The following is a 43,196-nucleotide window of genomic DNA, read 5'->3' on the forward strand; positions in this document are numbered from 1 at the left end:
TTTTTGGTTTATTCAGCAAACCCTAATTATTGTGTTCATTTTGCTGGGGAGGCAACACTGATAACTAACAATCAAAATAAAAATTATTGGTTTGTCTCCTAAAAACTCCTGATTACAATTAACCCAAAAAAATACAGCAGATTTACTCCTGTTTTGCATTCACCCATTTTTTAAGATTAAAACAAATGTCTAACGCTAATCTTTCAGAAAAATTAACAAACTTTACGGCTTACCCACAGACAGAACAAGTTTGCCGAGATGAACTTAGTCAAGGTAGTCTTGACATTGATTCATTCAAGCAGAATCGTCAGCGTTGCTCTTTATCTAGCTGTCACGGTATGTGCTGTCATCATGGAACTCACGTCAATCAAGAAACTGCTGAAGTTATTCAAAGAGTCGTTGAAGAAGAAGCAGCGTTTTTTAAGTCTCTTGGTCTTGACTTACCCAATGAAGTAATTATCGATGATGAAGATTATGAAGACTTTCCGGTTGAAAAGTTGGAATGGAAAGGTCTTTGTTCGATTAAAAAAACAGCAGTAAAGGAGAAACATATTTCCAGTATTGTGAACGACTATCCAAGCCATTTCAAAAACACATCCTGTGTTTTTTTACTAGATGATTCTCGCTGCGGATTACAGGAGCTTTCCAAAGCAAAAGGATTACATCCCTGGCACTATAAACCATTCACCTGTTGGCTTTTCCCAATTCTGATTGCTCCAGGGGAGAATCAACCAGAAATAGTTTTACCCAGTCCCGAAACTGAACCTTGGTATTTTCCAGAGTATGGCTATGATGGTTTCTTCACAAAAGTGCTTTGTGGCAAACCTTCTGATTGTGGGCAACTAGGTTATATTTTGTTGCAGGAAGAACTGAAGTTTTTGTCAGAAATTGTGGGTCGAAACTTTGGGCAAGAAATTCAAGATGCGATCGCTGATTCTGCTAAGAGCGACTAAGAACCTGATTTTAATACAGGAGTTTGATCGTGAGTTAGAATTTTACTCCTGTCTGCCCCTTCTTCACCCCCGCTAGGTTGGATAATCTCAGAAGTTAAAAGGTAAAAACGATAGATTAAAAACAGTGTGGCTAGTGTGGTTCCTATGGTTAACCCTGACCACAAGCCTATAGAACCCCAATTGAAATGGAAGCAAAGCAGGTAGCCGCAAGTCATACCAACACACCACTGAAACAGGATGTTAATCAATAAAGGTAAGCGGGTGTCTTGGATGCCCAGCAGCGTCCCTAAAACAATTAGGTTAAGTCCCAAAGCTATGAGAAAAAGTGAGGCAATTCTCAACAAGGGGATTGCAGACCTGATTGCTAGGACATTATCTGAATTACTGGCATCTAAATAGATGGTGGCAATCTGCTCTGGAAATAGACATATAGCAACGGCAATCAGGCTCATTGCTGCTACACTAATGGCAATTGCTGCAAATCCTGCCCTCTTTGCACTCCTGGGGTCATTCTGACCGATCATTTGTCCGACTCTCGTCATGGCAGCGTAAGAGATCGCTGTCGGCACGATCAAAGATACTTCTAGAGTTTGCACGACAATTTCATTGGCTGCTAGCAAGGTTGTTCCCATGTAGCCACTCAGCAAGGCAATCAGGGTAAACAAGATCAATGAGGAGGCGTATTCCAATCCAAGGGGCCAGCCATTTTGCCAAAGTTCGGCAAATACATCTTTATTGAAATGTAGAGAAGCAAATAGTTTGTATTCTTTAAACCAAGGATGGAAACCAATTACGGCGGCAGCAGCTAGGAAATTCACCCAGTAGACAAAGGTTCCAGCCCAACCAATCCCCGCTAATCCTAGAGGTGGCAAGCCTAGATGACCAAAGATTAAAAGGTAGTTAACGAGAATATTCAGGGGAATACTAGTCAGAGCGATCGCACTAATAAGTTGGGGACGATTGACGGCAGTGGCAACCTCCTTAAGGATGAAGAACCCCACTGCCGCCGGGAAACTCCAAACAATGGCTTTTAAATAAGTATTAGCTAGGGCTACCGTGTTTTCCTCTTGACCCGATAGCATCAAAATCGAGTCCAGATGCCAAGTGAGCAACATCATTGGTAAAGACAGCGCAACCATCAGCCAGAGTCCTTGCGCGAAGATTTGGCGAATGCGCTCCGTGTTGCCGGCACCAAAGGCTTCAGCTGCTAGGGGACTGGCTCCTTCTAAAACCCCCATACAAATAAGAAGTAGGGTATAGAAGGTGATGACACCCAAAGCGCCGGCAGCGAGGGATTGAATGCCCAAAAATCCCATCATGACGGTATTTACAAAACCAACAGCCGCCTCTGCAAGCTGAATGCCCCCCAAAGGAACCGCTAAATTTAGGGTGGCAAAAACTTCTGATAGGAATTTTGATGGCGATCGCATTAAATCAACTACTCTAGGATTTATTGATAGAACTAAAATTATTTTACTGTAAGCATCAAGGCTATTTCATTGTAATTGAAGACAATACAGCAGGAGTCAGGAGAAAAACTGGCTTTGTGTATAGGGTTCAATTTAAATTCTGTACCTCATTGATCTGCAATCTGCTATAATGATTTAATACCTCAGTGCTAAAATCAAGACTTCTTGTTGGGGAGAAACTAAAGTTGTACCTACGGGTAATATGGCTAAGGCATTGGTTTGAGTTAAATTAATTAAGTTACCTGAACTGTGATTACCACCAGCTTGATGAAATTCGTAAACGCCATCAATTAAATGTAATTTGCCGCAGATATAGGTTTCCAGCTTACCATTAGATTTTAATTCGGAGCGCGATCGCACCTTCATCCACATCGGTTTATATCCCTCAGTAATTCCCGATAATCTTTTAATCGTCGGTTGCACAAATCGCCAAAAACTTACCAAAGCCGAAACCGGATTTCCTGGTAAACCAAAATAGAGTACATTGGGAAAAGTAGCAAAAGTTAGGGGTTTTCCTGGACGCATCTGCACAGCCCGAAAATGGATTTCTGCCCCCAAAGATGCCAAAATTCCATCAATATAGTCATAATCACCCACCGAAACCCCACCGGAAGATAGAACTAGATCAGCATGAGCGATCGCATACTGTATAATCTCTCCTAAGGCTTTAGGATCATCCTTGACAATTCCCAACATTAAAGGTTCTCCACCCAATTCTCGCACCAAAGCAGCCAAAGCCAACTGATTAGAATCAACAATTTGTCCCGGTTGTAAAGATTGTTCCGGCGTTACCAACTCATCACCAGTCGAAAAAATCGCCACCCGCAGACGACGGAAAACACTTAACTTATTACATTGGACTGCCCCTAAAACCGCAATTTCCGTTGCAGTTAAACGAGTACCCGACGGTAAAAGTTCATTTCCCCCTTGATAAAAATCACCTTGATGTCTAACAAACTCTTGGAATTGGGGTGCAGCCAGAATAAAAACCCGATTTTCTTCCCAGCGAGTTCTTTCCTGCATAACTACAGTATCCGCCCCTGCTGGCATTACCGCACCCGTAAAAATACGTGCTGCTTGTCCTGGTTGAATCGTAATCTTTGGTTGATATCCCGCAGGAATTTCTTCTACAACTTCTAAAATAATTGGATTTTCAGCCCTAGCTTCCTTCACATCACCATAACGCACCGCAAAACCATCCATAGCCGAATTATCCCAATGGGGAAAATCTAGCCTACTAATTACAGGATTTGCCAAAATGCGATTATGTCCATTCAATAAATCGACAACTTCAATATCCTGTTTTTGATCTAACGGTTGCAGTAAATTAAAAATTATAGCTTCCGCATCTTTTACTAGCAGCATAGTGATAATATAACAGCAAACAGTGAACTTTTATATAACTATTGTTAAATCACCCAAAAAACAATGCCCCAGAGCAGAAATTTCTCATCGAATTGGAACATCTAAAGAAACCAATTAGCACTCATATCTGAATCAGGATGGACAGGATGAGTAGAGAAATTTATATTTACATTTATATTTAAAATCAAATTTATGTATTTATGAGTTACGCATTGACAGAATCTATTAAATAAGCATTATCAATTCTATCTCTTGTAGGGTGTGGTTCGGCAAGCTCACCAACCACGTCAGACCCGATAATTGAGCATCTAACAGACTTCCTCTATCTGACGCACCGCACTAATATGGGATGACAAAAGCGTGAAACTAGGCAATTTCCTCCATACATATCATCTGCATTTTATACAGTATTGTAGGGTGGGCAATGCCCACCAAAACCCGCAGATTGTGGACAATGCCTACCCTACGTGTATGTTCAAAACTCAAATAGGAGTCCTATATCATCTGTATTTTGTACAGTGCGTAAGTCCTATATTCTTCTGCAATCTCCCTTTTAGCATTACCTAGCTTATCATCGAGGACATACTGTGGCAATTGATCAAACTAATAGTACAGATGGTGTATAATATCTAACTCATGAAAAAAATGATCTTGTAAATCCTGATGGTGACAAATTTCCTATTTAAAACAGATAGCATAATTGGTCAAATTCAGCTAATTAGCGGGCGGTTTACCTGCCAGATGCAAAATAAAAAGTGGTCTACTGGTACATCTGGGAAGGTGGGGTATTGCCAATTTAATTAAATCAACCTAACAATGAAGGGAAAATTGCTAAAAAGCTGTTAATTAATAACTAGCGACTTTTTCCCAAACATGATTTTAATTGTAAACTGATTGTGATGAATATAGCTAATTTTCCGTGGCTGACAACGATTATTCTGTTCCCAATAGCCGCGTCACTACTGCTTCCCTTCATCCCAGATAAAGACGGTAAAACAGTGCGCTGGTATTCCCTCGTCGTCGGGCTGATAGACTTTGCACTGATTGTTTATGTCTTTTACAATGGGTATGATTTCTCCAATCCCGATTTGCAGCTAGTAGAATCTTATCCCTGGGTTCCCCAACTGGGTTTGAACTGGTCAGTAGGGGCAGATGGCTTGTCCATGCCTCTGATTCTCTTAACTGGATTCATTACTACCTTAGCGATTTTAGCAGCTTGGCCTGTCACTCTCAAGCCGAAATTATTTTTCTTCTTAATTTTGGCCATGTATGGCGGTCAAATTGCCGTGTTCGCTGTCCAGGATATGCTGTTATTTTTTCTGGTGTGGGAACTGGAACTCGTACCGATATACTTCCTGCTGTCGATTTGGGGCGGTAAAAAACGGCAATATGCAGCTACCAAGTTTATTTTGTACACTGCAGGTGGGTCATTATTTATTTTATTGTCTGCCCTGACAATGGGATTTTATGGTGATACAGTTACCTTCGACATGACTGCATTGGGAGCAAAAGACTTTGCCCTCAATTTACAACTTTTACTCTATGCTGGCTTCCTGATAGCCTACGCTGTCAAGTTGCCCATCATTCCCCTTCATACCTGGCTTCCAGATGCCCACGGTGAAGCTACAGCGCCGGTGCATATGTTACTAGCTGGGATTCTCCTAAAAATGGGTGGCTACGCCTTAATTCGCATGAATGCCCAAATGCTACCAGATGCCCATGCCTATGTTGCCCCGGCATTAGTGGTTTTAGGAGTAGTAAATATTATCTACGCTGCCTTAACATCCTTTGCCCAGCGTAACTTGAAGCGAAAAATTGCCTACTCTTCTATTTCCCACATGGGATTTGTCCTTATTGGTATTGCCTCCTTCACCGATTTGGGATTAAGTGGGGCAATGTTACAAATGGTATCTCACGGGTTAATTGGGGCGAGTTTATTCTTCCTTGTCGGTGCAACCTATGACCGAACACACACCTTGATGTTAGATGAAATGGGTGGCGTTGGTAAAAGGATGCGGAAGATTTTCGCGATGTTCACTACCTGTTCAATGGCTTCTTTAGCATTACCAGGAATGAGTGGATTTGTAGCAGAATTAATGGTGTTTGTCGGTTTTGCCACTAGCGATGCTTACAACCCGACATTTAAAGTTATCGTAGTATTTTTGATGGCGGTTGGTGTAATTTTAACGCCAATTTATTTGCTGTCAATGTTGCGAGAAATTTTCTACGGACAAGAAAACGAAGAATTAGTTTCTCACCAAGCTTTGATAGATGCTGAACCCCGCGAAGTCTTTATTATTGCTTGTTTGTTAGTGCCAATTATTGGTATTGGTTTCTATCCTAAGTTACTAACTCAAATGTACGACGCTACAACTGTACAACTTACAGCCAGATTGCGTGATTCTGTGCCTACTTTAACAGCACAAAAAGAAGCACCAATAGTTTCTTTAAATGCACCAACAATTGGTAATTAGATAATTCTGGCGAGTTAGAGGGTGGGGTTTGTCCCTGCCCTTTTTTTGTATTAAACCACTCCAGTTAGTAGTTAGATTAAAGATCGATCATGGTACGTCTGTTCAAAGGGTTTTGTTTACAAATTTAGTTAACTAAATTACAAATTCTATATATAGTAGTAGGGGCAATTCATGAATTGCCTCTACTTGGTATTAGATGCTAACTCAATTCATCAATTAAGATTCAGTTTTGATGTTGCTGCTGCTTTGTAATTCAATATTCTTTTCAGCAAAGTATTTACTGAGAAAAGTATTACCTAACGATAGAACTACTGGACCCAAAAGAAAAGCGATAATTCCTTGAACTCTGAACCCAGGAACTAAAACTGAGGCTAACCAAAAGCAGATACCATTAACGATTAAGGAAAAACCACCTAATGTTAAAAATGTCAATGGTAAAGAAAGAGTTGAAATAATTGGTTTAACTGAACTATTAATTAAACCAATAACTACAGCCGCAATTAAAGCTGACGGAAAGTTGGCAATATTCACACCTGGAACTACTAAATCAACAATTAGCAAACTTAAAGCTGTAGCTAGTGCAATTAAAAAAGTTCCCCACATTGATGTTCCTGACATTTTTTTCACCTAAATAGCAATAATAGATATTTTGCAATCTCTCTTACTATCTTTATATTTAATGTTAGGCTTTCACATCTGTGAGAAGATAGAACTTATTTTCTACCGAAAGGATGATTTTAAAAAAGCTAATATATCTCAGGTTGGTTCGGGTTGCGGCTAATTATATTTTTACCGATAAACTAACCGTGGGGTAAGGGTTTAGCAGTGCTAAACCCCTACGATAAATGTAGCTTTACCGCCACACATATTTGGTATTTTCTGTCAATGGGTAACTCCTAATTACAATATTTTTACTCAGGTTTATAGTACAGTGAAGACTTATACAAAACTTGTTCTTGATGGGTTTCTAATACACAATCAGACAACGGATAACTAACGCAGGTAACAACATAACCCTCCTGTATTTCATGGGGACGCAGAAATTTTTGCTCACTTTGATCAACTTCTCCACTAATAAGTTTAGCAACACAAGCGGAACATTCCCCCTGTTTACACCCAGATGGTAGACGCATTTTCTTTTCTTCTGCTATGTCTAGAATATATTGATCATCTGGTATTTGAATGCTGGAATCTAATCCAAGTTTATCGTTAATAAATCGAACTTGATAAATAGCCATACCAATTTGTGATTTTGAATTATTTCTATTGAGACTTTTTCTCTTCTTCTAATTTTTCATCCTGACTCCTAGCCCTAATGAAAAGACTTTCTCATCAAACCTATGTAAAAAGTCTATTGCTTAACAGCTTTCATTGATAAAGCAATCCGCTTTAACTTCTCATTAATTTCCAATACCTGCACTTTCACAACCTGTCCTACTTTAACAATTTTATTAGCATCATCCACAAATCTATCAGCAAGTTGAGAAATATGCACTAACCCATCTTGATGTACACCAATATCTACAAATGCGCCAAAATTAGCGACATTGGTGACTATTCCTTCTAATTCCATACCTACTTGCAAATCTCTAATTTCTTTAATTCCTGCTTGAAAAGTTGCATACTTAAATTCAGCACGGGGATCTCTTCCTGGTTTTTCTAATTCGCTGAGTATATCCCGTAGAGTGGGTTCACCAATGGTATCAGTAACGTATTTTTTCAGATTGGTCTTTTTGAGTTTTTCGGCAATTTCTGTAACTTGATTTAATGGTACACCTAAATCGGCAGCGATCGCTCTCACCAAAGCATAACTTTCTGGATGGACTGCGGTATTATCTAAGGGGTTTTCACCATCACGAATCCTCAAAAAACCCGCCGCTTGTTCAAAGGCTTTCGGACCCAGTTTCGCTACTTTCAACAGTTGACGACGATTTTTAAACGCGCCATTTTCGTTGCGATAAGCAATAATATTATTAGCAATTGTTGGTGTAATTCCTGAAACGAAAGTCAGCAGTTCTTTAGAAGCCGTATTTAAATCCACACCTACATAGTTAACACAACTTTCGACGGTTTCATCTAATTTCTTTTTCAGCAACTTTTGATCAACATCATGTTGATATTGTCCCACTCCAATGGATTTAGGATCAATTTTCACCAATTCCGCCAAAGGATCTTGTAATCTGCGGCCAATACTAATTGCACCACGGACAGTAATATCTAAATCAGGAAACTCTTCTAATGCAACTTTACTCGCAGAATAGATAGACGCACCGGATTCATTTACCATCACTTTAATAGGTTGACGTTCCATTTTTTGCAACACTTCCACCACAAATTCATCTGTCTCACGGGAAGCTGTACCGTTACCAATGGCGATTAATTCAACCTGATATTTTTCAATTAAATTCTTGATAGTTTGTGCTGCTTTTTGGCGTTGTTCAACTGCTTGGTGAGGAAACACCGCTTGATATTCTAAAAATTGACCTGTTTGGTCGAGTACGGCTACCTTACAGCCTGTTCTAAAACCGGGATCTAATGCTAAAGTCGGTTTCATTCCTGCTGGTGCAGATAGCAATAATTCCCGTAAATTTGTTTCAAAGGTTTTGATAGATTCAATATCGGCAAAATTTTTAATTTCCGTAATTACTTCGCCTAGCAAAGAATTTTTCATTAACCGATTAAAGGCATCTTTCAACATCACTTGATAAAAATTTCGCAGATTAGCAACTTTGGTTTTAATTTCTTGAGATGCTAAATAAGAAAGTACAAAATCTTCATCAAAACTAATTTCAAAATTTAATATTTTTTCTGCTTCTCCTCGACACAAAGCCAGCATATTATGAGGGGCGATATTTGTTACTTTATTTTCATATTTACGGTACATTTCAAATTTAGTTGTACCTTCGGGATATTCATCTTTAATTCGAGAAACAAACACGCCTGTTTCTAAAAAATAATCCCGTAAATAGGCGCGTAAATCAGCTTTTTCAGCTACTTCTTCCGCCAAAATATCCGCAGCACCTTTGAGTGCTTCCTCTGGTGTTTTTACCCCTTGGGTCTCCGATACATATTTTGCGGCTTCCTCTTCTAGCACAACAGAAACAGCATTACTAATATTCAGAGATTTAATTAAAGCTGCTAGGGGTTCTAAACCTTTCTCTCTAGCGAGAGTGGCGCGGGTGCGACGCTTTTGTTTATATGGTAAGTATAAATCCTCAAGTTCTGTTTTTTGTAAACAGGAGGTGATTTTTGCTTGTAGTTCTTCAGTTAGTTTACCTTGTTGAGCGATCGCACTCACAATTACTGTCTTTCTTTCTTCTAATTCTGTTAAATAAGTATATCTATCAGCTAAATCACGCAATTGTACTTCATTCATTTCCTCAGTACGTTCTTTGCGGTAACGCGCAATAAAGGGAATTGTCGCACCTTCCCCTAACAGTTCTAGCGCATTTTCTACTTGATACAGTTTCAGATTTAGTTCGGTTGCGAGTAGTTGAGGAATGTTCAGCATGGTCGGTTTAAGTTTAAAATATTACTCCTAGTGGTCTGTCAAATTGACGGTTAAAGAGGAAATGAACCGCAAAGGACGCAAAGAGCGCGAAAAAAGAAGGAAGAAGGAAGAAGGAAGATATATCAAATCATCACACAATTTGAATTTGCCATTTTGACATCTATAAACTATTGTAAATGAAATCTACTTAGGTGTAGACTAGAATACGCTCATAAAATACAGTTTGAGTCTGCTCATATCGAACTTTTAGCTCAGGATTTTAGTACAATGCCTTTGTTTTTTCTGATTCCCCTATGTACTGGTTTAATAACTGGCTATATTTTTCAAAAAAACACTGATGAAATTGCTTGTATTGCAGGTGTGTTCAAAGCAGTCAGTTTTATTCTCAGTTTAGTTTTAGCACCTTGGCAAATCCAGTTTATACTGTTGATATTTGTCCTCTTCGTTACTAAGAAAATATTGCGAGATGAAGAATTTCCACAAACTGATGGTAGAAGAAAATAGTGTATTCAAAAGTGCTATTATAAATCAACTACAATCCAATCAAAATTTTCATTTCCCTTTTTTTACACCACTAATTTTTAAAACGTCGCTCATGGTTACACAATAATTTGGTAAATCAAAATTGGCTGGGTTAATGGGGTTAGCATAGCTGAAATGGGGATATTTCATGCAAAATCTATCCCATGCAGCCATTTGAATGCGGAATAAAGTAATAATAATATTGGCTAAGGTTATAGATAGGGGAATGCGGAAGTAAATCTTTTTATTGAAGTAGGTACAAACTTCTTCTATGGCTTGATTAACTGTTAACTTAGATTGACCTAAAACAAATCGACGTTGTTTTTCTGTTTGGGGTGGATTCTCGATTAAATATTTGATCACCGTGGCTATATCTTGCCCGTGAATAAAGTGAAAACTACCATCTGCTTGTAAAAATCGAATTATATTGATGAATTTAGTAACTTCTGGGATTCCTGATGTAAGATGAGAATAGGGTTTTGTCTGATCTCCACCTAACACTAAAGTAGGAAAAACCGTAGTAATTTTAGGAAAAATAGCTAATTTTTCGATTTTATGTAAACAATCATATTTAGAACGAATATAGTCTGTACCTATTTCTCCGGCTTCTTTTAGTGGTTGGTTGTCATAATTTAAAACACTGGCTGTAGAAAAATAAATCACTTGTTGACATCTTTGGGGATCTAACAAGCTCATTAATTCTATAGTTTTGAAGACGTTAATATCAAAAATACCTTCACCACCCCAAGAAGTGGCTGTTAAAACTGCGGTGTCGATAGTTTTGAGTAAATTAGATAACTTACTAATTTCTTGCATATCACCCTCTAAGACGGTGATTCCTGGACGTGTTTGCAGATCAAGTTGCAGTTTTTTAGGGTTTCTAACTAATAAATACAATTCGTGATCTGTTTCTTGAATTAAAGTTTCGCTAATATAGTGACCGATACAGCCACTTGCACCTGTGATTAAAATCCGTTTTTTAGCCATGAGAAAATGTCAGAATCAGGATGTCCAGGATTAAAGGATTTACAGGATTAAAACACAATACAGTTCAGTTAAGAATTTGTTATTCTGTGTTGTCAAGGTAGGCAAAAAGCCCACCTTGCAAATTATACTAAAATACTCAGTTGTTTGGCGGTTTCAAAGAAGAAAGCAACATTTTCTTCTGGTGTTTCAGGAAGGACACCATGACCAAGATTGAGGATATGTCCCCAATTGCCGGCTTTGCGGACGGTATCGTGAATACGATCGCGAATAAATTCCTTTGAGCCAAATAATACACCAGGGTCAAGATTCCCCTGTACTTTCACGTACTTACCTAATCTGGTTCTGGCATCTGCCATATCCACTGTCCAGTCTATAGTAATGATATCTGCACCAGAAGTAGCCATTCTTTCCAAAAGTCCCGCGCTACCTGTCACCAACAAAATCAATGGTGTGTTAGGGTGGGTGGCTTTCACTTTCTCAAACACCATTTTTTGATAAGGTAGGGCAAAGGTATCATAATCTTGGGGGCTTAATTGTCCTGCCCAAGAGTCGAACATTTGCACAACTTGAGCGCCACAGTCAATTTGATAGCGCATATAAACAGCGATCGCATCGGCTAATTTAGTTAATAATTGATGCAATATAGCTGGATCTGTGAACGCCATATTTTTGATAATCGAATAGGTTTTAGAACCCTTCCCTTCCACCGCATAAGCCGCTAAAGTCCAAGGCGCGCCCACAAAACCTAATACAGTTGATTTATCCCCTACTTCTTGCCGTAATGCCCCCAAAATCGTTTTAATAAAGGGTAAAGTCGATTCTGGTTCTAGGGGACGAAGTTGATCAATTTGTGCCTGAGTGCGAATCGGGGAGTAAATGATTGGACCCTTACCTTCAGCAATATCCATGTCAATCCCCAAACCAGGTAAAGGGGTGACAATATCAGAAAATAAAATTACTCCGTCCGGTTGAAAAGCCCTCCAGGGTTGCAAAGAAACCTCAATTGCTACTTCGGGAATTTCCGAGCGATCGCGAAAGGAAGGATATTTTTCCCTTAAATCACGATATGCTTTCATATATCGTCCCGCTTGTCGCATCATCCATACGGGGGGACGATCTACTATTTCACCACTAGCAGCCCGGAGGAGGAGAGGAGTCGTTGAGGAAACACCCATTTAACAGTTCATCCTAATTGATTTTTTATAGCCATTCCTTAGCTTATCATTGCTTGTTATCTTATCCAGAAATATGCACGACCAATTCCCTGACATGACTATGTTGGCGATGTTCCCAAACATATATACCTTGCCAAGTTCCTAAAACTAAATGACCACGATTAATAGGAATACTTTCACAGGTGCTAGTCAATACTGTACGGATATGTCCTGGCATATCATCAGCACCTTCGGCATCATGGATATATTTGGCTGATTCTGGAACAAGTTTATCCATAAAATTCGCTAAATCCACCAGCACATCAGGATCAGCGTTTTCCTGAATCACTAAACTGGCTGAGGTGTGGCGCAAAAATAAAGTACAAAGTCCCGTTTCTACACCTGATTCTGTCACAATTGCTGCCAGTTTGGTCGTAATATTATGGAAGGATTTGCCAGTGGTGGAAACTTTAAGTAATGTTTGGTAATGAGTCATGGGAAATTGCTTACTTAGATGGACTGCAAATAATTTATCACCGCTTTAGCAATAGTTTCATTCCCATCTTTACCGATTCCTTGCTTTTGCTGTGGTGGTTGGGGTAATTGATGGAGAAATTCCCAATTTCCTTCAAAAAACTCGGTGGGTGTGATAATCTGATGATGGTTGTAATCACTAATCCCCTCTAACAAAAACTTCGCTTCAGCAAAGTCATCACGGGGAATCGTCACCATCGGTACTTCCAATATACTAGCTTCTGCAAAAGTCCCGTAACCAGGTTTAGAAACTACCCGTCCACAAACAGGCATAAAATCTATAGGACGATATTTATTGTTGGTAATTTTGATTAGGTTCGGTAATTCCGGTGCAGATTTGTCAAAACTAATAAATTGCCAATCAGGAAAATTACTCAAATTATGATATGGGATTTGCTGTAAACCCAACCCACCAAAGGATAGTAAAATCGTTTTATCTTGCTGTGCAGTTATTCCCCAAGTAGCACGTATTTCTTCACTAGGATATTTGGGAATACCACCAGTGAGTCCAACATCCGTGATATTGGGGAAAGATGACATCGGTTCATGAAAGGGAAGACGAAATAAAAGATTACAATCAGCATACCACCCACTAATCCAATCAGCAATCTCGATAAATTCCCCTCCCCAATCTCGGTAAATAAAATCCCAACCAAAATTACTCAACATCCAACAGGGAATATCCGCAGCTTTGGCAAACCCACAGGCTAAAAAAGGAATATCTGCCAAAATTAAATTAACACGATTTTGGCGGATAAAGCTGACTTCTGAGGCAATTAGAGGATTTTGGTTTTTTTGAATCTCCCGCAACCTTGACAAAGTAGCTGCTTTATCCATTGTTAAGCTATCAGCTTGGATCACACCTAAATCAAATGCCCGTTGGCGTAAAATAAAATCACCCTCTATATAAGATTCCAGCAACCACCGGGGTGCAGTAGTGACTAAAATCAACAAAATTTCTGGACACAACTTTTGAATAGTGTTGACTATTGAGGCTGTGCGCGTACTATGACCAAAGCCGTGATTGGTGATAGCAACGTATAAAATTGGGCGTACCATAAACGGAAAAATAATTGAATATAGATGGTGTATGTTCTATTGTTGCGTAGCTGCTAAATCCTTAGAGACTTCCAAATAAAAAAATATCCCAAAATTTCTTGTGGTGCAGGCATCTTGCCTGCTAATAATACAAGAACGGGCAGGATGCCCATCCCACAAGATTAGATCATCTTTTCTGTGGACTTCTCTTACCTACAGAATCAAATTATTAAGCCGTGTTGAGTATAGATGAAATCAGGTGCGTCAGAAACTTAAAATCAATGATTTTAGCCTAAATTATTCTGTCTGACGCACCCTACAGATTACAAAATATCCGAAAAATTAATAACTAGCAACTTGAGTTAATAGGCAAAGACTGATAACTACTACAGGTATATTAGAATATAGTATATGGAAAGAAGATGAAAAATTTGTGGACTTGTAACTTGACCTTACTACTTGTGGGTCTAGTTAGCACCCTTCAGGCCTCTGCCGCAAATAACCAATTACAAGTTAAAGTTAATCGCTGGATAGAGGTGCGTCGTGCCGTCGGCCAGGTGCGGTATTTGCGGGGGCAAACATCTAAACCAGCTAGTAGGGGAATGCGACTGCAAGCAGTTGGAGAAGGAATTAGCACCGGACGAGGTTCTAGTGCAGTTCTGGCGATTGATGTAGGCACTGGCTTTATTAATATATCTGAAAATACACAATTAATTATCAGTAAACTCCAGACAGGAAGGGGTGGCGCACGAATAACTGAACTGCAGGTAAAAAATGGCCAAGTTCGTCTGCAAATTCGTCCATTAACTAATTCTTCCTCTCGAATAGAAATTCACACCCCCGCAGGAGTGGCAGGAGTAAGAGGGACTCTGTTTGGTGTAAGTGTCAAAGAAAGTGGAATCACGGGTGTGGCAACTAAGGAGGGTGGGGTGGCTACTATTGCCCAAGGAAAGACAATTTTAGTCAATGCTAATTACCAAAATCTTACCATTCCGGGAGAACCTCCTTCTGATCCAGTTCCGTTAAGGGAAGATACTCGTTTAAATATTAGTGAATTGGTCGCTAATGGTAGTCAGGTTCGCATTGTGGGTACTGTTGATTCGGTGAATTTACTAATGATTGCCAAACAACAGCAGAAAATTGATTTCCGTGGAAAATTCGATGTTACTGTTCCTTTGCCTCCTAACCGCAAAGTAGAAGCTGTTGTCGTGACTCCGTTAGGAAGAAAGCAACTATATCAATTAGCTGTTCCTTAGTCGCACCTGGGATTTTACTGGAGAATTTGCTAGAAAGAAGTAAGTATTCGTTAATAATACCAGGAATATTGATCAGGGGCGCTTGGGATGAAGAGATTGATCTTTTTTATGATTCTGTTACATGGTTTTATTTTGGCGATAAAACCGGCAAAGGCTCAATTAATACCGAATAATCAGCTAAATTTGGGAGGATTTACAGATCAATCCCAGCTAGGATCATCGCAAGTTTGGGTAATTAATCAGAATCGACAGATTGAGAGGCAAGCTTTTATCTGGGTAGTTAAAGACCGATTTACAGGGGGACAGCAGCCATTTTTGCAAGTTGCCAATAATCAGAATAAACAAGGAAAAAACCCAGCTTATAGTAGAAGACTTGCAGAGAATGAAGATTTAGATTCTTTCACAGATGTTGTGGAAAATACTAAAAAGCTGGAGGGTTTATTTACTCTTTATCGTCATCAAGAGAAGAATAAAATATATTTAGAAATTAAACCTGAACAGTTGCAAAAAAATTATTTAACTACGGCTACTTTAGAATCAGGGATTGGGGAACGGGGTATTTATAGCGGTATGCCTCTGCAAGATTTTTTGTTTTATTTCCAAAGGATAGATAATAATTTAAACTTTGTAGTTCGGAATGTAAATTTTCGGACTCGTGACAGAGACCCCCAAGTGCGATCGCTCGTCCGTTCTTTTAGTGATTCGGTACTTTATTCTATTCCAATTAAAAGCATTCATCCCGAACGAAAAACTATTTTAATTGAGTTAAATGACTTGCTTCTTAGTGATTTAACCGGACTATATGCAAGTTTAGGACTAAGGGCAAACCCAGAACAAAATTATTTTGGTAATGCTCAAGTTTTTCCGGGAAATTTAGAAATTGAATCGGTTTTCAATGTTAATAACAATAATGCTAATCAAGAAAATCAAGATCATAATTTTGGCGTTTTAGCCGACAATCGTGCCTTTACTCTGCGCGTTCATTATAGCATTTCCCAACTACCACAAAATAATTATCGTCCGCGTTTAGCTAATGAACAAGTAGGTTATTTTATCACGGCTTATCAAGATTTATCTATTAGCGATCGCAATGATACTTTTGTCCGTTATATTAATCGCTGGCATCTAGAAAAACAGGACCCCACAGCCGAAATTTCACCCCCTAAAAAGCCCATTGTCTTCTGGATTGATAATGCAGTACCTTTTGCCTACCGCGATGCCATTAAAGAAGGTGTATTAATGTGGAATCAAGCATTTTTAAAGGCGGGTTTTAAAAATGCTATTCAAGTCCAACAAATGCCAGATCATGCTACCTGGAATCCAGCAGATATTCGCTACAATACAATTCGTTGGATTAACACAGTTGATGGATATTTTGCTATGGGACCATCCCGTGTTAATCCCCTAACTGGAGAAATTTTAGATGCTGACATTCTGGTTGATGCCAGCTTTGTGCGAGCATTAAAAAACGAATATACTAAAATTGTCCAACCTCATCAAACAAAAGCGCGAACTTCTTTATCAGCATTTATGCAAAATCGTTTGCTTTGCGCTAAAGATCAGAAAACTCCAGCTAATTTTTTAGGTAAATTATCTCAACTAGCAAGAGAGTACGATTTATGCTATTCTATCGAAGCTGCTAATCAGTTTGCCTATGGCTCTTTAGCAATGTCATTATTATCAAATACTACCCCCAATAAACAGCAAATTGAAGATTACACCAATCAATATTTACGTTTAATTATTGCTCACGAAGTTGGTCATACTTTGGGTTTACGTCACAATTTCCGTGGTAGCACTCTCCTCGCACCCGAAGAAATGAACAATCCTGAAATCACTCGCACTAAAGGTTTAACAACATCGGTAATGGACTATATTTCTCCTAATATTGCCCCCCAAGGCACACAACAAGGAGATTATTTCCCCACCAAGGTGGGAAGTTATGATCAATGGGCAATTCAGTATGGTTATACCCCTATTCATAGCATGAGTATCATCGGGGAAAAACCATTTTTAGAGAAAATTGCCAGCCAATCTGAACAGCCAGAATTAAGTTATTCACCTGATGAGGATCTTTCTGATAGTGACCCAACTGCGGCTGCTTGGGATAATAGTAGTAATGTGTTAGTTTATTCTCAATGGCAATTGAATAACTCCCGTGTGATGTGGGAGCGTTTAAATAAAGGTTATCCTAAGTTTGGTGAGAGTTACAGCGATTTAAGTGAAAGATTTGGAACTATATTGAATAATTATTTGCAGCAGTTATACTTTACCAGCAAATACATTGGTGGACAGTCTTTTTACCGAGTTTATCCCCATAAAGACAAAGGACGATTACCATTTGTAGCAGTACCAATAGAACAGCAAAGACAGGCATTAACAACGCTGCAAAACTATGTTTTTGCCGAAGATGCCCTGAAATTTCCACCGGAATTACTGAATAAACTAGCACCTTCTCGTTGGCGACATTGGGGAATTACGGCTAAAGAAGGACGCTTAGATTACCCAATTCACGATTTGGTTTTGTCTGTACAGAGTTTAGTTTTACGTGATTTGTTTTCTAGCGATCGCCTTTCCCGTCTCAAGGATATTGAACTCAAATCAGAATCAGGCAAAGTGCTGAGTTTACCTGAATTATTTAATACCCTCCAAAATGGCATTTGGACAGAAATTCTCCAACCAAAAGGTCAGGTGAAAATTTCCAGTTTACGCCGAGGCCTACAACGAGAACATCTCAACATCTTGATGGGCATGGTATTACGAACAGAAGAAGTTCCAGAAGATGCCCGTACCCTAGCCTGGTATAAACTTGGTCAATTAAATCAGCAACTTAAAAAAGTAACTTCCCAAGATGAATATACCAAAGCCCATTTAGCGGAAACGAGCGATCGCATTAACAAAACCCTAAATGCACCATTGCAGGGAAATTAACTTATCCTTGGGCAGAAGCCAACTCCGCCAACCGTTCCTGCTGATCTTGAGATATACAAGATTGGATTACAGTTTCCAAATCCCCTTCTAAAACCGGAGTTAAAGAATAGTTTTGTCCCAAACGGTGGTCAGTAACTCGATTGTCTTTATAGTTATAGGTACGAATTTTTTCCGAACGGGAACCAGTCCCCACTTGCGATCGCCGTAAATCAGTTACAGACTCCTGTTGTTCCCGTAACTTCATCTCATACAACTTCGCCCGGAGAATTTGCATCGCCCGTTCTTTATTTTGTAACTGACTCCGTTCTTCCGTACAGAAAATTCTGATCCCCGTTGGTTTGTGGTACAAATCGGCTGCTGTCTCCACCTTGTTCACGTTTTGTCCACCAGCACCACCAGAACGCGCCGTACTCATTTCAATATCTTTTGGGTCAATGTGAATTTCTACCTCATCCACCTCTGGCATAATTGCCACTGTAGCAGTTGAAGTATGTACCCTTCCCCCAGCTTCCGTTGCGGGAACTCGTTGCACACGATGGACACCAGCTTCAAATTTCAATTGACTATAAACACTATCGCCTTGAATTTCCAGAATTACTTCTTTAAAGCCGCCCATTTCCCCCAGGGACTCACTCACCAACTTCACCTTCCAACCCTGAGTATCCGAATAGCGAGAGTACATTCGCAGCAAATCACCTGCCCAAATACTCGCTTCATCGCCACCAGTACCAGCCCGAATTTCCAACATGATATTTTTATCATCATTGGGGTCACGGGGTAACAGCAACACCTTCAATCGACTTTCCAGATATTCCAGTTTTTCTTCCAATTCATTCACTTCCAAAGCTGCCATTTCTCGCAACTCAGGATCGCTATTAGACTCTTTGACTATCTGACGCGCCCCAATTAATTCTTCCTGGGCAATTTTCCAAGTTTCATAGGTATTTACCACCTCCTCCAAAGAAGAACGAGACTTGGCAATTTTTTGATACTCATCAGGATTTCTAGCCGTATCAGGGTCAGCCAGCCGGCGTGTCAACTCATTAAAAGTTTGTTCAACAGATTTCAACTTCTCCAGCAGGTATGATTCAGCCATGATCAATAAAACTCCTTAAAACAACAAATTGGCTCAAGCATTAATAAGACCTACGCAAAAATTCTCTCCCACTCCTCTTCCTCTGTGTCCTCTGTGTCCTCTGTGGTTTGATATTCCGTATTCCGTAACTTGTGCGTAAGTCCTGATTAAATAAAAATCGACCCCGCATTGCTTTAGGGTCGTTAACAGCTACAGCCAATTCGCTACTTCTTCTTTGTGTCGCCAGTTTCTTGACTGCTGCTCATACCGTACTTACGGAGGAAGCGTTCAACTCGACCCTCAGCATCAATCATCTTCTGAGTACCGGTGTAAAAAGGGTGATTTCCAGACCAAACATCTACGTGTAGTTCGGGTTTGGTAGAGCCAACGGTCATCACAACTTGACCGTTGCAGTAGACCTTAGCCTCTGGATACCATTGGGGATGAATATCAGGTTTAGCCATTGTTCTTTGTGTGGTGAATCTAAAAAAAATTATATAGCAGGGATAAGGGAACAGGAAACTTAGAGGTTAAAACTCGGAATTTTGAGATTGGAACTCGGAATTTTGAGATTGGAACTCGAAACTTGGAGATTAAAACTCGAAACTTGGAGATCGGAACTCAAAACTTGGAGATCGGAACTCGAAACTTGGAGATTAAAACTCAAAATAGGTGAATCGTTACAGCAAAACCCCCACAGAACCAGAGTTTTTGATCATCTTGTGAAAATCCAAATTCCCACCATTCGAGCCTGGGTTTCCTGTAAATCCTTATCGCTTAGAGTATTGAGGTGCTTTCCGAGCTTTGTGTAAACCGTATTTTTTCCGTTCTTTGGCTCTAGGATCACGGGTTAGGTAGCCTTCGGTTTTTAACGGTGAACGATTTTCAGGGTCTAATTCACACAGGGCGCGGGCAACACCCAAGCGAATAGAATCTGCTTGTCCAGTCAATCCACCACCTTCTGCTTTGACCAAAATATCATATTCGTTTTCCAGCCCCAAGGTTTCCAAGGGTGCTTTAATCAGTCCCAGATAATTAGGATTGAATTGGAAATACAATACTCCATCCTTACCGTTAACTGTCAGTTTACCTTCACCTGGAACTAGCCGCACCCGTGCAACGGAGGATTTACGACGGCCTGTACCCCAGTAAACGGCACGGCCGCTATTGGCTTCTACTACTGATACCATTAGTTATCTTCTCCAGGAATTGTGTTAACTATTAGTTCTTTGGGTTTTTGGGCTGCATGGGGGTGAGTCGGACCGGCGTAAACTTTGAGTTTAGTAAACAACTGTCTACCTAAACTATTTTTAGGCAGCATCCCTTTAACAGCCTGTTCTAAAATTCTTTCTGGTAGGCGCTGTTGCAGCTTGGCGAAGGTTTCGGTCTTCATCCCACCAGGACGACCAGAATGGCGACGGTAGATTTTTTGGGTACGTTTTTTGCCTGTGACTGCTACTTTTTCAGCATTAATCACCACAACAAAATCACCTGTATCCAAATGGGGGGTATATTCGACTTTTCTTTTGCCTCTCAGCACCATAGCAATTTCTGTGGCTAGGCGGCCGAGGCGTTTATCGGTGGCATCTACGACGTACCACTCACGCTCAAGGGAGTCTTGAGGAGGAAGGTAAGTTTTACTACTCATGGGAGTTTAATTTGTTTAGTTGGTTGGTTAGAAATGGGGTGAAAAGACCAGATGGGGCATGGTGTCGTACCAGATATCTGGAGGAAAGGGAAAATCATCATAGCCGACTCGCAACAGGCATAAACCTTGAGGTGGTGCAGCATATTTGACTTTTTCTCGCTGTTGTTCTTGCCAAATTTCTTTGAAGTTAGCTAGAGACATTTGTTGAGAACCCACTTGTACTAGCATCCCTAACAACAGGCGCACCATGCCATATAAAAATCCATCTGCCTGAATTTCAATATGGATAAAAGGCCCATTGCGACGACAATCTGCTGCCTGTACCTCTACCCAGGAGTGCGATCGCTTTGAACCGGCACGATGAAAAGCTGCTAAATGATGTTTTCCCAAGAGAGGTGTCAGAGCAGCTTGGATTAAGGTTTCATCCAAGGGGGCATAATAATAATGCCAACTGAAGGGTTTTACAAACAAGTTTGGTCTATCTTCAGTATATATGGTGTAGCGATACCGTCGATAAGCTGCACTAAAGCGAGCGTGCCAACGGTCATTTACACCTGCTGAAGCTCTGATTAATATATCCGGGGGGAGGTAGCTGTTCAACACTGTAGACCATTTGTGAGCCGGGATTAAACCTGTGGCTTCAAAGTGGGCTACTTGAGCGGCTGCGTGTACTCCGGCATCAGTTCTTCCTGCTCCGTGTAGTGTAACGTGATACCCCAGAACAGCAGCGATCGCTGTTTCTATCTCTTCTTGGACAGTCCTCTGGGATGATTGCCTCTGCCAGCCATGAAAGCGAGTCCCTATGTACTGAATGACTAAGGCTACTCGATAACTGGGTGTAGGCTGGCGGTTTTCTGGCATATCAAGGGAACGGGGAATGGGGAACAGGGAATGGGGAACAGTATTATTTTTTCCTTCTGCCTCCTGCCTCCTGCCTCCTCCATCTACACCAGTTCAATAATCGCCATCTCCGCCCGATCGCCCCGACGGGGAACGGTATGCAGAATGCGAGTATAACCCCCTTGACGATTACCGTAACGAGTGGGGGCTTGCTCAAATAGAGCATGAACTAATGATTTATCAAAGATGTAGCCTAGAGCTTCCCGACGGGCTTCTAGAGAGCCATTTTTAGCTAGGGTAATCATCTTCTCCACTTCGCTCCGTAACACTTTCGCGCGGATTAAAGTGGTGGTGATTCGACCATGACGGATCAGTTCAGTGGTGAGCGATCGCAATAAAGCACGGCGCTGGTCGGCTGGTTTACTGAGTTTTTTAACTCGACAACGGTGACGCATAATCAGAAAGTATCAATGATGAACAATGGAAATTTAACTGTGCTTAGATCCTCTTTCTTGCGGTAAGGTAATACCTAAACGTCGTTGTAAAGCTTCAACTACCTCTTCCGCCGATTTCTGACCAAAGTTTTTAATTTCTAGTAGGTCTTCTTGGGTATAATCCAACAAGTCGGCCACAGAGTTAACCTGGGCGCGTTTGAGACAGTTATATGCCCGTACAGAAAGTTGTAACTCCTCAATGGGAATTTGAGCAGTCGGATCATCCGGCATATCTGAACCTGTATCTGTCGGTTCAAGGGAGATATCTTTCAACGGGTTGAATAAATCTACCAATATTGCCGCAGCAGATGATAATGCTTCTTGGGGCGAGATGCTGCCATTTGTCCATACTTCCAACAGCAGACGGTCTTTAAGTGAACCATCTCCACGGGCTTCTTCAACACTGTAGTTGACTTTCCGTACTGGCATAAATATCGAGTCAATTTGCAAGAAGTCTAAAGACGTTGCTTCTTCTCTTCCTCGCTCTACAGTGCGATAACCTTTCCCTCTCTCAATCCGAAATTCCATTTCCAGTTTGCCACCTTCGGCGATGGTAGCAACATACTGGGTCGGATCAATAACTTCTACTTCACTGGGTAAATCAAAATGCGCCGCAGTGATGATTGCTGGTCCATTTACGAGTAATCGACCAATCTGGGGTTGTGAGGAATAGTTTTTGAGAATGACTTCTTTCATTTTCATCAACATTTCCAGTACATCTTCCCTCACGCCCGGTACTGTAGCAAACTCATGGTTAACTCCAGCAATCCGTACTGCGGTTACTGCTGTCCCCTCTAGATTGGAAAGTAAAACTCGCCGCAACGCATTACCAACCGTTGTTCCTTGACCGCGTTCTAGAGGTTCGAGAACAAATTTACTGTAATGACTTCGACTTTCTTCTGTATTAGACTCTACACATTCAATTTGAAACTGCGCCACGGAGTAGCCTCCCTTTATAAAGGTGCTGCTAGAAGACAAATCTATTGCCTCTCGAATTTACTTGACTATTAACTTTGTGCTGGCTGTGAGATTCTAGAGATGGGGTCATCACTGAGTCCACAGGATTATACTGTCTAACTGACAGCTTTTGAAAGAGCGAGGGATTTAAGATACTCGCTCAAATCTGGTGTTTAAACTCGACGACGCTTGGGTGGACGGCATCCATTGTGAGGAATAGGGGTGATATCCCGAATTAAAGTAATTTCTAATCCTGCACCTTGGAGAGCGCGGATAGCAGTTTCTCTACCTGCACCAGGACCACTAACCATCACCTCAATTTGACGCATACCTTGATCAATCGCACGTCGGGCTGCACTTTCGGCTGCGGTTTGCGCTGCGAAGGGTGTTCCCTTTTTTGCTCCCTTAAATCCACTAGAACCAGCACTAGCCCAGGAAATTACATCTCCGTTTTGATCTGTAATGGTGACAATGCTATTGTTGAAAGTAGACTGGATGTAGGCCATCCCATTGGGTACGTTCCGTTTCTGCTTTTTGCTCCCGGATTTTTTAGTTGGTTGTCTTGCCATATTTGTTGAGTGAATTTAAGGTAGAACTTGCTAGGACGAGCAAGTTTAAAAAATTTATTTGCCAGGAGCTTTCTTTTTCCCAGCCACAGTTTGTCTTCTTCCCCGTCTGGTTCTGGCATTGGTACGGGTTCTTTGTCCCCGCACTGGTAAGCCCATGCGATGACGACGACCTCTATAGCAACCAATGTCGATTAGACGTTTGATGTTTAGGGCTTCTAACCGTCGTAAGTCACCTTCAACCTGATAGTTGCTTTCTATTTCACCCCGGAGGGCTGCAACATCGGCATCATTTAGGTCTTTAACGCGGGTGTCTGGGTTTACGCCTGTAGCGGCAAGAATTTCTTGCGATCTTGATAACCCAATTCCATAAATGTAAGTCAGACCAATTTCGACACGTTTATCACGTGGAAGGTCTACTCCAGAAATCCGTGCCACAATGAATCTCTCCCTGTTGTTTTCGTAATTGCAGTTGGCAAAACGTGATTGATGGTCACGTTTTTCGTGCTATCCCTGACGTTGTTTGTGTTTGGGGTTGACACAAATCACCATGACGCGACCACGGCGTTTGATCACGTTACACTTTTCACAAATTTTCTTGACTGAGGCTCTGACTTTCATGCCTTTTGCGTTTGACTCCAAATAGTAAATTATAGCATTTCCAGCGAGAATATTTCAATTAAGTAATTGGGAAAAACCCAATTTGGCTGCTTTATGATAAGATGCTCTACATAGATTTACTTTTTCCGTAGTCTGTAGGTAATTCTACCTTTAGTCAGATCGTAAGGGGTAAGTTCCACTTTGACGCGATCGCCAGGTAAAATTTTGATGTAATTACGGCGAATTTTGCCAGAAATGTGAGCTAGGACGTTAAATCCATTGTCTAAGTCTACGCGAAACATTGCATTGGGCAATGACTCGGTGACTGTTCCTTCCATTTCAATCAAATCTTGTTTAGACAATTTGTTTTTTCCTCAATTCAACAATTCCCTATTACTTGGTAGTAATTTCATCTGCACAAGAGCATACTTTGGGAAATATATCAACGGTTTATTAATATATCTTAGCTAAAAGGGAATTAGGGAAGAGGAAATTGTGTTGCCTTCTGCCCATTCCCCCTCTGCTTCTAAGCTGTTATGACGTTTTTCAAAGCGGTGGTGACTTCTTCTTCGGACTGATTGCCGTTAACTGTGAGGAGTTTATGGCGATCGCTATAATAGTCAATCAGGGGAGCAGTTTCAGCACGATACACTTCTAAACGACGACGGATCACATCTTCGCTGTCGTCTTTGCGTCCTCTGCTTAATAACCGGGCGATGACGATTTCGTCTGGTACATCTAAATTGACTACTCTTTCACCACCTTGGCCGATTTTTCCGAGCAATTCCTCTAAAAAACCTGCTTGTGTAACTTTACGAGGGAAGCCATCTAAAATCCAGCCTGATTGAGCATCGGGTTGTTTTAGGCGTTCTTGTACCAAATCCTCTACTAATTGGTCAGGTACTAACTCACCTTGATCAACGTAGCTTTGGGCTTGAATACCTAAAGGTGTTTGATCCTTCATGGCTTGCCGTAATATTTCACCTGTAGAAATATGGGGAATTTGCCAAAAATCTGCCAAGGTTTGTGCTTGAGTCCCTTTACCTGCTCCCGGTGGTCCCAAGAAGATTAATCGCGTCACTATTGTTTCACCATTCCTTCATAACGCTGAGAGATGACGTAAGTTTGGATTTGTCTAGCCGTATCTATGGCTACACCGACTAAAATTAGCAAAGAGGTAGCACCCAAACCTCTAAAGGTTGGCACACCTAAAGCTCTTTCAACGGCGGTGGGGATAATTGCCACTAAGCCTAAAAAGACTGCACCCAAAAAGGTGAGTCGGTTGGCTACTCGCTCAATGTACTCACTTGTAGCTTTACCAGGACGAATACCAGGAATACTAGATCCCATTTTCTTTAAGTTCTGTGCCACATCCACCGGGTTGAGAATCAAGGAAGAGTAGAAGTAACTGAAGAAAACAATGGAAATCATGTACACCAGAGCATAAACCCAAGAACCTGATCCACTGGGACTTAGGTAGGTGTTGACTATATTAGCCAAGTCGCTATTTTTGGTAAAATTGGCCACTAATAAAGGCAAACTGAGGATAGCGGCGGCAAAGATGATCGGCATTACGCCACCTTGATTCAACCGCAATGGCAGAAAACTTCTCTGTTCAGCTAAAACTCTGCGTCCTACTTGCCGACGAGCAGAAATAATCGGTATGCGACGCATTCCTTCTTGAACAAAGACGATCCCCACGATAGTCAGCAAGAAAACTAAGATCAAGACGATGACCCGACCGACTATTTCCCGTCCCCCCACTTGTACTAAGTCGATGGTGTCACCCAAAGCTTTAGGTAAGGAAGCAACTATGTTGACAAAAATCAACAATGATGCACCATTACCAATGCCCTGTTCAGTGATGACTTCAGAAGCCCACATCACGAACATCGAACCTGCTGTGAGAGCGATCGCTGTTTCGGCGACAAAAACTGGTCCTGGATTTAAGGCAAATTGTTGAAGGAACAAGGCCGAGAAAGCCACACTCTGAACAACTGCCCAACATACAGTCACATAGCGGGTAATTTGGGATATTTTCCGCCGTCCTGCCTCACCTTCATTTTTCTGTAAATTTTCTAAAGAGGGAATAGCCGCCGTCAGCAATTGGATAATAATGGACGCATTAATAAACGGCAAAATTCCCAAAGCAAAGACACCTAAAGTAGAAAGTCCCCGCCCTGAAAAAATATCCAATAAACCGAAAATCGAATTGTTACCCGATATAGCTTCAGCAAATCTTTCCCGATTAATGCCTGGAACTGGTAAAAATATCCCCAGGCGAACCAAAATTAAAATACCGACGGTGACAAACAGCCGACCTCTCAGCCCTGCTGCTTGCGCCATCTGCATAAAAGTTTCTTGAGCCGTTGGTGCTTTATCTCGACTGATCATAGGATGCTACCTTTGAAGTGATGAAGTGATGAAGCAGGAAATGTGAAGTATAAAGTTTGAAGTTTGAAGTTTCTCTACTTTTATCCTTCCTCCTTCATGCTTTATTCAACTTCACAACTCCCGCCGGCTGCTTCAATTTTGCTACGAGCTTGACCTGTAAAAGCTGCGGCAATAACTTTGAGAGGGACATTTAGTTCCCCATTGCCCAAAACTTTCAATTTTCCTTTCACTGTAGTCAGAATCCCTGCTTCCTTTAAGGAGAGCAAAGTTACTTCTGTATCGGCAGGCAAGGAAGCCAGCTTTTCTACATTAATCGTAGTGTAAATTTTACGATTAACGAGGGGAAAACCCTTGAGTTTGGGAACGCGGCGGTACAATGGTTGTTGACCACCTTCAAAACCAGGGCGAGTACCGCTACCAGAACGGGATTTTTGACCCCGCATCCCTAAACCAGCACTAGCACCTTGTCCGGCGGAAATACCCCTACCTACACGTTTACGGCGTTTTTTTGAGCCTTTTTGGGGCTTAACATCGTTGAGTCTCATGATGCAATTAGTAGTTTTTTTACTCTAACTAAATACTGGGCGATCGCGACTCTATTAGCACATTATGTAAGATTCAAGATTGATATTGAATTTCCCACTGCGTTACTAAATATAGAGTTTTTCAATGGCAATGCCTCGATCTTCAGCCACTTCAGCCAATGTCCGTAAAGTAGACAAAGCATTAACTGCGGCTCTAGCGTTGTTCAAAGGATTATTAGAGCCAAGTTGTTTGGCTAAAACATTCCGAACTCCTGCCAATTCCAGAACAGTCCGCACTGCACCCCCAGCAATTACCCCAGTACCTGGTGCGGCTGGTCGCATCATCACCTTAGCACCGCCACCAACGCCATCAATGGGATGGGGAATGGAGTTGGACTTAGTGATGGGGATATCAATTAGATGTTTTTTACCATCGGCAACGCCTTTTTTAACAGCACCAATTACATCTGAGGCCTTACCTACACCCACACCAACTTGACCCCGTTCATTGCCGACGACGACAATGGCGCGGAAGCTGAGTTTTTTACCGCCTTTAACAACTTTGCTGACCCGACGGATTTGGATTACCCGTTCTTGCCAGGTAGTTTCTTCTTTTTTTGCGCGGCTTGCTTTACGACGACCGGTTACCATAATCTATGCTCTCTCAATGTCAGTTATCAGTTGTGAGCCTGCGCGGTCTAGGGGGTTTCCAGGCCAGTTGCTGCTAGTCGAGTAACTCCCCAATCAATGACTGGAAAACCTTTCAAATCAGTTATCAGTAAGGGGTTGGGGTTGTCTCATGAGCAACCACCGTCATCACCTGACTACTGAGAACTTAGAAATTTAAGCCAGCTTCCCGTGCTGCTTCAGCTAGGGCTTTGATTCGACCGTGATACAGGTTGCCACCGCGATCAAAGACTACTTGGGTGATCCCTTTTTCGAGCGATCGCACGGCGATTAATTTACCGACTTGGGCTGACGCATCACAGTTAGCCCCAGAAGTCAAGCTAGATTTCAACTCTGGTTCTACAGTCGAGGCCGCTACCAAGGTTTGATGTTGGGTATCATCAATTACCTGAGCATAAATATGCTCATTGGAACGGAATACAGCTAACCGTGGACGTGTGGGTGAACCACTGACTTTACCACGGACGCGCCGATGGCGACGCTGTTTTGATTCTCTACGAGTAAGTTTCATGTTTACTTCTTACCACCCTTACCAGTCTTACCAGCCTTCCGTCTGACCACTTCACCGGCATAGCGGATACCTTTGCCCTTGTAGGGTTCTGGTGGACGCACAGCGCGAATTTTTGCTGCTGTATTACCGACAATTTCTTTGTCATAGCCACTGACTATGACGTTAGTATTGCCTTCCACCGCAAACTGAATCCCTTCTGGTGGCTCAATTTGTACCTGATGGCTATAACCCATATTCAAAACCAGGTTGCGGCCTTGAACTTGAGCGCGATAACCCACACCTTGAATTTCCAGTCGGCGTTGAAAACCTTGAGAAACTCCTTCCACCATGTTGGCAACTAAAGTCCGGCTTAAACCGTGCATTTGCCTAGAGGTACGGGTTTCATCGCGGCGTGTCACCAGCAATGTTTCCCCATCCTGGGCAATGATCACATTAGCAGGTAGATTGCGAGAAAGTTCGCCTTTGGGGCCTTTCACTACTACCTTTGTGCCATCAATCGCCACTTGGACTTTAGGGGGAACAGTAATTGGACGTTTACCAATACGAGACATAACTTTTTGTCCTTTGTCAGTTATGAGTTATGAGCTATAAGTTTTTCTGAATAACTCCGGCACTCTCGAACTCCTAACTTGCTTACCAAATGTAGCAAAGCACTTCACCGCCTACATTCTGACGGCGTGCTTCCCGGTCAGTCATAATGCCACTAGATGTAGAAATAATGGCAATACCGATACCACCTAGAACTCTGGGTAATTCTTTTTTGTTGGAGTAGACGCGCAACCCTGGTTTGCTCACACGCTTGAGGGCGGTGATTAGGGGCTGACGAGTTCTACCCTTGTATTTCAAAGAAATTACTAGATTGCGTTTGATCCCTTCTTCTGCTTCTGTGAATTCAGCAATGAAGCCTTCTTCCTGTAGTACTTTGGCAATACTACGAGTCATTTTTGTGGCTGGCACGAGTGTAGTTTGATGCCTTGCCAGGTTAGCATTGCGGATGCGCGTCAGCATATCTGCAATTGTGTCGTTAGCCGCCATCGTTCCCTCTTTAGATGAACTTATTGATCGCGAAAGGGCATTCCCATTTCTTTAAGTAAAGCCCGGCCCTCTTCGTCATTTTTTGCTGTGGTAATGATGGAAATATCTAAACCACGGATTTGATCGATTTTGTCGTACTCGACCTCTGGAAAAATTAGCTGTTCCCTAACACCGAGAGTGTAGTTACCCCGTCCATCAAAGCTTTTGGGGCTAACGCCACGAAAGTCACGGATTCTGGGGAGTGAAAGGCTAACCAGGCGGTCGAGGAAGGCATACATTCGCTCTCCTCTGAGTGTCACCATAATCCCCACAGGCATACCTTGACGAATTTTAAAGCCTGCGATCGCTTTTTTTGCTCTGGTAACAACTGGCTTTTGACCAGTAACTAGGGCAATTTCGTTTAAAGACGCTTCTAGTGATTTAGCGTTTTGAGCCGCTTCTCCCAAACCTCTATTAATCGTGATCTTAATCACCTTTGGTACTTGATGTACGTTGGTGTATTGAAACTGATTAGTTAGCTTGGGGACAATTGTCTCCTGGTATAAAGTTTTGAGTCTTGTTGTCGCCATAGTTTTTTGTCCTGATTATCCCTGGTCTTGGTCAGGGAATTTGGGATTATTTATCCAGTATTTCACCCGTTTTCTTGAGCATCCTTACTTTCTTACCTTCGGTGGTGAAGGTGTAACAGATGCGACTAGCCACGTTTTGCTTAGTAGAATAAAGCATGACGTTGGAACTGTGAATAGGGAACTCTTGGGTAACAATTTGCCCAGATTCCCCTTCTTGCTGGGGTTTAACGTGCTTTGTTTTCAGGTTCACGCCTTTGACTAGGACTTTACTCAATTGGGGTAGTGCTTTGATCACTTCACCAACTTTGCCTTTGTCTTTGCCAGCGATAACCTGCACGGTATCCCCAGTCTTGACGTGCATTTTATGAAAAACTTTGGGTTGGGGTTTGGCCATTACAGCACCTCTGGAGCCAGAGAAACGATTTTAGTAAAGTTTTTATCGCGTAATTCCCGAGCAACTGGGCCAAAAACCCGTGTTCCTCTAGGATTACCATCTTTGTTGATGATCACGGCAGCATTATCGTCAAAACGAATACACATACCGCTATCCCGATTTACCGCTTTCCGAGTCCGCACAATTACTGCTTCCACAACATCGGACTTTTTAACAGCCATGTTGGGCGTAGCATCTTTGACAACAGCGATAATTTTATCACCAATGCCACCATAACGACGGTTTCCGCCGCCGATGATGCGGATGCACATCAGCTTACGAGCGCCGCTATTATCTGCAACATTGAGGTAGGTTTGGGGTTGAATCACAATTAGTCTCCCTGGGGAATTAACCTGTAGCTTTGGTATTCAGGACTTCTGTGACTTGCCAACGCTTGGTTTTGCTCAGAGGTCTAGTTTCCTGAATGCGGACGCGATCGCCCACTTTGCAGTTATTATCTTCATCGTGAGCTTTATAGCGTCGGGTTTGAACTACAATTTTGCCGTACTTGGGGTGAGGAGCGCGGTTTTCAACAGCCACTACCACCGTTTTTTGCATTTTGTCGCTCACTACCAAGCCAACTCGTTCTTTGACTGCCATAATCTCCTACTTTTGTTCTTGTTCTGCTTGAATTGCAGCCCGTTTACGTTCCCCCTCTACCGTCAGCAATTGGGATAGACGGTGGCGGGCGTGTTTGAACTGGTGGGGTTTTTCTAGTTGTCTAGTCGCTTTTTGCAACCGCAACTGAAATAACTGTTTTTTAACAGCAGTAATTTCCTCAACCAGTTGGTCGTCACTTAATTCTCTAGCTTCCGCAATCTTGGGAAGAGGCATAACCTACTCCTGCTCCTGTGGTTGAGAGCGCACAATAAATTTAGTTTTGATTGGTAACTTATAAGCAGCCAATCGCATGGCTTCACGGGCGATTTCTTCAGAAACACCGCCGATTTCAAACAAAATCCGCCCTGGCTTGACTACAGCTACCCAAAATTCTGGATTACCTTTACCAGAACCCATCCGTGTTTCAGCCGGACGCATAGTTACAGGTTTATCAGGGAAAATCCGAATCCAGATTTTGCCGCCCCGACGAATATAACGGGTCATTGCCCGACGAGAAGCCTCAATTTGGCGGGAGGTAATCCAAGAGGGTTCTTGGGCTTGGAGAGCAAAATCTCCAAAGTTGAGGGTACTACCACGGGTAGCTAGACCCCCCATTCGTCCGCGCTGTTGTTTGCGGAATTTAGTTCTTCTAGGGCTTAACATGGTTTGGTAATTGGTAATTGGTAGTTGGTAATTGGTAATTAGTAAGCTCTAGAGCTTCTTTCACCTTTTACTTTTTACCCTTCATTTGAGCGGTCTTCAAACTGCTGGCGGCGACGTTGTTGTTGACGACGACGGGGTTCCCGTTCACGATTGGCAGGTTGGGCTTGGGCTTCCTCCTGTCCAGGGATAATTTCTCCCTTAAACACCCAAACTTTAATGCCGAGAATGCCGTAAATGGTTTTGGCTGTGCAGCAAGAGTAATCAATGTCAGCCCGTAAGGTATGTAGAGGTACTCTACCTTCACGAGTCCACTCTGAACGGGCAATTTCTGCACCGTTGAGGCGACCACCAACTTGAATTTTAATCCCTTGTACACCTGCTCTTTGGGCCCGTTGAATTGATTGGCGTACTACCCGACGGAAGGAAACCCGGCGTTCTAATTGTTGAGCAATATATTCGGCGATTAAGTAAGCATCAGCGTCAACTCGTTGCACTTCCACTACGTTAATCCGAATTTGGCGGTTGCCACCCAACATTTGTTGGAGTCCAGTCCGCAATCCTTCAATACCTTGTCCACCACGACCTACAACTACACCTGGTCTAGCTGTCCTTACCTCTAGGTCGATTTGGTCAGCTTTGCGCTCAATCCGTACTTCTGAAATGCCGGCATTGTTTTGCGCGTATCTACCCAGTTTTTGTTCGATGTATTGACGGAGCCTGTGGTCTTCTTGTAGTAATTCTGGATAACGTCCAGGTACGGCAAACCATCGAGATTGGTGTTCTTGAGTAATACCCAGACGAAAACCGACTGGATGAATTTTTTGTCCCACAAATACTTCCTCTAAAACTTCTAACTGTAATTTATTGGACCGGAGTACCTACAGCCACGGTGATATGACAGGTTGGTTTGCGAATTTGGTAAGCTCGACCTTGCGCTCTGGGTTGAAACCGTTTCAGGACTGGACCTTGATCGGCGTAAGCCTGAGTAATCATCAGTTCTGCTCGATTTAATCCTTCGTTATGCTCGGCATTGGCTGCGGCACTTCTGAGAACCTTCAATACTGGCTCACAGGCTCGGTAAGGCATAAATTCTAGGATAATCAATGCTTCCCGATATGACCGCCCCCGGATTTGGTCGAGTACACGACGCACTTTAAAAGGAGAAATGCGAATATAACGGGCGATCGCTTTAACTTCAGTAGTATAAATTGCCATAATTTTCTCCATCTTTATCAATTAAAAATTAAAAAGATTTCTTTAATTCCTAATTGACTATCTACCCGATTTTTTATCGCTTTTGCCATGACCCCTGTAGGTGCGAGTAGGAGCAAATTCTCCTAACTTGTGTCCTACCATTTGTTCGTTCACAAATACTGGAACGTGTTGCCGTCCGTTGTGTACAGCTATGGTATGACCTACCATCATCGGCAAAATTGTCGAGGCTCTCGACCAAGTTTTAATCACTTGCTTTTCGTTTTTAGCATTGAGCTTTTCCAGCTTACTCAGCAAATGATCGGCGACGAAAGGACCTTTTTTAAGAGAACGACCCATAGTTCGATGTTGGAATTTAAATTTTCGAGTTTGAATTGATGTTTTTGGATTTCGTTAGGTTAAATAAACCCAATCTAAAATCCAAAACTTAAAATTCTAGGACTGGCGACCACCACGACCGCGTTTAGACGATTTACGACGGCGACGCACAATCAATTTGCTACTGGCTTTTTTGCGTTTCCGTGTCTTCGCACCTAGAGTAGGTTTACCCCAAGGTGTCACAGGGCCGGCTCTACCAATAGGCGCTCTACCTTCACCACCACCGTGTGGGTGATCCACCGGGTTCATGACGCTACCCCGGACTTTGGGACGACGACCCTTCCAGCGATTTCTACCTGCTTTACCCGCACTGAGGTTTCTAGCGTCAGTGTTGCCTACTTGTCCAATGGTGGCGTAGCACTCGCGGCGAATCATACGGACTTCACCGGAAGGTAATTTCAAAGTAACGTAATTCCCTTCTTTTGCCACAACTTCCGCTTTAGCACCGGCAGAACGGACGATTTGACCACCTTTTCCTGGGGTCATTTCTACGTTGTGAACTGTAGTACCCAAAGGAATATTTGACAGTGGTAAGGCGTTGCCATCTTCAAAGGGGGCATCTGGTCCAGCTATCACCTTTGTGCCTACTTTCATGCCGTTAGGTTGGAGAATATACCGTTTTTCTCCATCTTCGTACATTAAAAGAGCAATTCGGGCATTCCGGTTAGGATCGTATTCAATTGCTGTGACTGTTGCTTCTATACCTCGTTTATCTCTTTTAAAGTCGATAATTCGGTAAAGTTGTTTATGGCCGCCACCCCGACGACGGCTGGTTATCCGCCCTTGATTGTTCCGACCTTTCGGACGGTGTACTGATTCCGTTAAGGATTTTTCTGGCTCAGTTTTGGTAATTTCCGCGAAGTCGGAAATGGTAACTTGGCGAGTACTGGGGGTATAAGGGCGATAAGAACGAGTACCCATATTTTTAACTGCTCAGTGCTTTGTAAAGAAGTTTAAGCGATTAATTAACTAAACTTCTGGGAATAGAACTTTTCTAATTTTTTCTTCGTCCCCAGTGGCGACTGTGATAATAGCTCGCTTGTATTGGGGTCTGTAGCCAATAAATTTACCAACTCGGCGCTGTTTGCGGGGTGGGTTCATGGTATTGACTTTGACAACCTTGACTGCAAATAGGAGTTCTATTGCCGCTCTAATTTCCAGCTTGGTCGCTTTTGGAGTTACTTCAAAGGTATATTTGTTCTGCTCCATCAGGATTGTCGCCTTTTCGGTAACAATTGGGCGACGGATCAGGTCGGGCAAGTCGCGGGGGTCAACCTTATACACTGTAGACCTCCTGAATTTTCTCTAGGGTTGATGCTGTCACTACGATTTTGTCGGCGTGTAGCAAGTCGTAAACGTTTAATTGATCTGCGGCTATCAACTTGAGATTTTCAATGTTCCTAGCTGATAATTCGACGTTTTCGCCAATTTCCGCTAAAATTAACAGTGCTTTTTGATCTGGTGCTGCTCCCCAACGGGCTAATGCTGCTACCAAGTCTTTGGTTTTTGGGCGTTGTAACTCGTTGCTAAATTCTTCTACAACTATCAAGTCTTCAGCACGACTAACAAAGGCTGTGCGTAGTGCTAAACGCCGTTCTTTACGGTTCAATTTGAGGTTGAAATCTCTGGGTTTGGGTCCAAAGATTACACCACCACCACGCCACAGGGGTGAACGAATAGATCCGGCACGAGCGCGACCTGTGCCTTTTTGCCGCCAAGGTTTGCGACCACCGCCTCTGACTTCGGAACGAGTTTTTGTGCTGGCTGTTCCTTGGCGAGAATTGGTCATCTGTCTGACCAGGGCGCGGTGTACTATGTGCGATGCTGTTTCTGGTTTGGCAACTCGCAAGTCGAAGGATGTTTCCCCAACTTGTTCTCCTTGCCAATTTTTAATTACACTCTCAACCATTTTTCTGTCCTATGATTTAGTTGTTAGTTGCGAGCTTGGACTGACAGCCAAACAGGTAAGGGTCACTTAATTAATAATTAGCTGACAGCTAACAACTAAACTATTTTTTACGACCAACTAGATTTGTGGGTACAATACTTACTAATGCCCCTGGTTTACCAGGAATAGCACCTTGAATGAGTATTAAGTTCCGTTCTACATCTACTCGCACTACAGTCAGCTTGCGAATTGTGACTCGGACTCCTCCCAAACGACCTGCCATCCGTTTTCCAGGATAAACACGTCCGGGGGTTGTCCCTGCACCAATAGAACCTGGCGCTCTGTGGTTTTTGGAACCGTGGGACATGGGACCGCGAGCAAAGTTGTTACGCTTTTGGTTGCCGGCAAAACCACGACCAATACTTGTACCGATTACATCTACAGTTTGACCTGTACTAAAAATATCTGCCTTAATTTCTTGACCTAAAGCATAATCACTGGAGCTATCAGTGCGATACTCGTTTAAGTGCCGCAATGCTGGGGCTGAGGATTTTGCTAAATGACCCAGGAGGGGTCTGTTCAGCGCCTTGGGTTTGACTTCGCCATAGCCGACTTGAATGGCAGAGTAACCGTCGGTCTGTTTTGTTTTAACTTGTGTAACAGTGCATGGACCCGCTTGGATTACGGTGACAGGAATAGATTTTCCTGCCTCGTCAAATATTTGAGTCATGCCCAGCTTGGTGCCGAGAATACCTACAGACACAGTAACTGGTTCTCCTTTCTAGTTGCTGACCTTGGAATCTGACTTTTTAAGGACTAATTTAGTGTGAACCAGGGAAATTTGGACTGGCGTTGGACAGTGCAAATTCTTAATGATGCAACAAATTTTGTCCTGACTGTTTGGTGAGTCTGTTTATTTTCACTGAACTTAATCACCAAGTCAATCTTTTACCTTTCTCAATGAGAAGGCATTGTTTTGAGAATTAATGCAAGGCCTGATTGCTTTGCGCTTTGTGCAGCAATGCTCTAGTCCAAGCAATTGCTCTGGCACTCTACCGTTGTAGTTGGACTTAAGGGGTTAATCCCACTCAGTATCCATTTCCTGAGACTTAATATAGTACCATAACAGCAAAATTATGGCTCAGATTCTACTACTTTTATTTTTACCTTAAACTTTTGTTTGAGGCTTTGCCTGTTTTTAGGGGCTACGGGAGTGAACGGGATCTTCAGCTTGGGGTTTTTGCCTTTGGCTGTTGATTTTGACCTTTTAAGCTTTTCTAGTTTAGCAGTATCTTATGTGTTTGCGCTAGTTTATTTTTTTTGAGAAAACACAGCCATCAGTTTTTGATGCTTTCAACTAGCTCAGATGCCTAAGAGGGCTATCTAAATCTTGCTTTGTGGTAACAATCTAAAATTATAAATGATTTATTTGTTTTTGTCTAGTAGTTTGTGGTGAAGAAGTCTCGAATGTGGAATTTTGCTGAATTTGTGCGACTTAACCTCATTTAATTTAGAGCTAATGGGTGAATAATAGAGATATCTAAGTGGGACAAGAGGAAAATCTATGGCATTACTTACCACTGGCAACGGTTTAATCCGTGATTTGGAAAAATTTGGCGCTTTGGGTGTTTATGTTCCTCTAGAGGGGGGTTATGAAGGCCGCTATCTCCGACGGTTAAGGGCGCGTGGCTATACTAGCCTGAATATTACTGCGAGGGGATTGGGTGATGTGGCTGCTTATTTGACCCAGGTTCATGGGGTGAGACCTCCGCATCTGGGTAAAAAAAGCACTGGTAGTGGTGCGGCGGTAGGGGAAGTCTACTATTTGCCGCCTATGATCAGTTATCATTTGGAACAACTACCACCTAAGTCTAAGGGTTTGGTGTTGTGGATCATTGAGGGTCATGTTTTGTCTGATCAGGAAGTTGATTTTTTAGCCAATTTGCCTAAATTAGAACCAAGGGTTAAGGTGGTGATTGAGCGGGGTGGCGATCGCTATTTCCGTTGGACTTCTCTGGAAAAGACTCTGTTAGCTAGTTAGCTAGTTGTTTAAGCAGTTTGTAAGGGTGGGATTTCCCACCTTTACGATGCTATTGTTTATTATGGGGTGCGTTAATTCTGCGTTTCCTGTTGTAACCAAGCACGAAAATCTTTGCTAGATTGAACTTCATCAATTTGACAATTTTGTAAGAATTGATAAAGATTTTCTTTAATTATTCTCGAAAATGTCTGACTTTTTTCTACTTCAATATATTGATTATCTTGAAGTTGATAAATTCGTAGGATTTGACCGTTATAACGCCAAAATTCGGGTACACCCATGCTGGCATAAAACCTGATTTTGTTGATGTCAGTATGAGTAATATCTACTTCTACAATCAAGTCTGGTGGAGGATCTTGGTTTAAGTCAACTTTTTTTCCTGCTACTTTAGGTTGATTCTGAATGTAATAGCAGTTATCTGGTTCAGCACTTCTTTGTAAATCAGGACGATTTAAGGTGGTTGAACCCATTGTTTTAATTTTTAATCCACTTTCTTCTACCAAAATGCGGATGAATAGTTCAATTAATCTGGTAGCACTTTCATGTTCTTCTAAAGGCATGGTAATTTCTAATGTTCCTTGATCATAGATAAGTCGAGAAGAACGACTTTGACCTAATGCTGCTAATATTTGCTCGTAATTTTGCCAACTGATGTCGTGAAAAACTACTCGCTGTTCGGCTGGGGTAGTTTCTGGGGTAATGTTTTGGGGTTTGGTAGTTGTACTAACCATATCTACCTTCAAATTTAGCTTAATAGTTATTATAAGATGATATAGCAGAAGTCAGGAGTCAGGAGTCAGGAGTCAGGAGTTAAGAGTCTCTTGCCATAAGGCTTTTACTGTAGATTCTGTATCTCATTCAAGTGCATACCGCTATATGAATGATGTTAAATTGAATTTTGAATAAATGGGTAAACTTTTCTGATTGACAAAATAAGAGCGATGGCACTTTAGTTTCGGTTGATCAAATAGATTATATTAAATAGGTTGAGTATAGTGATTTTATTGTATTATTTATTATGACGAAATGCCGATTTTATAAACATGATGGGCATTAGATCGAAAATAGGGGACAATTTTCTTCAAGAATCGTCATACTGAAGAAGGGAGAAAAATTTCGATGAATCCCAGTCAATTTTCCATGAAGGTAAGCAACCTAAGATGAGACGTAAATCTAGTTATAGAGAAACTACCAATCCTTTACAATCTCCGGCATTAAATTTGACAATGATCGCTATTTTGGGTGGTGTACTGGTATTGGGTATTGGTATTGGTATTGCTTTTAGTTCGACAAGCACGTTGAGTCCATCAAATGTGGCTTCTCGTGAATTTATTGATACTAAAGCCCCAAACCCGGAAATTTGTGTGCAGTATGGGGCTAGTGCAATGGTAATGGACGCTAGACTGTTTGTAACTCTTAATCCTTTTAATGTCTATGTCGCTCAACCTAGTATGCGTCCTGGTTGTGTAATTCGACAAAATAATTGGGCAATTTTGGAGAATAAAAAACTTGTTACTTCGGATCAGGTGAGAGAATGTAAAAATCGTCTTAATACTTTCGGTTTTACTGGGAGTTTAGATAGTGAGAATCCTGATATTAGATGTATATATCAAAATGAATCTGCTCAAAACTTCTTTTTATCTACACCGGGGGCAGTTGCACCGTCTCAAGATACAGAAAGGTTTTAAATTCATTTATTTGCAAAGAGTGATTTTTGTTTAACTATTGAGGTAGGGGTTGACCAAATTCGATGACGGGTATGGGGGAAAAGGAATTTTGAGAATTGAGTGGGGGGACAATCACAAAAGGTTGTTGGGTGTTAGTGGTTGTTAGAGGTAGATTAGTTACGGCTGGTGGGAGTGTGTTCCATATTTGGGGAGAAAGGTCTTTAGCTGAAGAAGAGGTGCTATGATGAGATATGAGCGGACTTAATACCCAGCGAGTGGGATTTTTTGAGGAAAGGGGCTGAAGTTGGACATTTTGGGGATCTACAAATGTTCCTGGTGCTAAGTCGAGGACGATGCGAGTTACATTGGGGTCTAATTGGCCTAAACGGATTCCCTGAATTGTTCCTTGATATTTGCCTATGGTAGGTACAGAACCTAATGCGGTGTTAGGAAGATCGATAACTAAGCGTGAGGGTTGGGGAAGGTAGAAGTAAATGGGAGTTGTGGTGGCTGAGAGGGTAATTTCTAGTTTCTGTGTTTTTGGGTGAAAATGCCATCGTTTGAGTTGTACGGTTGGTGCGGCAAAACTGATGTTATTTGCCAGGGTTAAGGCTATGATTGAGCTAAAACAGCTAATTTTCAGTACTTGCTTCATTTTGGGTGTGGGATGTTGGGGATTAGTGCGATCGCTAAAAGTTAAAATTATTTAGGGTTTGGGTCAGGAGTCAGGAGTCAGGAGTCAGGAGTCAGGAGGAAGAATTAGGAGAAGAGAATAATAGTCTTGAATCTGGTCAAGTGATAGGTAAAGGAACAGTTTTAACGCTTATTCCTTGCACCCGGTTCGTCTGTTTCACATTCAAACTCTTGATCTATCTAGGTTTTAGCTTTATATGCCTAACGGCACGCTATCACCAAGTCCTATTTATAACCTCAACTCATGAGTTTGAATCTCGCTGAGAAGAGAGTTAAGATGGCAAGTGACTTGACTATAACGACGGGTAATCAATAGTGAAGAATGACATTGGATAGCTAATTGATCAGTGTATCTTCCTAAAGTCTGACGTTCAATCCCCCAAGCACGGCTAGTACCGGCAATAGTTAAATCTACTTTGGCTGAGGCTTGGACTACATCTGAGATGGGTTCGGGAGACTTGATGGTTTTAATTTCAATGCGATCGCGTACACTGGGGGGTAGTTGCCCAATCATGGCCTGTAATTCGTAACTTAATTCTTCTTGGAGATGATTTTCTTTAAATACCTGTAAAACCTTTAACATACAAGTATCCCGGTTAATTAGCAATCGCAGGGCGAGGATTAAGGCTAAATCATCATGGATATTTGCGGAATAGGGAACTAATAAACTTTCTAAGCGATCGCTACCTTTATCTATAAATACAGCCACATCAACGGGTGCAGTAGCCAGAATCTGTCCCACACGGCCACCTAAACGATTATTACTAAAAGCTGGACGATGCCATCCGACAACAATTAAATGAGGTTGTTCAATTTCGGCAATTTCGGCTGTTTCTCTGGCAACATTATTAGATATGCGAACAATGGGATGGATGTAGCCACGGATAAATGGCGGTTCTAGGGTATTAATTAATTCTTCTAATTGTTGACGACGCTGGGTAATTAACCGATTTGCTTCCGATGGGGTACTCTCAAAGGCATAGTCTTCTTCCAATTCTATCAAACTCAGAGGATTGATAATAGCAGGTTGTTGGAGTCCAAAAGTGTTGGAGGGTTGTGCCAAGGCCACGGCTAAATGTAACAGACCTTTTTGGGTGCTGGGGTTAGCGACTGGTAACAAAATCTTGTAAGAGGGAATAAAAGATTCTCGATTTTCTATATCTGGATCTATTTTCTGTTCCGGTTCTGCGTCTACTATATCTAGTTTGATTAGGTGTTTAGGATATATCCATTCCAACAGAGGGGAAGTCATAAAAGTTGTCACCAAGGCCATAACTACTAGGATGGTAAACAATAAGGGGGAAATTACACCCAATTCTAGACCAATATTTAGCACAATTAACTCAGTCAAGCCGCGAGTATTCATTAGCCAACCAAGGGCTGAGGCTTCCCGTTGATTAATGCCACTGATACGAGCCGCTACATAAGTACCAATATATTTGCCAGCGATCGCAACTCCCAAAACCAAAACACATAATAACCATAACTCTGGTCGATTTAGTAACCCAATTTGCGTCCGTAGACCACTATAGGCGAAAAAGATTGGTAATAGAAAAATCAGGACAAAATCTTCAGTTTTTACGGCAATTTCCCGGACTAATTCGGCATTTTTAGGCATAGCTGCACCGAGTAAGAACGCCCCAAAAATGAGATGAATACCAATAAATTCGGTGATTAAGGCAGAAGCCACCACTGCCATATAAATTAAAGCTAGAACTAATTGACTCAGACGTTTGCTACGACGGTAATGGGCATTGAGACGTTTGAGAAACCAACTGCCGACGGTGAAGATAAAGCCAATGTAGAGTAGACTTTCGAGAATAGTTAGTACAGCTTGTTGGTTAATGGTACCATGTCGAGCGACAGCGATCGCGATCGCTAAAATGCACCATCCTGTCACATCATCAACCGCAGCACAAGTTAACGCCAATGTTCCCAATCGTGTTCCTTGTAAGTTGTTCTCAGTAATAATTCGCGCCAGCACAGGAAAAGCTGTAATTGACATCGCCGCCCCGAAAAATAAAGCAAAGGCGGTAAAAGACACACTAGCATGAGAAACTAAGGGATAAAGCAGCAAGGATAAGATTCCTGATAGAGAAAAAGGAACAATAATACTGATATTAGAAATCAGAATAGCTGCCTGTAAATTATTACTCAAATATTTAGGATTTAGTTCCAAGCCAATGAGAAACATGAAAAATATCAGTCCTATCTGAGATAAAACATTCAAGAAAGGAAGAGTTTCTGCTGGAAACAAGGTTGCTGTCATTTGGGGTGCAACCAAACCAAATAAAGATGGACCAAGGATAATACCTGCGACCATCTCACCAATTACCAAAGGTTGCTTAATTGACCGAAATCCCAGCCCTACCAGCCGTGATAATCCAATTACAATCAGTACCTCAACTAGAACTAGAATTACTGTGTGCATGGTTTCCTCCCAACAGACTATCTGGGTTTCCTAAGATAATTCTTTAAAACCCTAGAGAATGTCAACCTTTTAGTCACATTTAAAGTTTATTCTTATTTATTTATCATGTTAATTATTGTTACTAAGCTATATTTTCTATAAACATACTTCTACTGAATTGCATAGATAATCATCAAATAATTGATGTATTTTTAGCATATCCGTCAAAATATCATGATTATTGTCAATTAAATCCCTGAAAAATGAACCAAAGGTTTGAATTTCCTGCGGAGGAAAAAACTAAATAGGGCTTGCTGTTCGCGTAGCGTGCCGTTAGGCATAAAAGTCTTTTCGTTAGGGCTAGGAGTCAGGAGTCAGGAGGAAGAATGAGAAGAATATAGTTGAATTTGGTCAAGTGATAGGTTTTTGGTAGTTTCAACGCTTATTACTTGCACCTGATTCACTTTTTTAACCTTCAAACTTTTGATATATCTAACAGGACTTACGCAAAATACCGCTCAAATCCTTATTCCTCTGTGTCCTCTGCGTCTCTGTGGTTCGTTATTCCGTAACCCTTGTATTAAGACTAAAGCCTAATATCCAGTGTTGTAATATCGCCAATTTCGTCAATTGCATCTCCCTGTTTGACCACAACACAGTCATCTGAAAAATGCAAGCCAAAAAATCGTGAGTTGAGTTCAGTATTTTGCTCGTCAGTCATTAATATTTCAAGCTCCCGCAACAGAAATAAACTGTGAGTGGCAAGAAATACTTGAATACCTGTTTTACTTAGACTTACAATGCTTCGGGCTACTTGTTTAATCAGTAGTGGATTAAGATTTGCTTCAGACTCATCCCAAAATAAGAAACCTTTATCCATTAATACCCCCGTTGCAATTAAACGCGCCAACATTGCTAATTTACGCTGGCCTTCTGCAACAAGGGGCATCTCAAATCGACCGCGCTTGTTGTTCAAATAAAAACGTCCATTTTTATCTAGCTCGATTGAGCCACCCATTGCTTGTTCAAGCGGAGTTAACAATTCCTGAATTTTTTTCTCCTTAGTTCCTCTCTGCAAAGGATGCTAGAAATACAATTTTGTATATAGGACTCCTAA

At 41.7% G+C, this 43,196-nt stretch carries 51 protein-coding genes; 7 read left to right on the plus strand and 44 right to left on the minus strand.

The annotated features are described in order from the left end of the window. The first annotated feature begins 185 nt into the window (after window positions 1-185). A complete protein-coding gene (locus tag VB711_RS03020; RefSeq protein ID WP_323284213.1) occupies window positions 186-953 on the plus strand; it encodes a hypothetical protein in 768 nt (255 codons plus the stop codon). On the opposite strand, the gene VB711_RS03025 is transcribed toward VB711_RS03020, so the two are convergent. Continuing rightward, entirely contained in the window at window positions 950-2,383 is a 1,434-nt protein-coding gene (locus VB711_RS03025; protein WP_323284214.1) for an MATE family efflux transporter, read from the minus strand. The genes VB711_RS03020 and VB711_RS03025 overlap by 4 nt on opposite strands. A 174-nt stretch (window positions 2,384-2,557) precedes the next feature. Next, on the minus strand, window positions 2,558-3,787 hold the full coding sequence (gene glp, locus VB711_RS03030; protein WP_323284215.1) for a gephyrin-like molybdotransferase Glp: 1,230 nt from the start codon (window positions 3,785-3,787) through the stop codon (window positions 2,558-2,560). A gap of 905 nt (window positions 3,788-4,692) precedes the next feature. On the opposite strand from glp, the gene ndhD1 reads away from it, so the two are divergent. After that, window positions 4,693-6,261 (plus strand): photosynthetic/respiratory NAD(P)H-quinone oxidoreductase subunit D1, encoded by a 1,569-nt coding sequence (gene ndhD1, locus VB711_RS03035; RefSeq protein ID WP_323284264.1) that lies wholly within the window; start codon window positions 4,693-4,695, stop codon window positions 6,259-6,261. 216 nt (window positions 6,262-6,477) lie between these two features. Here the strand turns inward: ndhD1 and VB711_RS03040 are convergent, their stop codons facing one another. The 3 genes from VB711_RS03040 to VB711_RS03050 all read right to left on the minus strand — a co-directional run bounded on the left by VB711_RS03040 (window position 6,478) and on the right by VB711_RS03050 (window position 9,772). After that, window positions 6,478-6,864 carry a phage holin family protein gene (locus VB711_RS03040; RefSeq protein ID WP_323284265.1) on the minus strand — a complete coding sequence of 129 codons (387 nt, stop codon included), beginning with the start codon at window positions 6,862-6,864 and terminating at the stop codon, window positions 6,478-6,480. 308 nt (window positions 6,865-7,172) lie between these two features. Next, the gene (locus tag VB711_RS03045) at window positions 7,173-7,499 is read right to left on the minus strand and encodes a 2Fe-2S iron-sulfur cluster-binding protein (protein ID WP_323284216.1); all 327 of its coding nucleotides are present in this window, start codon (window positions 7,497-7,499) and stop codon (window positions 7,173-7,175) included. 113 nt (window positions 7,500-7,612) lie between these two features. After that, a complete protein-coding gene (locus tag VB711_RS03050) occupies window positions 7,613-9,772 on the minus strand; it encodes a Tex family protein (protein ID WP_323284217.1) in 2,160 nt (719 codons plus the stop codon). 267 nt (window positions 9,773-10,039) lie between these two features. On the opposite strand from VB711_RS03050, the gene VB711_RS03055 reads away from it, so the two are divergent. Beyond that, on the plus strand, window positions 10,040-10,276 hold the full coding sequence (locus VB711_RS03055) for a hypothetical protein (RefSeq protein WP_323284218.1): 237 nt from the start codon (window positions 10,040-10,042) through the stop codon (window positions 10,274-10,276). 48 nt (window positions 10,277-10,324) lie between these two features. On the opposite strand, the gene VB711_RS03060 is transcribed toward VB711_RS03055, so the two are convergent. From VB711_RS03060 to VB711_RS03075, 4 genes are all read right to left on the minus strand, one after another. Further along, entirely contained in the window at window positions 10,325-11,281 is a 957-nt protein-coding gene (locus tag VB711_RS03060) for an NAD(P)-dependent oxidoreductase (protein WP_323284219.1), read from the minus strand. Between the two features lie 122 nt (window positions 11,282-11,403). Continuing rightward, a complete protein-coding gene (gene hemE / locus VB711_RS03065; protein ID WP_323284220.1) occupies window positions 11,404-12,456 on the minus strand; it encodes a uroporphyrinogen decarboxylase in 1,053 nt (350 codons plus the stop codon). A gap of 61 nt (window positions 12,457-12,517) precedes the next feature. Further along, window positions 12,518-12,931 (minus strand): secondary thiamine-phosphate synthase enzyme YjbQ, encoded by a 414-nt coding sequence (locus tag VB711_RS03070; protein ID WP_323284221.1) that lies wholly within the window; start codon window positions 12,929-12,931, stop codon window positions 12,518-12,520. Between the two features lie 14 nt (window positions 12,932-12,945). After that, on the minus strand, window positions 12,946-14,028 hold the full coding sequence (locus tag VB711_RS03075; protein ID WP_323284222.1) for a glycosyl transferase: 1,083 nt from the start codon (window positions 14,026-14,028) through the stop codon (window positions 12,946-12,948). Between the two features lie 401 nt (window positions 14,029-14,429). Between VB711_RS03075 and VB711_RS03080 the strand changes: the two genes are divergently transcribed. Both VB711_RS03080 and VB711_RS03085 read left to right on the plus strand, forming a co-directional pair. Next, window positions 14,430-15,263, plus strand: a complete 834-nt coding sequence (locus VB711_RS03080; protein ID WP_323284223.1) for a FecR family protein — start codon at window positions 14,430-14,432, stop codon at window positions 15,261-15,263. A gap of 87 nt (window positions 15,264-15,350) precedes the next feature. After that, a complete protein-coding gene (locus VB711_RS03085) occupies window positions 15,351-18,194 on the plus strand; it encodes a zinc-dependent metalloprotease (protein WP_323284224.1) in 2,844 nt (947 codons plus the stop codon). Between the two features lies 1 nt (window position 18,195). On the opposite strand, the gene prfA is transcribed toward VB711_RS03085, so the two are convergent. From prfA to rplC, 31 genes are all read right to left on the minus strand, one after another. After that, window positions 18,196-19,290: a peptide chain release factor 1 gene (gene prfA / locus VB711_RS03090; RefSeq protein ID WP_323284225.1), complete on the minus strand. Its 1,095-nt coding sequence runs from the start codon at window positions 19,288-19,290 to the stop codon at window positions 18,196-18,198. A gap of 203 nt (window positions 19,291-19,493) precedes the next feature. Beyond that, a complete protein-coding gene (gene rpmE / locus VB711_RS03095) occupies window positions 19,494-19,733 on the minus strand; it encodes a 50S ribosomal protein L31 (protein ID WP_323284227.1) in 240 nt (79 codons plus the stop codon). A 306-nt stretch (window positions 19,734-20,039) separates the two neighbouring features. Beyond that, window positions 20,040-20,459 carry a 30S ribosomal protein S9 gene (rpsI, locus tag VB711_RS03100; RefSeq protein ID WP_323284228.1) on the minus strand — a complete coding sequence of 140 codons (420 nt, stop codon included), beginning with the start codon at window positions 20,457-20,459 and terminating at the stop codon, window positions 20,040-20,042. Further along, a complete protein-coding gene (gene rplM / locus VB711_RS03105) occupies window positions 20,459-20,917 on the minus strand; it encodes a 50S ribosomal protein L13 (protein ID WP_323284229.1) in 459 nt (152 codons plus the stop codon). The genes rpsI and rplM overlap by 1 nt, the downstream gene beginning before the upstream one ends. A gap of 27 nt (window positions 20,918-20,944) precedes the next feature. Continuing rightward, entirely contained in the window at window positions 20,945-21,778 is an 834-nt protein-coding gene (gene truA, locus VB711_RS03110) for a tRNA pseudouridine(38-40) synthase TruA (RefSeq protein ID WP_323284230.1), read from the minus strand. A gap of 83 nt (window positions 21,779-21,861) precedes the next feature. Then, window positions 21,862-22,212 (minus strand): 50S ribosomal protein L17, encoded by a 351-nt coding sequence (gene rplQ, locus VB711_RS03115; RefSeq protein ID WP_323284231.1) that lies wholly within the window; start codon window positions 22,210-22,212, stop codon window positions 21,862-21,864. A gap of 33 nt (window positions 22,213-22,245) precedes the next feature. Next, window positions 22,246-23,190: a DNA-directed RNA polymerase subunit alpha gene (locus VB711_RS03120; RefSeq protein ID WP_323284232.1), complete on the minus strand. Its 945-nt coding sequence runs from the start codon at window positions 23,188-23,190 to the stop codon at window positions 22,246-22,248. A gap of 191 nt (window positions 23,191-23,381) precedes the next feature. Next, complete coding sequence (rpsK, locus tag VB711_RS03125; protein ID WP_010998331.1) at window positions 23,382-23,777, minus strand: 30S ribosomal protein S11; 396 nt, start codon at window positions 23,775-23,777, stop codon at window positions 23,382-23,384. Window positions 23,778-23,831: 54 nt separating this feature from the next. Next, on the minus strand, window positions 23,832-24,212 hold the full coding sequence (gene rpsM, locus VB711_RS03130) for a 30S ribosomal protein S13 (RefSeq protein ID WP_323284233.1): 381 nt from the start codon (window positions 24,210-24,212) through the stop codon (window positions 23,832-23,834). A gap of 69 nt (window positions 24,213-24,281) precedes the next feature. Then, the gene (gene rpmJ, locus VB711_RS03135) at window positions 24,282-24,395 is read right to left on the minus strand and encodes a 50S ribosomal protein L36 (RefSeq protein ID WP_015129703.1); all 114 of its coding nucleotides are present in this window, start codon (window positions 24,393-24,395) and stop codon (window positions 24,282-24,284) included. 116 nt (window positions 24,396-24,511) lie between these two features. After that, complete coding sequence (gene infA, locus VB711_RS03140; RefSeq protein WP_006276978.1) at window positions 24,512-24,736, minus strand: translation initiation factor IF-1; 225 nt, start codon at window positions 24,734-24,736, stop codon at window positions 24,512-24,514. Between the two features lie 164 nt (window positions 24,737-24,900). Continuing rightward, the gene (locus VB711_RS03145) at window positions 24,901-25,455 is read right to left on the minus strand and encodes an adenylate kinase (protein ID WP_323284234.1); all 555 of its coding nucleotides are present in this window, start codon (window positions 25,453-25,455) and stop codon (window positions 24,901-24,903) included. Continuing rightward, complete coding sequence (gene secY, locus VB711_RS03150; protein WP_323284235.1) at window positions 25,455-26,768, minus strand: preprotein translocase subunit SecY; 1,314 nt, start codon at window positions 26,766-26,768, stop codon at window positions 25,455-25,457. Before secY ends, VB711_RS03145 begins: the two co-directional genes overlap by 1 nt. A 101-nt stretch (window positions 26,769-26,869) precedes the next feature. Then, on the minus strand, window positions 26,870-27,313 hold the full coding sequence (gene rplO / locus VB711_RS03155) for a 50S ribosomal protein L15 (RefSeq protein WP_323284236.1): 444 nt from the start codon (window positions 27,311-27,313) through the stop codon (window positions 26,870-26,872). Window positions 27,314-27,418: 105 nt separating this feature from the next. Then, window positions 27,419-27,943 carry a 30S ribosomal protein S5 gene (rpsE, locus tag VB711_RS03160; protein WP_323284237.1) on the minus strand — a complete coding sequence of 175 codons (525 nt, stop codon included), beginning with the start codon at window positions 27,941-27,943 and terminating at the stop codon, window positions 27,419-27,421. A 184-nt stretch (window positions 27,944-28,127) separates the two neighbouring features. Beyond that, complete coding sequence (gene rplR / locus VB711_RS03165) at window positions 28,128-28,490, minus strand: 50S ribosomal protein L18 (protein WP_323284238.1); 363 nt, start codon at window positions 28,488-28,490, stop codon at window positions 28,128-28,130. A 2-nt stretch (window positions 28,491-28,492) separates the two neighbouring features. Continuing rightward, entirely contained in the window at window positions 28,493-29,041 is a 549-nt protein-coding gene (gene rplF, locus VB711_RS03170; RefSeq protein WP_323284240.1) for a 50S ribosomal protein L6, read from the minus strand. An 82-nt stretch (window positions 29,042-29,123) separates the two neighbouring features. Beyond that, window positions 29,124-29,525: a 30S ribosomal protein S8 gene (gene rpsH / locus VB711_RS03175; protein WP_323284241.1), complete on the minus strand. Its 402-nt coding sequence runs from the start codon at window positions 29,523-29,525 to the stop codon at window positions 29,124-29,126. A gap of 20 nt (window positions 29,526-29,545) precedes the next feature. Next, on the minus strand, window positions 29,546-30,094 hold the full coding sequence (rplE, locus tag VB711_RS03180) for a 50S ribosomal protein L5 (protein WP_323284242.1): 549 nt from the start codon (window positions 30,092-30,094) through the stop codon (window positions 29,546-29,548). A gap of 46 nt (window positions 30,095-30,140) precedes the next feature. Next, window positions 30,141-30,488, minus strand: coding sequence for a 50S ribosomal protein L24 (rplX, locus tag VB711_RS03185; RefSeq protein ID WP_323284243.1), 348 nt, complete (start codon window positions 30,486-30,488; stop codon window positions 30,141-30,143). Then, complete coding sequence (gene rplN, locus VB711_RS03190; protein ID WP_323284244.1) at window positions 30,488-30,856, minus strand: 50S ribosomal protein L14; 369 nt, start codon at window positions 30,854-30,856, stop codon at window positions 30,488-30,490. The genes rplX and rplN overlap by 1 nt, the downstream gene beginning before the upstream one ends. 19 nt (window positions 30,857-30,875) lie before the next feature. Then, a complete protein-coding gene (gene rpsQ / locus VB711_RS03195; RefSeq protein ID WP_323284245.1) occupies window positions 30,876-31,127 on the minus strand; it encodes a 30S ribosomal protein S17 in 252 nt (83 codons plus the stop codon). A gap of 6 nt (window positions 31,128-31,133) precedes the next feature. Then, window positions 31,134-31,361 (minus strand): 50S ribosomal protein L29, encoded by a 228-nt coding sequence (gene rpmC / locus VB711_RS03200; protein ID WP_323284246.1) that lies wholly within the window; start codon window positions 31,359-31,361, stop codon window positions 31,134-31,136. Window positions 31,362-31,364: 3 nt separating this feature from the next. Further along, complete coding sequence (rplP, locus tag VB711_RS03205) at window positions 31,365-31,790, minus strand: 50S ribosomal protein L16 (protein WP_323284247.1); 426 nt, start codon at window positions 31,788-31,790, stop codon at window positions 31,365-31,367. A gap of 74 nt (window positions 31,791-31,864) precedes the next feature. After that, complete coding sequence (gene rpsC / locus VB711_RS03210; RefSeq protein WP_323284248.1) at window positions 31,865-32,620, minus strand: 30S ribosomal protein S3; 756 nt, start codon at window positions 32,618-32,620, stop codon at window positions 31,865-31,867. 31 nt (window positions 32,621-32,651) lie between these two features. Next, on the minus strand, window positions 32,652-33,005 hold the full coding sequence (gene rplV / locus VB711_RS03215) for a 50S ribosomal protein L22 (RefSeq protein WP_323284249.1): 354 nt from the start codon (window positions 33,003-33,005) through the stop codon (window positions 32,652-32,654). A gap of 57 nt (window positions 33,006-33,062) precedes the next feature. Next, window positions 33,063-33,341: a 30S ribosomal protein S19 gene (rpsS, locus tag VB711_RS03220; protein WP_016952995.1), complete on the minus strand. Its 279-nt coding sequence runs from the start codon at window positions 33,339-33,341 to the stop codon at window positions 33,063-33,065. Between the two features lie 96 nt (window positions 33,342-33,437). Further along, a complete protein-coding gene (gene rplB / locus VB711_RS03225) occupies window positions 33,438-34,301 on the minus strand; it encodes a 50S ribosomal protein L2 (RefSeq protein WP_323284250.1) in 864 nt (287 codons plus the stop codon). A gap of 48 nt (window positions 34,302-34,349) precedes the next feature. Next, entirely contained in the window at window positions 34,350-34,664 is a 315-nt protein-coding gene (locus VB711_RS03230) for a 50S ribosomal protein L23 (protein ID WP_323284251.1), read from the minus strand. Next, the gene (gene rplD, locus VB711_RS03235) at window positions 34,657-35,289 is read right to left on the minus strand and encodes a 50S ribosomal protein L4 (RefSeq protein WP_323284252.1); all 633 of its coding nucleotides are present in this window, start codon (window positions 35,287-35,289) and stop codon (window positions 34,657-34,659) included. Before rplD ends, VB711_RS03230 begins: the two co-directional genes overlap by 8 nt. 100 nt (window positions 35,290-35,389) lie before the next feature. After that, complete coding sequence (rplC, locus tag VB711_RS03240; RefSeq protein WP_323284253.1) at window positions 35,390-36,031, minus strand: 50S ribosomal protein L3; 642 nt, start codon at window positions 36,029-36,031, stop codon at window positions 35,390-35,392. 801 nt (window positions 36,032-36,832) lie between these two features. Here rplC and VB711_RS03245 point away from each other — a divergent pair. Then, the gene (locus VB711_RS03245) at window positions 36,833-37,309 is read left to right on the plus strand and encodes an NAD(P)H-quinone oxidoreductase subunit N (protein ID WP_323284254.1); all 477 of its coding nucleotides are present in this window, start codon (window positions 36,833-36,835) and stop codon (window positions 37,307-37,309) included. 71 nt (window positions 37,310-37,380) lie between these two features. Here VB711_RS03245 and VB711_RS03250 read toward each other — a convergent pair whose 3' ends face one another. After that, on the minus strand, window positions 37,381-38,040 hold the full coding sequence (locus VB711_RS03250) for a Uma2 family endonuclease (RefSeq protein ID WP_323284255.1): 660 nt from the start codon (window positions 38,038-38,040) through the stop codon (window positions 37,381-37,383). 429 nt (window positions 38,041-38,469) lie between these two features. Between VB711_RS03250 and VB711_RS03255 the strand changes: the two genes are divergently transcribed. Beyond that, on the plus strand, window positions 38,470-38,997 hold the full coding sequence (locus tag VB711_RS03255) for a DUF3172 domain-containing protein (RefSeq protein ID WP_323284256.1): 528 nt from the start codon (window positions 38,470-38,472) through the stop codon (window positions 38,995-38,997). Between the two features lie 34 nt (window positions 38,998-39,031). On the opposite strand, the gene VB711_RS03260 is transcribed toward VB711_RS03255, so the two are convergent. The 3 genes from VB711_RS03260 to VB711_RS03270 form a co-directional block, all read right to left on the minus strand. Then, window positions 39,032-39,631, minus strand: a complete 600-nt coding sequence (locus VB711_RS03260) for an AMIN domain-containing protein (protein WP_323284257.1) — start codon at window positions 39,629-39,631, stop codon at window positions 39,032-39,034. Between the two features lie 267 nt (window positions 39,632-39,898). After that, window positions 39,899-42,100 (minus strand): cation:proton antiporter, encoded by a 2,202-nt coding sequence (locus VB711_RS03265; protein ID WP_323284258.1) that lies wholly within the window; start codon window positions 42,098-42,100, stop codon window positions 39,899-39,901. A gap of 565 nt (window positions 42,101-42,665) precedes the next feature. Then, a complete protein-coding gene (locus VB711_RS03270; protein WP_323284259.1) occupies window positions 42,666-43,157 on the minus strand; it encodes an AAA family ATPase in 492 nt (163 codons plus the stop codon). Window positions 43,158-43,196 lie beyond the last annotated feature (39 nt).

This window comes from Cronbergia sp. UHCC 0137, from assembly GCF_034932285.1.
Lineage (GTDB): Bacteria > Cyanobacteriota > Cyanobacteriia > Cyanobacteriales > Nostocaceae > Cronbergia.

Bases quoted from the DNA above. Each gene is read 5' to 3' on its own strand.
- rplX (WP_323284243.1), bottom strand. From the start codon at position 30,488: ATGGCCAAACCCCAACCCAAAGTTTTTCATAAAATGCACGTCAAGACT.
- prfA (WP_323284225.1), bottom strand. From the start codon at position 19,290: ATGGCTGAATCATACCTGCTGGAGAAGTTGAAATCTGTTGAACAAACT.
- VB711_RS03020 (WP_323284213.1), top strand. From the start codon at position 186: ATGTCTAACGCTAATCTTTCAGAAAAATTAACAAACTTTACGGCTTAC.
- truA (WP_323284230.1), bottom strand. From the start codon at position 21,778: ATGCCAGAAAACCGCCAGCCTACACCCAGTTATCGAGTAGCCTTAGTC.
- rpsE (WP_323284237.1), bottom strand. From the start codon at position 27,943: ATGGTAACCGGTCGTCGTAAAGCAAGCCGCGCAAAAAAAGAAGAAACT.
- rpsS (WP_016952995.1), bottom strand. From the start codon at position 33,341: ATGGGTCGTTCTCTTAAAAAAGGTCCTTTCGTCGCCGATCATTTGCTG.
- rpsQ (WP_323284245.1), bottom strand. From the start codon at position 31,127: ATGGCAGTCAAAGAACGAGTTGGCTTGGTAGTGAGCGACAAAATGCAA.
- rplB (WP_323284250.1), bottom strand. From the start codon at position 34,301: ATGGGTACTCGTTCTTATCGCCCTTATACCCCCAGTACTCGCCAAGTT.
- VB711_RS03060 (WP_323284219.1), bottom strand. From the start codon at position 11,281: ATGGCTAAAAAACGGATTTTAATCACAGGTGCAAGTGGCTGTATCGGT.
- rplV (WP_323284249.1), bottom strand. From the start codon at position 33,005: ATGGCAATTTATACTACTGAAGTTAAAGCGATCGCCCGTTATATTCGC.
- rpmE (WP_323284227.1), bottom strand. From the start codon at position 19,733: ATGGCTAAACCTGATATTCATCCCCAATGGTATCCAGAGGCTAAGGTC.
- VB711_RS03080 (WP_323284223.1), top strand. From the start codon at position 14,430: ATGAAAAATTTGTGGACTTGTAACTTGACCTTACTACTTGTGGGTCTA.
- rplE (WP_323284242.1), bottom strand. From the start codon at position 30,094: ATGGCGACAACAAGACTCAAAACTTTATACCAGGAGACAATTGTCCCC.
- VB711_RS03255 (WP_323284256.1), top strand. From the start codon at position 38,470: ATGAGACGTAAATCTAGTTATAGAGAAACTACCAATCCTTTACAATCT.
- rpsK (WP_010998331.1), bottom strand. From the start codon at position 23,777: ATGGCAAGACAACCAACTAAAAAATCCGGGAGCAAAAAGCAGAAACGG.
- rplF (WP_323284240.1), bottom strand. From the start codon at position 29,041: ATGTCTCGTATTGGTAAACGTCCAATTACTGTTCCCCCTAAAGTCCAA.
- rpmC (WP_323284246.1), bottom strand. From the start codon at position 31,361: ATGCCTCTTCCCAAGATTGCGGAAGCTAGAGAATTAAGTGACGACCAA.
- VB711_RS03250 (WP_323284255.1), bottom strand. From the start codon at position 38,040: ATGGTTAGTACAACTACCAAACCCCAAAACATTACCCCAGAAACTACC.
- VB711_RS03070 (WP_323284221.1), bottom strand. From the start codon at position 12,931: ATGACTCATTACCAAACATTACTTAAAGTTTCCACCACTGGCAAATCC.
- VB711_RS03025 (WP_323284214.1), bottom strand. From the start codon at position 2,383: ATGCGATCGCCATCAAAATTCCTATCAGAAGTTTTTGCCACCCTAAAT.
- rplD (WP_323284252.1), bottom strand. From the start codon at position 35,289: ATGGTTGAGAGTGTAATTAAAAATTGGCAAGGAGAACAAGTTGGGGAA.
- rpsH (WP_323284241.1), bottom strand. From the start codon at position 29,525: ATGGCGGCTAACGACACAATTGCAGATATGCTGACGCGCATCCGCAAT.
- VB711_RS03045 (WP_323284216.1), bottom strand. From the start codon at position 7,499: ATGGCTATTTATCAAGTTCGATTTATTAACGATAAACTTGGATTAGAT.
- VB711_RS03075 (WP_323284222.1), bottom strand. From the start codon at position 14,028: ATGGTACGCCCAATTTTATACGTTGCTATCACCAATCACGGCTTTGGT.
- rplQ (WP_323284231.1), bottom strand. From the start codon at position 22,212: ATGCGTCACCGTTGTCGAGTTAAAAAACTCAGTAAACCAGCCGACCAG.
- rpmJ (WP_015129703.1), bottom strand. From the start codon at position 24,395: ATGAAAGTCAGAGCCTCAGTCAAGAAAATTTGTGAAAAGTGTAACGTG.
- VB711_RS03245 (WP_323284254.1), top strand. From the start codon at position 36,833: ATGGCATTACTTACCACTGGCAACGGTTTAATCCGTGATTTGGAAAAA.
- secY (WP_323284235.1), bottom strand. From the start codon at position 26,768: ATGATCAGTCGAGATAAAGCACCAACGGCTCAAGAAACTTTTATGCAG.
- VB711_RS03085 (WP_323284224.1), top strand. From the start codon at position 15,351: ATGAAGAGATTGATCTTTTTTATGATTCTGTTACATGGTTTTATTTTG.
- VB711_RS03265 (WP_323284258.1), bottom strand. From the start codon at position 42,100: ATGCACACAGTAATTCTAGTTCTAGTTGAGGTACTGATTGTAATTGGA.
- glp (WP_323284215.1), bottom strand. From the start codon at position 3,787: ATGCTGCTAGTAAAAGATGCGGAAGCTATAATTTTTAATTTACTGCAA.
- rplO (WP_323284236.1), bottom strand. From the start codon at position 27,313: ATGAGACTCAACGATGTTAAGCCCCAAAAAGGCTCAAAAAAACGCCGT.
- VB711_RS03040 (WP_323284265.1), bottom strand. From the start codon at position 6,864: ATGTGGGGAACTTTTTTAATTGCACTAGCTACAGCTTTAAGTTTGCTA.
- VB711_RS03050 (WP_323284217.1), bottom strand. From the start codon at position 9,772: ATGCTGAACATTCCTCAACTACTCGCAACCGAACTAAATCTGAAACTG.
- rplP (WP_323284247.1), bottom strand. From the start codon at position 31,790: ATGTTAAGCCCTAGAAGAACTAAATTCCGCAAACAACAGCGCGGACGA.
- rplM (WP_323284229.1), bottom strand. From the start codon at position 20,917: ATGAGTAGTAAAACTTACCTTCCTCCTCAAGACTCCCTTGAGCGTGAG.
- VB711_RS03260 (WP_323284257.1), bottom strand. From the start codon at position 39,631: ATGAAGCAAGTACTGAAAATTAGCTGTTTTAGCTCAATCATAGCCTTA.
- hemE (WP_323284220.1), bottom strand. From the start codon at position 12,456: ATGGGTGTTTCCTCAACGACTCCTCTCCTCCTCCGGGCTGCTAGTGGT.
- rplR (WP_323284238.1), bottom strand. From the start codon at position 28,490: ATGAAACTTACTCGTAGAGAATCAAAACAGCGTCGCCATCGGCGCGTC.
- rpsI (WP_323284228.1), bottom strand. From the start codon at position 20,459: ATGGTATCAGTAGTAGAAGCCAATAGCGGCCGTGCCGTTTACTGGGGT.
- VB711_RS03055 (WP_323284218.1), top strand. From the start codon at position 10,040: ATGCCTTTGTTTTTTCTGATTCCCCTATGTACTGGTTTAATAACTGGC.